Genomic DNA, 56,455 nt, shown 5'->3' with positions numbered 1-56,455 from the left:
GCCGTCCGCGCCCCGCACCGCCCGGCCCGCGACCGTGCCCGTCCCCGCCAGAAGCTGCGCCACCGCCGGCACGCCCACATCGAGGTCCCGCGTCGTCGCATCCACCGTCAGGTCGAACTCCGCAAGGGAGGGCAGGGCGCTCCCCTCCACCCGGGCATCAAGGCCCCCGCCCAGGGGCTGCCCCGCCAGCCGCGACCACGGCCCGAGATCCGCGACCGAGACGTTCGCCGTCCCGGTGATCTCATAGTCCTGATCGGGAGGGGCCACGCTCGCGTCGATCACGGCCCGCGCGCCGGGCGCCGTCGCCTCCGCGTCGATGGCGATGGTGCCGTCCGCCCCCTGCGCGGCGGTCCCCACCGCGCGGGCCGGCCCGGACAGCCCCGGCGCGACCACGCCCACATCCGCGACCGTCAGGTCGAACCGCCCGTCGCCCGCCCCTTCGGTGAAGCCCCCCTCGACCGTGCCATCCAACTGCGGCGTAGCCACAGCGACATCGAGCGTGAGGCCCGCCTCCGGGCTCCGCACCACCCGTCCCGAATGGGTGCCCGGCCCCGCGAGCAGCGGGTCGATCTGCGGCAGCCCGACCCGAAGGTCCCGGGTCGTCGCGTCAAAGGTCAGGTCCAGCACCGACCCGTCCGGCCGCGCCGTCCCCGAGGCGGTGGCCTGCACCGCCCCGCCCAGATCCCGCCCGACCAGCGGCCCCAGCGGCGCGATGTCCGAAAAGTCGGCCGCCACGTCGCCGGTGAAGGCATAGCCATCCTCGGGCGCGGCGACGGTCCCGTCGATCCGCGCGGTGCCCGTGGGCAGCGTCGCTGTCAGGTCAAGGTCCAGCGTCCCATCCTCAGCCCGCGCGGCGTTGCCCGCCACGCGCCCTGGCCCCGACAGCCCGCCCAGCACCTCGCCCACATCGGCGAGGCCCAGGTCCAACTCCGCCGTGCCCACACCGTTGTCGATGGCGGCGGTCACCGTTCCGTCGATCTGGTCCGTGTCCACGGTCAGCCCTTCGACCCGGAAGCTTTCCGGCCCCGTCCGCACCGCACGGCCCGCCAGCGACCCTTCCCCGGCCAGCGCCGCATCCAGCGCCTCGATCCCGAACCCGAGGTCCCGCGTCCGCGCGCCCACCGTCACGTCGAAGGTGGAGGCATCCGCCGCCGCCGTCCCCGACAGGTCCAGCGACGCCGCGCCCGACGGCGCGATTCCCAGATCGGGCGCAAAGGTCTCCAGCACGGCCCGGTAGGGCTCCAGTTCCTCGACCTCGGCCTGCGCGGTGAAGGTGTAGGGCCCCGGCACCGGCTCGCCGTCCTCGCCCAGGGTCTGCGCGCCCTGGGTCGCGTCCAGCGCGACGGTCGCACCCGGCAGCGCGGCCTGCGCGTCGATCACCGCCGCGCCATTGGCCTGCCGGTCAAAGGTGCCCCGCACGGTGCCGGGACCGGTGAGACCCGGAAAGGACAGCCCCAGATCGGCCAGCGCGAGGTCGAACCGCGCCGCGCTCGCCCCGCTGGTGATGTCGGCGGTCCCTGTCACGTCCAGCGCGTCCGTGTCGATCGTCAGTTCGCTCACCCGCAGCCCGGCCTCGTCGCGGGCGGCGTCCACCGCCACGGTCCCCGTCCCGGCCAGCAGCGGGTCGAGAACCTCGATCCCGAGCGCAAGGTCCTGCGTCGTCCCGTCGATGGTCGCGTCAAAGATGCCGTCCAGCGGGCGCACCTGCGACACCACCGTCACATCCGCCGATCCGCCCAGGTCCAGCCCCGACAGCTCCGCAAAGCGCCCCAGGTCCCCGGCCCGCAGGTCCAGCACCGTGTCGGCCAGCAGCGCCGGGCTTGTCGCCACGGTCCCCGTCAGCTCGGCGTCCACCCCCGGCCCGGTCAGCGTCAGCCCCGCGATCCGCAGCGGTCCCCCATCGGCGGGACGATCCAGGTCGATCCGGCCCGACAGGTCCGCGCCCAGCGCCTCGCTCACCGCCGCATCGGCAAAGGCCAGCCCCGTCGCGGCGTAATCGAGCCCTGCCGTGAAGGCGCCCGGAGTCTCCTCGGTCGCAGGGCGGATCGTGCCGCCCCCCTCCAGCGTCAGCCCGGCCAGCGCCAGCCCCTCGCGCTCAAGGTTCTCGATGGCAAAGGTGCCGGTCCAGGCATCCCCCTGGGCCTGGTCATAGCCCACGTCCAGCGTGACCCCCGTCACCGTCACGCCACCCGCACCGGGCAGCGGCACGGGCGTCCCCGCCTCGTTGCCGACGGTCCCTTCCAGGTCGATGCGCGCGGGCCAGCCCTGCGGCGTGATCTGCGCCCGGCCGTTCAGCCGCAGCGCCTCGGCCTGGATGCCCAGGGAGGTCAACACCAGCGACCCGTCCTGCCGCCGGATGCCCTTGGTCCGCAGCACCACGTCCGGCCCGAAGAACGCGCCTGCCTCGGGCGCCAGAAGCGGCGTCACGTCGCCCCGCACGTCCAAGCCAAAAGCGCGCGAGGTGACCTCGCCGTTCTCCGTCGCCGTGGTCTTGAGGGCGAAGTCCCCCGCGATGCGCGGCTCCCCGTCGGTGGCGAGCCGGATCTGCGCGGCATAATCGTCGATGGGCGCGGTGCCCTCGACGTTCAGCGCGACCGAGGGCAGCCCCGGCAGCCCCAGCGTCCGCGCCACCAGCCCCTCGGCCTCCTCCTCCAGGCCCAGGTTCACGGCCAGGACCCGCGTCTCGTTGGAATAGGAGGCATCGAGCGAAAGCTGCCCCGCGCTCCCTTCGATGATCCGTGCCGCGATCTGCGCTGCCCCCTCGCCCCCGGCGAGATTCACCGACCCGTCGAGGGTCAGCACCAGTTCCTCGCCCAGCAGTGGTTCGCCCAGCACGATGCGATCCGTCCGAAGCTGCCCGATCCGCACCGACACCGGCAGCTCGGGCAGGGCAAAGGGCGTGGCCTCGGGGGTGGGGGCCTGCGGGTCGGGGACCGGCGGGCGCAGGATCTCGATGCTTCCCGCCGTCAGCTCCTCGATCTCGATCCGCCCGCCCAGCAGCGCCGACCGGTTCCAGTCGAGCACGAGGTCCGTGGCCCGCAGCCACACCCCCTCCTGATCCGCGATGGTGATCGACGCCACCGTCGCGCGCGACGACAGCGCGCCCTCGAACCCTTCCACGACCACCTGCCGTGCCGTCGAGGACAGGTTGTCCTCGATCAGCCTGGTCAGGAAGCCGCGGTCGCGCTCGGTCTCCGCCTCGGTCTGCGCCAGCGCGGGAAGGACCACGGCCGACAGGGCGATGGCGGATAGGGGCAGGGCGCAGAGCGCCAGGATCGACAGGCGGTTCAAAACGACTGACCTATGCCGATGTAAAGCTGCACCGCGCCAAAGGCGTCGTCGCCCGAGGCCGGCGTCGCCACGTCCAGCCGGATCGGCCCGACAAAGGTGTCATAGCGCACGCCCAGGCCCACGCCGGCATGGCTCTCGCTGTCGCCCCCGGGAAAGGCGCCTTCATCCACCGCGCCGAAATCGGCGAAGGCCACGCCGCCGATGTTTTCAGTAAAGCCCACCCGCGCCTCGAGCTGCGCGCCGACAAAGGAGGCTGCACCCAGCGTCACCGTCTCGCCGGGCTCCTCGGGGTCGGGAACCTCCACGCCCAGATCCTGATAGGGCTGCCCTCGCACCGTGCCGCCCCCGCCCGAGAAGAACAGGTAGTCCTGAGGCACCTCCTCGCGCTCAGCGGCCAGCACGCTGCCCAACTGCCCCCGCGCGGCCAGCGTCACCCGCGTGCCCAGCGTCCGGTAATAGCGCGCATCCGCGTAAAGCCGCGCCCCGTTCCCCGCCTCGCCCCCCACCGACAGGAAGGGCGTGGCCTCCAGGTCGAGGTAATAGCCGGCCCTCGCGTCGCGCGGGTCGTCCCGCCGGTCCAGCACCCCCGACAGCGGCAGGGTCAGGAGCGTGTAGTCCCGCGTCTCGACCGCCGTCTCCTCGTGGGCGGTCAGCAGGCCGACTGCCGCCGTCGCGGTCAAGTAGTCGCCCACATAACGGGTGATGCCGAAGTCGAAGGTGAACTGCTGGAGGAAGTACTCCTCCTCGTCCTCCTGGCTCAGCCGCGCATCGACCACCAGATCGTTGTCCGCCGCAAAGGTTGCCGGCCGCGCAAAGCTCGCCCCCAGGGCATAGTCGAGCCCGCCGCGCTGCGTGTCCACGGCCCCGCTCTCGATCCCGGCAATCTCCGCCTCGACCCGCAGCCGCTCCGCGCCGCCCAGAAGGTTCCGGTGCAGCCAGAAGGCCGTGGCCGACACCCCGTCGGTGGACGAGATCTCGGCCCCGAAGCCGATCCGGCGGGGCAGGGACTCCACGACCTGAAGCGCCAGCGGCAGCGTGTTGCCCGGCCCGATGGCCTCGGACTCGACCACCGCCACGCTGTCGAACGTCCCCGTGCGCCGCAGCCGCTGGACCGCGCGATCCAGCACCTCGGGGTCGAAGACCTCGCCCGAGGGGATGCCCGCGATCCGCAGGATGCGCCGGGTGCGGACGTCCTCGTTGCCGCTGACCGTGACGGCGCCAAAGGTCAGCTCGGGCCCCGGCGCGATGCCCACGGTGACGTCGAGCCGCTGGGCAGGATGGACCGCGACCACCTCCTCCGAGGCGACGGTCGCCTTGGCGTTGCCCTCGGCCCGCCAGGCGGCGACGGCGGCCTCCACCGCCTCCCGCACCGTTTCGGACCGCGCGACCTCGCCGGGGGCGAACTCCGGCAGCAGCTCCGTCGCGGGCGCGAGCGGCGCGACCACCGCCTGCCCAAAGGTGAAGCGCGGCCCCGGCGTGACGTTCAGCACCACCTGCCCGATGCTCGCCGGCGCATCCAGAGGCTGGATGGTCGAGGCTTCCTGCCCGTCCACGGTGATGGTGATGGCCCCGCCGTAATACCCTTCGGCATACAGCCCCGCGAGGAGCCGCCGGTAGTCCGCCCGCGCTGCCGCCACATAGTCCTGCGCCGCCGTCAGCCCCTCGGCCTCCAGCGACAGCGTGAGCGAGGCGTTCTCCAGCACAGTGCGGAGATCCTCGTCGGTGCCGGGCGGCAGGGCCAGCGTGGTCTCCTGGGCCTGGGCCCCCAGGGGCAGCAGCGCGGCGAGGACGAGAACGGGAAGACGGGGCATCGAACCTCGCAGGAGTCGGGCGCGGGATGCACCCTTCTGAAAGGTTAAGCGTAGCGGCGCGCCCGGGGAAAGCCACAACGGCTCGGCCGGGGTCCGGGCGTCACATTTCCGTTGAAGGGGAACCGAACGGGTCGGGGTCGTAGCCGACCCGCGCGAAATAGAGCCCATCCGCCGGGGCCACGGGACCGCAGGCCGCGCGGTCACGCGCCGCCAGCGCCTCGGCCATCCGCTCCGGGGCCCAGGCCCCTGCGCCCACCCGCTCCAGGCTTCCCACGATCGACCGGACCTGGTTGTGCAGAAAGCTCCGGGCGCGGACGGCGACGTGGATCTCCGTGCCTTCCGGCCCTTCGGCGCGGCGGACCGTCACCTCGTCCAGGGTGCGAACCGGGCTCCCGGCCTGGCACCAAGTGGACCGGAAGGTCGTGAAGTCGTGCCGCCCCAGCAGGTGCCTCGCCCCCTCGGCCATCGCCTCCGCGTCCAGGGCGCCGCCCACCCGCCAGGCCCGCCGGGCCGACAGCACGAGGGGCGCCCGGCGATGGATGATGCGGTACAGATACGCCCTCTCTCGGGCCGAAAAGCGGGCGTGCCAGTCGTCCGCGACTCGGGCGCAGGCGGTGATCGCGACGGGATGCGGCCGCAGGTGATGGTTCAGCGCCTCGGACAGCCGGAACGGCGTCCACTCCCGCGCCATGTCGCAATGAGCCACCTGCCCCCAGGCATGCACCCCCGCATCCGTCCGCCCCGCCGCCGCGACGTTGTGCGGCCCCGGACCCAGCCGGGCCAGCGCCGCCTCCAGCGCCCCCTGCACCGAGGGCTGGCTGGCCTGCCGCTGCCATCCGGCAAAGGGCGTGCCGAGGTATTCGATCTTCAGCGCATAACGGGGCATGGCGCGGGGCGTAGCGGCGGCCCGGGCGCGTGGCAAGCGGCGGGACCGGGAAAACCGCAACCCCGGTCGGCCCCGGTTGGCTGCGTCGCGCTTGCCCCCCCGGCCCCGATGCGGCATCAGGGCCGCATGACCGCCGCCCAAAAAGCTCTTGCCGTTCACCTCCTGACCGCCACCGGGGCCGTTTGGGCGATCCTCGCCATGCTCGAAGCCGTGCAAGAGGATTGGAACATGATGTTCCTGTGGCTCGTCGTGGCGCTGTTCGTGGACGGGATCGACGGGCCGCTGGCCCGCCGCTACGACGTCAAGAAGAACGCCCCGGTCTTCGACGGGGTGCTCATGGACCTCGTGATCGACTACCTGACCTATGTCTTCGTGCCGGCCTATGCGCTGTTCCGGTCGGGGTTGATGGACGGCTGGACCGGCTGGTTCGGCATCATCATCATCACCTTCACCTCGGCGCTCTACTTCTCCGACACCCGGATGAAGACCAAGGACAACAGCTTTTCCGGCTTCCCGGGCTGCTGGAACATGGTGGTCCTCGCGCTGTTCGCCTGGCAGCCCAACTTCTGGGTCATCGTGGTGCTGGTGACGATCCTGGCCGTCGCCATGTTCCTCCCCGTCAAGTTCGTGCACCCCGTCCGAACCGAGCGTTGGCGTGCCGTGACCCTGCCCATGGCGCTCCTGTGGGTCGTATTCGCGGGCTGGGCCGCCTGGGTCAGCTTCCACCCCGAGTCCTGGGCGCAATGGGGCCTGACGATCACGTCCTTGTACCTCCTGGGCGCCGGAGCGATGCAGCAACTCGTCTACGGCAAGGAAGGCTGAGGCGAGGAACGCCGGCCTCGGGGGCCGGACGGTCGGGGCCGCCGCCACGACCCCGGATCAATCAAGACCCAGAATGAACTCCGTCTGCCACAGCATCCTCCTGTCCGACACCCGCACTGCGCGAGTCAGTCTTTTCGTAACTCTCCTCTGGCAAGAGTGTGGGTGTTTCGAAAGGAGTCACCAGTGAAGCTGCCTCACCTTGCCCTCCTCGCCGCCTTGTCCTGCGGGTCGGCCGTCGCAGCCGACCTGACGGGATCGCCGTTGTCCATCGATCCGGGCAGCCTGCGCTATGGCGTCAACCTCGGGGTCTCGAGCCTTGGCCCCACGCTCGAGCCGACGGTGCGCCTGAACGACCGCTTCGGCCTGCGCCTGCCCATCGGCGCTGCGTCCTTCGACTTCGACGAGGAGAGCGACGGCGACAGCTATGACGGCACGCTCGACTTGGGCGGCGTCGGCCTGCTGGCTGACTATTACCCCTATGCGGGCGGGTTCCATGTCTCGGCCGGGGTGTTCAAGACCGACTACGCCGCGGCCTTCACCGGCAACGCCATTGAGTTCGACCACCTCGAAGCCGACGTGTCGGTCTCATTCGCCCAGACGCGCGACGTGAGCCCGGCCCTGGCCGCGGGCTACACTGGCCGCATCTCTGGGGCGATGACCTATTCGGTGGCCGCGGGCGGGATCTTCGCAGGCGGCTTCGACGTCACCGCCCTGACCGACAACCCCGACGTGACGCAGGCCGACCTCGACGAGGAGACCGCGGATATCCGTGACCTTGCCGAAAAGCTCGACGTCATCCCGTATGTGCAACTCGCGGTCGGTTTCGCGTTCTGACGCCGCCCTGGGGTGCGCTGGGGTCGGGATCTCCGCGCGCCCCGGGCCCCCTACAGCCGGGTGAGCACCACGCCCGCCACGATCAGCCCCACCGCGGCCCATTTGGCCCGGTCCATCCGTTCGCGGAACACCAGCCAGCCGATCAGCACCGCGAACAGGATCGAGGTCTCGCGCAGCGCGGCGACCACCGCTATGGGCGCCAGCGTCATGGCCCAGATCGACACGCCATAGGCCCCGTAGGACGCCACCGAGCCTGCCGTGCCCAGCGCCCAGTCACGCGGGCGGCGCGGCACGATGCCCAAGCCCTTCCAAAGCAGCATGGCGGCCGAGAACAGCGCCCCCCCGCCGATGAAGATCCAGCCGACATAGCCCACGGGCTCTCCAGACACCCGCGCCCCCAGCCCGTCGATCATCGTATAGGTCGCCGTCGCCGCCGCCGAGCCCAGCGCAAAGGGCAGGAGCCTCCGATCCTCCCGAGAGGTGAACACCCCCCGCGCCATGAGCAGGATGCCCAGTCCCAGCACGAAGATGCCCGCGTATTCGTGCCCCGTCACCGCGTCGGGCAGCGTCGCCGCGCCGACCAGCGCCACGACCATCGGGGCCGCGCCCCGCGCGATGGGATAGACCCGGCTCAGGTCGCCCCGCTCATAGGCAAAGGTCAGGAACGACTTGTAGGCGAGGTGCGTGCAGGAGGCCGCGATGACCCAAGGCCAGGCCGCCGGGTCGATCGCGGGCCGGAACAGGACCACCAGCACCCCGATGACGATCTCGGCGACGCTGACCACCAGCATCGCCCCGATCTTGGAGGTGCCGACCTTCACCACGGCGTTCCAGGCCGCGTGAAGAAAGGCGGCGAAGAGCACCGCCGCCAGAAGGCCCGTGGTCATGGGCGTGTCAGGCCGGAACGTTCAGCCCGGCCAGGGCCGCGTCGCAGCGGGCGCAGACATGCGGATGCGGGTGCGTCCCCACGTCAGGAAGGATCTTCCAGCAGCGCTGGCACTTCTCGCCCTCGGCCAGGGCGAAGACCACCGCCACCTCCGGCACGTCCGGCAGCCGGAACGCGCCTTCCGGGGCCGCATCGGTCGTGACCACGATGCCCGAGGTGATGGACAGGTCCTCGAAGGCCACCCCCCGCAGCGCCTGCGCGAGCGCGTCGGAGACGAACACCGTCGGCGCGGCCTCCAGCGAAGCCCCGATGACCTTGGCCGTCCGCTGCTTCTCCAGCGCGCCGGTCACGACACGGCGGGCGGCGCGGATGGCCTGCCACTTGGTGTCCAGAGCCTCGTCGCGCCAGTCGGAGGGCGTGGTGGGGAAGTCCTGGAGGTGGACCGAGGAGTCCTCGCCCGGGTGACGCTCCAGCCAGACCTCCTCCATGGTGAAGGTCAGGATGGGGGCGAGCCAGGTGGTCAGGCGGTCGAACAGATGCACGAGCACCGTCCGCGCGGCCCGGCGACGCTCCGTGTCGCCGTCGCAGTAGAGGGTGTCCTTGCGGATGTCGAAGTAGAAGGCCGACAGGTCCACGGTGGCAAAGTTGAACAGCGCCTGGAACACGCCCTGGAAGTCGTAGGCGGCGTAGCCGGTGCGGACGACCTCATCCAGTTCGGCCAGGCGGTGGAGCACCCAGCGCTCCAGCTCGGGCATCTGGGCGGGCTCGACCCGGTCGGCCTCGGTCACGTCGCCAAGGCTCCCCAGCAGGAACCGCATGGTGTTGCGGAGGCGGCGGTAGCTGTCGGCGGTGCCCTTGAGGATCTCGGGCCCGATGCGCTGGTCCACGGTGAAGTCGGTCTGCGCGACCCACAGCCGCAGGATGTCCGCGCCGTAGTCCTTGACGATCTGTGCGGGCGCGACGGTGTTGCCCAGCGACTTGGACATCTTCATGCCCTTCTCGTCGAGCGTGAAGCCATGGGTCAGCACGCCCCGGTAGGGCGCGCGCCCGATAGTGCCGCAGGCCTGGAGCATGGAGGAGTGGAACCAGCCGCGATGCTGGTCGGTGCCCTCCAGATACAGGTCGGCGAGGCCATCTTCGCTCCCGTCCGCGCGGTCGCGCAGGACGAAGGCATGGGTGCTCCCTGAGTCGAACCAGACGTCGAGGATGTCGAAGACCTGCTCGTAGTCGTCCGGGTTGACGATGTTGCCCAGGAGTCGCTCCTTGGAGCCGTCCTTGTACCAGGCGTCCGCGCCCTCGGCCTCAAACGCCGCGACGATGCGGGCGTTCACCTCCTCATTGCGTAGCAGGAAGTCCGCGTCGGTCGGCTTGGCGCCGCGCTTGACGAAGCAGGTCAGCGGCACGCCCCAGGCGCGCTGGCGCGACAGCACCCAGTCGGGCCGCGCCTCCATCATCGAATGGAGGCGGTTGCGGCCCGAGATGGGGGTGAAGGTCACGAGCTCCTCGATGGAGGTCAGGGCGCGCTTGCGGATGGTGTCGCCGTATTCGCCCTTGCCGTCCGAGAGGGGCTTGTCGATCGCCGCGAACCACTGGGGCGTGTTGCGGTAGATCAGCGGGGCCTTGGAGCGCCAGCTATGGGGGTAGCTGTGCTTGAGCTTTCCTTTCGCGAAGAGCCCGCCCGCGCCCGCCAGCGCCTTGATGACGGAGACGTTGGCGGGGCCTTCCTTGCCGTCGGGCTGGATGATGTGCTGGCCGCCGAAGAGCGGCAGGTCGGCGCGGTAGGAGCCGTCCTCCATGACGTTGTAGGTCATGGGCAGGCCATAGCGGAGGCCGAGCTGGTAGTCGTCGTCGCCGTGCGAGGGCGCGGTGTGGACGAAGCCGGTGCCCGCGTCCTCGGTGACGTGCTCGCCGGGGAGGACGGGGACGTCGTAGTCCCACTCGCCGTTCGCGCCCTCAAGCCCGCGGAAGGGGTGGGCGAGGGTGAGGGCCGACAGCTCTTCGGCCGACACGTCGCGGAGACGCTGGACGTCGCCTTCGGCGAACTTCGCATGCGCAAAGACGGCACCCGCGAGGGCGTCGGCGAGGATCACCGTCTCGCTCGTCGCGGGCTTGTCGTCCGTCCCGGGGCGGTTCGCCTGGTAGAGGCCGTAGGCGATGGAGGGGCCGAAAGCCACTGCGCGGTTCTGCGGGATGGTCCACGGAGTTGTCGTCCAGATCAGGACACTCGCGTCGGATAGCTGCGCGTTCAGTTCCGCACCAAACAGAACCCGCGTGGTCCCGTCCTCCCGGTAGGAGGATTTCCGAGGCTGGGAGGCGTCGGCGGCGACCGGAAACCGCACCCAGACCTGGTGGCTGGTCACGTCCTGGTATTCCACCTCGGCCTCGGCCAGGGCGGTCTTTTCGACGGGGCTCCACATGACGGGCTTCGAGCCCTGGTAGAGGCTGCCGTTCATCAGGAACTTTTGGAACTCCCCGGCGATGACGGCCTCGGCGTGGAAGTCCATCGTCAGGTAGGGGTCGGACCAGTTGCCGGTGATGCCGAGGCGCTTGAACTCCTCGCGCTGGATCTCCACCCAATGCTCCGCGAACTTCCGGCACTCCTGCCGGAAGTCGACGACCGAGACGTCGTCCTTGTTCAGGCCCTTGGACCGGTACTGCTCCTCGATCTTCCACTCGATGGGAAGGCCGTGGCAGTCCCAGCCGGGGATGTAGCGCGCGTCCCGGCCCATCATCTGCTGGGACCGCACCACCATGTCCTTGAGGACCTTGTTCAGCCCGTGGCCGATATGGAGGTTGCCGTTCGCGTAAGGAGGGCCGTCGTGCAGGATGAAGGGCGCGCGTCCCGCCGCCGAGGCCCGCAGCCGCTCGTAGATGCCGATCCGCGCCCAGCGGGCGAGCCACTGCGGCTCGCGCTCGGGCAGCCCGGCGCGCATGGGGAACGCGGTCTCGGGCAGGTTCAGCGTGGACTTGTAGTCCGGTGCGGGCGTTTCGGTCACGGTATCGGGGGACATCGGGTCTTCTCCCTGGGATCGCAGGGTCTTTAGGGGAGAAGGGGCCTGGGGTCCAGCGGGAGAGGGGGTCGGTTCCGGCGCGGGTGCGGGGATCGGCCCGGCAGGAGGCGGCAAGGCAGGAGGCTGCGCTGCAAGGGCCGCATCCGCCGCGTCGTCCTCGGCCGCCAGATCGGGGTAGCGGGCGCGGAGATAACGGGGCACGCGGGGGCGCGGATGGTCGGGGAAGTGGTATCCGCTCTGCTCGAAGGTTTCGCGCATGATCCAGTTCCGCGCGACCCGCGCCTCGAGCACCGGGTCAGAGACGCGGCAGGGCCCATGCGGGCGAGGCGGCTTCGCAGCCGGGCGGGGTAGGTGGGGCGAGGGGAGCGGCGCGTCGAGATCGAGGGGCATGGGCGGTGTCCTGCGGAGGGCAGGACCAGAATGGCAGCGCGGGGTTGAGGGCGCGTGGCGGCGGCGCGCGGTGGGGGACGGGGCGCAACGCCCGCGGCGCGGAGTTGACAGGCGGCAGGCCGCCCCTATCCTTCGGGGCGTCTGCCAAGGAGTGTCGTGTCGTGGACAACCCCGCCTGATCGCCTGAACGGCCAGTCGCCGCCGCGCCCATGACGGGATCGCGGCCCGTCCCACGTCCCCCGAGGAGTGCCCTGCCGATGGACAGCCTGCGCTAGCCGCCCCGTGATGGGCGGCCTGGGGGCGTTCGGGGCCCGCATGTCCCGCTCGCCCGCCTTCCCGCTTCTCTCGCACGAAGGCACAGCCATGACCGACAAGCCCGCATTCCACCCGAAGCCGGGGCGGATCGATTTGACACGCCCGCTGCCGTCCCTGCCCAAGGCCACACCGCCCAAGGGCTTTGACCCCTCCACGCTGGGTCACTGGAACGGCGGCCCCAAGGGGCCCAAAGGCAGGCCCATGCAGCTTCCCCGCAAGTCGGGGAACCGCTGAGGCCCCGCGTGCCCCGGTGGGAGGTCCGCCGGGGCGCGTTCGTTATGGAACCGGCGCCCAGATCACCTCGTCGATGCGGGGGGCGCCGGTCGCCAGCATGACCAGCCGGTCGAAGCCTAGCGCGATGCCCGACGCTGGGGGCATGTGGGCGAGGGCCGCGAGGAAATCCTCGTCGAGCGGGTAGGTCTCGCCGTAGACGCGCTGTTTCTCGGCCATCTCGGCCTCGAACCTGTGGCGCTGCTCGGCGGAGTCGGTGAGTTCGCCGAAGCCGTTCGCGAGTTCCACTCCGCAGGCGTACAACTCGAACCGCTCGGCCACGCGGGGGTCGTCGGGCGCGCGGCGGGCCAGCGCGGCCTCGGCGGCGGGGAAGCGGTCGAGGATCGTGGGGCGGCCGTGGCCCAGATGAGGCTCGACGCGGGTCGTCAGGATCTTGGACAGGATGTCGGACCAGGTGTCGTCGGGAGAGGTCGCCTCTCCGGCGGCCTGGGCCTGCGCGCGCAAGGCGCTGGCATCGGGGCTGCCGTCGGGGCGGATCGTGGCGAGGAGGTCGATGCCCGCATGCCGCCCGAAGGCCTCGGCCACGGACAAGCGTTCGGGCGGCGCGAAGGGGTCGCAGGTGCGGTCGCGGAAGCGGAGGGTCGCGGCCCCGGCGGCCTCGGCGGCCATGCGGAGGATCGCGGCGCAGTCCTCCATCAGCGCCTCGTAGGGGGCGCCCACGCGGTACCATTCGAGCATCGTGAACTCGGGGTGGTGGAGGGGGCCACGCTCGCGGTTGCGCCAGACATGGGAGAAGCTGAACAGGCGGGTTTCCCCTGCGGCGAGCAGCTTTTTCAGCGCGAATTCCGGCGAGGTGTGGAGATAAAGGGTGCGGGGCTGGCCGTCGTTGCCGATGGCCTGAGCGGTGAAGGCGTGCAGATGCGCCTCGTTGCCCGGAGAGGTCTGGAGCCCGGAGGGGTCGGCCTCAAGGAAGTCCTGATCGGCGAACCAGGCGCGCAGGGCGGCCTGGAGGCGGTTGCGGGCGAGGAGAAGCGGGCGGCGCGTTTCGTGGCGCGCGGGGGTCCACCAGGGGTCGGTCATGGCGCGATCCTCTGGCGCAAACGGACGGGATGCGCTAGGGGCCCTCGCGATGCGTCCCGGGTGGCGGGGCTCCGATGACCATGGGGGTCGTGGGGCCCGCGCGGGGCCGCCGCCATTGTCATCCAGGGACCTGATCCGTGAAAGTCATCGCCTCCTCGCTCCGCAAGGGCAACGTCCTCGAGATCGACGGCAAGCTCCATGTCGTGCTGACCGTCTCGAACTTCCACCCCGGCAAGGGCACGCCCACGACCTCGGCCGACCTGCGTCGCCTGCAGGACGGCGTGAAGGTGTCCGAGCGCTGGCGCACCGTCGAGCAGGTCGAGCGGGTGAACGTGGACGAGCGGGAGTACGACTTCCTGTACGAGGACGGCGAAGGCTTCCACTTCATGCAGCCCGAATCCTACGAGCAGGTCGCCGTGTCGCCCGACCTGATCGGCGACGACAAGGTGTACCTGCAGGAAGGCATGCGGGTCTACCTCAAGACCTATGAGGGGGCCGCGGTGGGGATCGAATACCCCCAGAAGATCACCGTGGAGATCGTCGAGACCGAGCCGGTGGTGAAGGGCCAGACGGCCTCGTCGTCCTACAAGCCCGCGATGACAGCGAGCGGCATCCGCGTCATGGTGCCGCCGCATATCGGCGTGGGGACCCGCGTGGTCATCAACACCGAGGACAATTCGTACCAGGGCCGCGCCCAGGACTGAGGCGATCGGGCCCCGTCCCGGCGACGGGGCCTATTCTACGACGGTTTCTACGACGGTCGGGCTCAGACGATCAGGAGGTCGTCCGCCAAGGCTCCGGCGCGCGACACCCCCCACAGGGTCAGGCTGTCGTCGCCCCAGCGGAAGACGAGGTGGCCGTCGGTCGCCTCGGCCCCCGCCAGGACCTGCTTGACGGTCCGTCCCCCGCCCCAGAGCGCATCATCGAGCGAGAGCGTGTCCGCGTTGTCGGTGAAGCCGCGGATGACGTCGTGGCCGGTGCCGTTCTTCAGCACGAAGATGTCAGACCCCGAGCCGCCCCAAAGCCGATCCGCGCCTTGCCCGCCATCGAGCCGGTCCGCGCCGCCCGACCCTTCGAGACGGTCGTCCCCCGCGCCCCCCAGGAGGCGGTCCTGGCCGGTGCCCCCAAAGAGGCGGTCGCCTCCACCGTCGCCGTGCAGGACGTCGTTGCCGTCCGATCCCGAGAGGCTGTCCTGCCCGGCCTGGCCGCGCAGGAGGTTGTTCGCCGCGTTGCCGCCGACCCTGTCGTCACCCGAGCCGGCCACGTACTCCTCGATGATCGTGCCGCGCGCGATGGCGAGGTTGTGGACGTTCCCCGCCCAGTCCGAGAACTGGCCGGGCCGGAGGTCGATCCGCTGGTCGCGCGCCCCGAAGCTCAGGTCCAGGCGGTCGCGGCCCCCTTCGTCGAAGATCGTCATGGCGAAGGGGCCGCCGCGCACGAGGGCTGCGTTCGGCTCGTCGCCCGCTGCGGCGGCAAAGAAGCGGCCCAGGACGGTGCCGGGGTCCATGCCCCGGCCCCAGACCGTGTTGCCGGCGCTCATCCCGCCGACGGGCGCGCCATAGAGTTTCTGGATGGCGATGATGTCCACCATCATCGGCGTGATGGTATAGGCGAACGTGGCGGGGTCGGTCGGATTGTCGCCACCCTGCCAGAAATAGGACATGGCCGACAGGCTCATGGAGTCGTTGCCGAAGATGGCGTCCCGGGCGTAGTTGGCGTTCTCGTTGTAGGGGCCCTGATGGCCGAGGCCCAGGGCGTGGCCGATCTCGTGGACGTTGACGTAGAAGGCGTAGCTGTCGATCGTCGTGCCCGAGGACAGCACGTCGCGGCCCACATTGACGCCGTTGTCGAGGATGAGGTGGCCATCGACCAGTCCCCCGCCGCCCCAGCCGCCGGGCTGGGCGTCGTCGAAGGTGATGTCCGCCGGATGGCTGGTCGTGGCGACGCGGAGGTCGATGTCGGCCACGGCCTCCCAGGTTTCCATGGCGGCCCAGGCGAGACGGCGACCGGCGTCGGTCAGGCCCGACACGTCCACGCGGATGACTGTGGTGCCGGAGCCGCCGTCGTAGCTGCGCCAGCCGAGTCCGTCGCCCATGGCGCTGCCCCAGTAGCCATCGGTGAGATAGCGGGCGAGGTCGTCAAGCGTGGCAGGCGCGGGCATGGGGATTCCTGGTCGGGGGTGGAAGGGTCAGGGCCATGGAGCGCCGACCGGCCTTGTCCGGCGGGATGGTCCCGGCGGCGTTGCTGGGCGGGTCGTGCGACGCGGATCATGCCTGGCCCTCGAAAGCGGGCACCCTGACAGGGGTGCCTCTGGCAACCTTCGATTGCACGATGGCCGTTCGGGCCGGGCAGAGCAAGGGGGCGCCCCCGCGCAGGGAACCGGGACGCGCCCCAGCCCCGGACAGGGGCTCCTCGGCTTAGCGGCGGTCCCTCAGCGCATAGGCGCCCAGCGTCACCAAGCCCCAGGCGAGCACGGCGAACAGCGCGGTCAGGCCGGCCAGCGTCCAGCGCCGGGGATAGTCCGACCGCTCGGCCAAGGTGGGCTCCACATGGGCGGCCAAGTAGCGGGTCTGCTGCCGTCCCTCGGCCAGGGCCGAATCATAGCTGGCCATGGCGGCCACGTAGGTCTGTTCCGCGAACTGCTGGTCCACCATCAGGCGCTCGTATTCGCCGACCAGATCGGCGAAGGCCGCGCCGTTGCGGGGGGCCAGCCCGTCGCCGCCTTCGGGGGCTGCGTCGGAAGCCGTTTCGGGGGCGTCATCCGTGCCGCCGAAGCTGAGCGCGGGCCCTTCCGGGGCGGCAAGGCCCGCGGCGACAGGGCGGCCCAGGCCGAGCTTGGCCCGTTCCTCCTCCATGCGGCGCTGGATCACCTGCACGCGGGCGAGGGCCTGCTCCACCCGGGGGTCCGAGTCCGGCGCCCCGCCGTTGCGCAACAGGTCGAGGTCGATCAGCGTCTGGGCGAGCTGCGCCTCGAGGGAGGACAGGAGGCCCATCTGACTTTGGATCGAGACCGAAGGATCGACGATCTGGGTTTCGTTGCGGAAGCGGGTCAGCGCCTCGCGCGCGGTCTTGAGCCGCTCCAGCGACAGGTCCAGCTCCTGGCGGGCGAGGCGGGTGGTGTCCGCGACGGCGATGTCGGACAGGCGGTTGATGAGGGCCTGCGATTCCAGGTAGATCGCCTGGGCGATGGCCTGGGCGTCCTCGGGCGCGAAGGCCTGCACCTGGACGTCGAGGAGGCCCGTGCTGGTGTCGTTGTACACGGCCACCATCCGGTCCCAGTAATCGTGGAGATCCTCGATCGTGCCGGGGGCGTGGTAGGCGAAGATCGGATCCTGCGCCGGATCGCCCTTGGCCCAGAGGGCGCGCAGGTCGAGCTGCCGGTCCACGGCGGCGACGATCTCCTGGGACTGGATGAAGCGGTAAAGGATGTCGGTGTCCTTGGAGGAGGAGCCGCCGAACCCCGCGACCCCGCCGAGGAGGTCCAGAGGCGAGCCCATCTCCTCGGTCCGGACGGAAAAGCCGACCTCGGAGCCGTAGCGGGGCGTGGCGCGCTCCCACAGGTACCAGGCTGCCAGAGCGGTCGGGAGGATCACGCACAGGACGAAGCTGACCAGAACGGCCCAGTGCCGCCCGCGCGCGCGTGCCGGGGGCGCCGGGACGGGAAACGGGCGCGGGGCGGCCAGAGCCTCGGGGGGGCTGTCCTCCCGCGGGCGAGTCTCGGGAGGGCGGGTCTCGGGAGGCCGGGCCGGTGCGGGCTGCCGTTGGGAACGCGCCGCGACCGCTGGGCCGCCGCCTGCACCGGCGCGCGCGCCTGCACCTGGGCCGCCGGCACCCCCGCCTGCGCCGTTGCGCTGCGGCGGGCGACCGGCGCGCCTTGCCTCGAGCGACAGGACAGGTCCGGGCTCGCCCTTGGCGGGAGGGGCACCGTTCTTGCCCCGGCTGGGCGGCGCGGGTTCCGCGGCGGGCGGGGGCGGGGTCGCGGCGTCCGCCGGGGCGGCTTCGGGGTTGGCCGGGGTGGAGCCGTCGCTGGGGGGAGGCGTGTCGGCTGGGCCTTGTAGCGTCATGGGAACCTGGGCTGCTGCGACGGGACCGTGTGACCGGATGGGACCGGCCGCGCTGTCGGATCGGGGTGCATTCAGTGTGGATCATTACAGGGGCCCGGCAAGGTTGACCAGACGGCACGGGCCTGCCGGGGACGCGCGATCCGGAAGGGGCTGCTTCGGCGCTGGCGCCGGGCTAGGTTCGGGTGGGGCCGGATGGGCGCAAGGGGGAAGATCGTGGATTCAGGGGTCGCCATCGTCACCGGAGCGGGGACGGGCGTGGGACGGGCAGTGGCGCGGGCGCTGGTGGGGGCCGGCTGGCGAGTGGGGTTCCTCGGACGGCGCGCGGCGCTGCTGGAGGAAGCGGTGGCCGAGGCCGGCGGGGGCCTCGTGCTGCCCTGCGACGTGACGGACCCGGCCGAGGTGGAATCGGCCGTGGCGCGGGTCGTGGCGGAATGGGGGCGGCTGGACCTGCTGTTCAACAACGCCGGACGGGGCTTCAAGGCCGCGACCATCGACGAGACGCCGGTCGGGGAATGGCTCGACGTGGTGGCGGTGAACCTGACGGGGAGCTTCCTGTGCGCCCGCGCGGCCTTTGCGCAGATGCGGCGGCAGTCCCCGCAGGGCGGGCGGATCATCAACAACGGCTCGGTCAGCGCGCAGGCGCCCCGGCCCGGATCGGTGGCCTATACGGCGACCAAGCACGCCATCACCGGGCTGACCAAATCGCTGGCGCTGGACGGACGGCCCTTCGACATCGCCTGCGGGCAGATCGACATCGGCAACGCCCTGACCGAGATGGCGCGGCCCATGACCGTGGGCGTGCCGCAGGCGGACGGGAGCATCCGGCCCGAGGCCACCATGGACCCCGAGGACGTGGCGCGAGCGGTTCTCTACATGGCGGGGCTGCCGCTTTCGGCGAACGTTCTGACGATGACGGTGATGGCGAGCAAGATGCCGCTGGTGGGGAGGGGCTGATCCATGAGGATCCTTGTGACCGGCGCGGCCGGGATGATCGGGCGCAAGCTCGTGCAGCGGCTGCTGGCCGAGGACGGGCTGGGGGTGCATCCCATCGAATCGCTGATCCTGCATGACGTGGTGCGGCCCGAGGCTGGCTCGGCCAAGGTGGTGGCGCTGGAAAGCGACCTGTCGGCCCCGGGCGAGGTCGAGGCGCTGGTGGCGCACCGGCCGGACCTGATCGTTCATCTGGCCGGGGTCGTATCGGGCGAGGCGGAGCGAAACTTCGACCTGGGCTACCGGGTCAACCTCGATGGGACGCGGGCGCTGCTGGAGGCCGTCCGGGCGGCGGGCCTGGCGCCGCGGGTGGTCTATGCCTCGACCGAGGCGGTGTTCGGGCGGCCCTTTCCGGACGTCATCCCCGACGACCTTGCGCCGCAGCCGCTGACCTCCTATGGGACGCAGAAGCTGATCGGAGAGGCGCTGATCAACGACTGGTCGCGCCGGGGGCTGATCGACGGGGTGTCGATCCGGTTCCCGACCATCTGCGTGCGTCCCGGCAAGCCCAACGCGGCGGCGAGCGGGTTCTTTTCGGGCATCATCCGGGAGCCGCTGGTCGGGCTGCCCGCGGTGCTGCCGGTGCCGCGCGACGTGGTGCACACGATGGCCTCCCCCCGGGCGGCGGTGGGGTTCATCCTCCATGCGGCGACCATGGACACCGCGCCCCTGGGCGCGCGGCGGGCGGTGATCCCGCCGGGGGTGGCCGTCAGCGTCGGCGAAGAGATCGAGGCGCTGCGGGCGGTGGCGGGCGACAAGGCCGTGGCCCTGATCGAGGAGCGGCCCGACCCCGCCGTCTGGGCCATCGTCGAGACCTGGGCCAAGGCCTTCGAGGCCAAGCGGGGCCGGGACCTGGGCTTCGAGGCGGAAGGGAGCTTCGACGAGATCCTGCAGGTCCATATCGAGGACGAGCTGGGCGGGCGCGTACCGAACTGATCCCCGGAGCGCCCGCAAGGGGCCGCGCGTCAGACCGGGCTGACGAGCGGCTCGCCCGCGAAGAGCGCGCGCAGGTTGGCCAGGACGTTCGCGGACATGCCGTCGCGGGTTTCCTGGGTGGCGCTGCCGATATGAGGGGTCAGGATCACGTTGGGCCGGTGCAGGAGGCGCGGGTCGGGGCGGGGCTCGTTCCACATGACGTCGAGCGCGGCTCCGCCGAGGCGGCCCGCATCCAGCGCCTCGATCAGGGCGGGCTCGTCCACCACGGTGCCGCGCGCGACGTTGACGAGCAGGCCCTGGGGGCCGAGGGCGGCCAGGATCTCGGCGTTGACCATGGATTTCGTCTCGGCCCCGCCGGGGACGACCACCATCAGGATGTCGGCGTCGGTCGCCACCCGGAGCAGGTCGGGCTCGTAGGGGTAGGGGGAGTCCTTGGGGCGGCGCGAGGTGTAAAGGATTTCGAGCCCGAAGGCCTCGGCCCGCCGGGCAATGGCGGTGCCGATGGTGCCAAGGCCCAGGATGCCCAGCGTCCGACCCCGGAGGCTGCGGCCCAGGGGCGCCTCGCCCTCGGCCCAGGCGCCGCTGCGGACATGCTCCTGCAGGGCGGGCAGGGTTTTCCAGCCGGCCAAGAGGAGCATCATCGCCACGTCCGCGACCTCGTCCGCCAAGGCGGGGGACGGGTTGGTGACGGGGATGCCACGGGCGCCGAGGGCGTCGCGGTCGATGCCTTCGAGCCCCGCCGAGCCCGAGGCGACAAGGCGGAGTGCGGGCAGCCGGTCGATCTGCGCGGCGGTCAGGCCCGTGTGGCCGTCGGTGACCACCACCTCGATCCGGGGGCCGACCGCGTCGAGATCGGCGTCGGGACGGTGGACCTCGTAGGCGGCCTCCAGCTCGGACTGGCGGTCTGGCATCGGGAGGGGGTTGAGGACGAGAACGGCGGGCTTGCTCATGCGGGGTCCTTGCTGCGGCGGGCGCGTTCGCGCCAGAGGGTGAAAAGGCCCGCGCCGACCACGACGGCCGCGCCGATCACGGTGGTGCCGTGCAGCGTTTCGTCGAAGACGGTGACGCCGATGGCCGAGGCGAAGACGAGCTGGAGATAGGCGAAGGGCTGAACGGTCGAGGCCTCGGCCACCTCGTAGGTCTTGATGAGCAGCCAATGGCCGGTGATTGCCATGACGCTGAGGAGCACCATCAGCGCCCAGTCGGCGGCGGACATCGGTTCCCAGTGGAACAGGCCCACGGCGGTCATGGCAACAGCGCCGACCGTGCCGGTCCAGAAAAAGCTGGTGGCGGCGCTGTCCTTGCGCGCCACGAAGCGGGTGAGCAGGCTGTAGAGCGCGAACAGCAGGGCGCCGCAGAGCGCCGTGAGCCCGCGCGGGTCGAACACGGCGACGCCGGGGCGCAGGATGATCAGGATGCCCAGGAACCCCACGCCGATGGCGGTCCAGCGCCGCCATCCGACCTTTTCCCCCAGCACGGGACCGGACAGGGCGGCGATCAGCAGCGGGCAGGCGGCAAAGAGCGCGTGGCTCTGCGCGAGGCCCAGGAGCGTGAAGGCGTAGATCGTCACGCAGATCTCGACCACGAGGAGGATGGCCCGCAGGATCTGGAGCACGGGGTGCGAGGTTCTGGCCGCGGCCCGGACCGAGCCCTGCTGGGCGCGGCCCAGGAGGATCACGAAGCCCGCGAAGAACCAGAAGCGGACCATGACGACCATGGTGACGTTGGTGGCCTCGGCCAGATGGCGCGACACGCCGTCCTGGAGCGAGAAGATCACGCAGGTCAGCACCATGAGCGCGATGCCCAGGCGGGCGTCGTTGCGCTGGGGGATAGCGGTGGCGGCGGTCATGCGGGACGCCGTGCCACGGTCATGTGGCGCTTGGTGCCGAAACCGGGGCGGCGCTCGACCTCCAGGCCCGCCTCGGCCAGCGCGCGGCGGACATGGCCCGCGGCGCTGTAGGTGGCAAGCGTTCCGCCGGGGACGATCCTGCGGGCCACGGCCTGGAGGAGCGACGGCTCCCACATCTCGGGGTTCTTGGCGGGCGAGAAGCCGTCGAGATAGACGGCGTCGGCCCCGCTGTCCCAAGCGGGCAGGGTGGCCCGCGCGTCGCCATGGACGATGGCGAGGGTCACGTCCCCCAAGCGCCAGGGGCCGGGGGTGGCCAGGGCGGCCTCGAGCTCGGCGGCCTCGGGGGCGATCTCGGGAAAGGCCCGGAGCGCGCGGGCGCGGTCGGCGGGGTCCATCGGGAATGCCTCGAAGCTGGTGTAAAGGAGCGGGCCGGGCGTGCCGGCGTCGCGCAGGGCGCGGAGCGTCACGAGGAAGTTGAGGCCGGTGCCGAAGCCCAGCTCCAGAACCCGGAAGCCGGGGCGCGCGCGCTGGGGCAGGCCGTTGCCCGCCAGGAAGACGTGGCGCGTTTCGGCCAGCCCGCCCTGGAGCGAGAAGTAGGGATCGTCGAAGCGACTCGAGACGGGGATGCCGTCGCGCCAGTCGAGCGGGGCGGTCTGGTCCGGCATGGCGAAACCGTGGTTCAAGGTCGGGCGGGACCATGGTCGGGGGCGGCGGGAATGGCAAGGATCGACGTGCCGGTCGATGTGACCGTGCGGGGGGCGGGGGTGCTGGGGCTTTCGGTGGCGTATGCCTGCGCCGCACGGGGGGCTCGGGTTCGGGTCATCGACCCCCACGGGGTTGGCGCAGGGGCGAGCGGCGGCGTTGTCGGCGCGCTGTCGCCGCATGTTCCGGAGGGGTGGGACGAGGGCAAGGAGGCGCAACTGGACAGCCTGCTGATGCAGGAGGCGTTCTGGGCCGGGGTGCGGGAGGCGGGCGGCAGGGACGCGGGTTATGCGCGGACTGGACGCCTGATGCCGGTCGCGGACGCCAAGGGCTTGGACCTCGCGCGGCGGCGGGGCGAGGCGGCGCGGGAGGTGTGGCGTGGCGCGGCGACCTGGGAGGTGGTGCCCGCGCCCCAGGGCTGGGGGCCGGTCTCGGGCTCGGGCTGGGTCGTGCGCGATACCCTGGCGGCGCGGGTGGCGCCCCGGCGGGCCCTGGCGGCGCTGGTCGCGGCGGTCCGCGCGCTGGGTGGAGAGGTCGTGCCGGAGGGGGCGGAGGAGGGCGCGCTGGTTCTGGCCACCGGCGTCGCGGGCCTGGGTGGCGCGGGAGTGAAGGGGCAGGCGGCGCTGGTGCGGCGGCCGGGGGTGGAGGACTGTCCGCAGGTCTATGCGGGCGGGATCTATGTGGTGCCCCATGCGGATGGGACCGTGGCGGTGGGATCGACGGCCGAGAAGGTGTGGGACCACCCCACGGCCACGGACGAACGGCTGGACGAGGTGATCGCGAAGGCGCGCGCCCTGGTGCCTGCCCTGGGTGACGCGCCGGTGATCGAGCGTTGGGCGGCGGTGCGGCCCCGCGCGCCCTCCGGGGCGCTATGGCTGGGCCGGTCGGGCGGGGGCTTTGTCGCGAACGGCGGGTTCCGCACCGGATTCGGGATGGCGCCGCTGGTGGGGCGGCTCATGGCGGATCTGGTGCTGGAGGGGCGCGACGCGATCCCGGTGGCGTTCCGGGCCGAAGGATAGGGGGCTCGGGCCCCCAGCGCGTTCTGCGCCAGGGGCCCCCTCATGACGCGGCCACCGGCCCGGCCTTTCTGGCCGAACTGCGTTAAGGTGGTCGTTCGCCCGTGCCGCTCCGGGTTGCCTGTTCGTTAGTCCCGCAGCGATTCGCCTCTATTTCGCTAATAATGGTTAATGAAACGTATACTCGCCCAGGTTGTACTGAATAACCGTCATTATGCCTTGCCGGTTCCCTGCCCCTGAACCAAGTTGCGCGCGGCAGCGGAGGGGGGCGGCGATGCGGCACGGCGGACAGATCCTGGCGGACCAGTTGCGGGCGCAGGGCGTGCGGCGGGTGTTCTCGGTGCCTGGGGAAAGCTTTCTCGCGGTGCTGGACGGGCTGCACGAGAGCGGGGTCCAGAACGTCGTCTGCCGGCAGGAGGGCGGCGCGGCCATGATGGCCGAGGCGCAGGGCAAGCTGACGGGGGAGCCGGGCGTGTGCTTCGTCACCCGGGGGCCGGGGGCCACCAACGCGGCGGCAGGCGTCCATGTGGCGCGGCAGGACTCCACCCCCATGATCCTGTTCATCGGACAGATCGAGACCGGGCACCGCGACCGCGAGGCATTTCAGGAGGTGGACTTCCGCGCGATGTTCGGGCCGCTGGCCAAGTGGGTGGCCGAGATCGACGCCACGGACCGCATCCCCGAATACGTGGCGCGGGCCTTTTCCGTTGCGACCTCTGGGCGGCCAGGGCCGGTGGTGCTGTCCCTGCCCGAGGACGTGCTGAACGGCCAGGCGGCGGTGCCCGACTGGGCGGGGCGCTTTCCGCGCCTGCCCTGCGACCAGTCCGGGCCCGCGCGGGTGGTGATGGAGGCGCTGCGGGGGGCGTCGCGCCCGCTCGTGGTCGTGGGCGGATCGCAGTGGTCGACCGAGGCGGCGGGGAACCTAGGCCGCTTTGCCGAGGCGCAGGGCCTCCCGGTCGCCTGTTCGTTCCGGCGCCAGGACTACTTGGACAACCGGCATCCCCATTACGTGGGGGACCTGAATGTCGGGATCTCGCCCCGGCTGGCGCAGCGGGTGCGCGAGGCGGATGCACTGCTGCTGCTGGGCACGCGGCTGGGGGACATCGCGACGGGGGGCTACACGCTCCTTGATCCGCGCCACCACGGCAAGCGGCTGTTCCACGTCCATCCCGACCCGGACGAGCCCGGCCATGTCTGGCGGCCCGAACTGGCGATGACGGCCGAGGCCCCGGCCTTTGTCGCGGCGCTGGCGGCGCTCGACCCGATGGGTGGGCAGTGGGCCGACTGGACCCGCGCGGCGCGCGAGGACTATGACTGGTGGCGCAGGCCGCAGGAAACGCCGGGCGCGGTGAAGCAGGAAGAGGTGATCCGCTGGCTGTCGGACAACCTCCCCGAGGATGCGGTCGTGACCAACGGGGCGGGCAACTTCGCGGCCTTCCTGCACCGGTACTTCACCTACAAGGGCTTCCGCACGCAGCTTGCCCCGACGTCCGGCTCCATGGGCTACGGCTTTCCGGCGGCGGTGGCGGCGTCGCTGGAGCATCCGGGCCGCTGCGTGGTCTGCGTGGCCGGGGACGGCGATTTCCAGATGACGCTGAACGAGATGAGCACCGCCGTGCAGCACGGGGCCTGCCCCGTCGTCGTGGTGATGAACAACGGGCGCTACGGGACTATCCGCATGCATCAGGAGCGGACCTATCCGGGCCGGGTCTCGGGGACGGACCTTGCCAACCCGGACTACGCCGCGCTGGCGCGCGCCTATGGCGGGCACGGGGAGACGGTGACGCGAGGCGAGGAGTTCGCGGACGCGTTCCAGAGGGCGCGGGGGGCGGGCACCGTCGCGGTGATCGAGTGCCGCGTGGACGGGGAGGCGCTGACGCCCTCGCAGACGTTGAGCGCGGCGCGGGAGCAGGGCATGAAGGCGAGGTAAGGTTTGGGGCACGGCGATCACGGGCACGACCACGGGCACGACCACGGGCACGACCACGGGCACGGGGCAGGCGGCCACGGCCATTCCCATGCGGCGAGCGAACGGGCCCTGGGCTTTGCGGCGCTGCTGACCGGAGCGTTCCTGTTGGTCGAGGTCGTGGGCGGCCTCGTGTCGGGGTCGCTCGCGCTGCTGGCCGATGCCGGGCACATGCTGACGGACGTGGCCTCGCTGGTGCTGGCCTGGGTCGCTCTGCGGCTGGCCCGGCGGCCCGCGACCTGGCGGCGGACCTACGGCTTCGACCGGCTGAGCGTGCTGGCGGCCTTTGTCAACGGGTTGGCGCTGTTCGTCATCGCCGCTTGGATCGGCTGGGAGGCCTGGGGACGGCTGCGCGAGCCTGGCGAGGTGCTGGGCGGCGTCATGCTCTGGGTCGCGGCGGCGGGGCTCGTGGTGAACATCCTGGCCTTTTGGGTCCTGACCCGGGGCGAGGCAACTAGTCTCAACATGCGCGCGGCGGCCCTGCATGTCGCGGGGGACCTCCTGGGTTCGGTCGCGGCGCTGGTGGCGGCGCTGGTAATCCTGGGCACGGGCTGGACGCCCATCGACCCGCTCCTGTCGGTGCTGGTGGCCGTGATCCTGCTGCGGTCGGCGTGGCGCGTAGTGGCCGAAAGCGGGCACATCCTGCTGGAGGGCGCGCCCGCCGGGTTCGACCCGCGCGAGGTGGCGGCGGACCTGACGGCCACCGTGCCCGGCGTGACGAGGGTCCATCATGTCCATGCCTGGTCCATCACCGAGGAACGGCCGATGGTGACCTTGGAAGCCGAGGCCGCGCCGGGTGCCGAGACGCGCGTCGTGCGCCAAGCGCTGAAGGCGCGGCTGCGGGACCGCTGGGCCATGGGCCACGCGACCGTCGAGGTGGACGAGGCCGGGGAGACCTAGAACTCCACCCCCGCCTGCGCCTTCACCCCGGACCGGAAGGGGTGCTTGACCAGCTCCATCTCGGTCACGAGGTCGGCCTGCTCGATCAGGCGTTCGTGGGCGTTGCGGCCCGTCAGGACGACGTGGGTCGTGGGGGGCTTCTCGTCGCGGAGGAAGGCCAGGACCTCGTCGAGCGGGATGTAGTCGTAGCGGAGCGCGATGTTGATCTCGTCCAGCAGCACCATGCGATTGGCGGGGTCGCGGATCAGCTCCTTGGCCTTGTCCCAGGCTTTGGTCGCGGCGGCCACGTCGCGGGCGCGGTCCTGGGTTTCCCAGGTGAAGCCCTCGCCCATGGTGTGGAACTCGCACAGGTCGGCGAAATGGGCCTGGATCAGGTCGCGCTCTCCGGTGTGCATAGCGCCCTTGATGAACTGGACCACCGCGCAGTGCATGTCGTGGGCGATGCAGCGGAAGATCATGCCGAAGGCGGCCGAGGACTTGCCCTTGCCCTTGCCGGTATGGACGATGACGAGGCCCTTTTCCTCAGTCTTGGTGGCCATGATCTTGTCGCGGGCGGCCTTCTTCTTGGCCATCTTGCTGGCATGGCGGGCGTCGTCGTGGTCGGGTGTTTCGGGGCCCGCTTCGGGGCCCGCTTCGGGGGTCGTGTCGGACATGGGGGTCACTCGCTTCTCGAACCAGACGGAGGTGGGGCGGGGGTAGCCTTCGTGCGTCTCGCGGTGGGTTTCGGTGAAGCCCTCGGACCGGAAGAGGGCGTGGTTGCCTGCAAGCTCCACCCGGCAGCCCAAGATGACGCGGGGCTTGCCCCAGGCGCGGGCGCGGGTCTCCGCCAGGCGCAGCAGGGTGCGGGCGTGGCCCCGGCGGCGGTGGTCCGGGTGCACCGACAGGCGGCCGGCGTACAGCGCGTCCTCGCGCGCCGTCAGGATGACCACGGCGGCAAGTGGGTCGCCCAGGGCCCAGACCTCACCCTCGGCGGCGAGGCGGGTCACGTCGTCGCCGGTCATGCGGCGGAGGGAGGACGGCGGGTCGATGACGCCGTCCAGCTCCGCGAAGGCCAGGCGGATCAGGGGGAGGACCTGCGGCAGCGCGGGGTCGGTGGGCCCAAGGCGGCGCGGGGTCACGGGGCGGTCCCCTGGACGGGGCGGCCGTCGAGCCGCTTGGCCAGGAAGATCCGCGCGTGGCCCGGCGGGTAGTCGGGGATGCGGCCGACCTCCTCATAGCCCAGCCGGGCGTAGAAGCCGGGGGCTTGGAAGCTGTAGGTGTCGAGCCAGAGCCCCAGGCAGTCGCGGGCGCGGGCCTCCTCCTCGATGGCCTGCATGAGGCGGCTGCCGACGCCCTGGCCCCGCGCCTGAGGCGCGACGCCCAGGAGGTGGAGGAACAGCCAGCGCTGGGTGATGCGGGCGGTGAGGCCGCCCTGCCAGTGCTCGCCGTCCCAAGCCTCCAGCGCGATCTCCTCGGGGGCGAAGGGGACGCCCGCGCCGCTGGCCGCGTCGAAGATGACGGGCAGGATGCGGTCGCGGGCCTCGGTCTGGGCGGGGTTGGCCCTGATCTCAAGCGGCATGGCGGAGGCCTTCGATGCGGGCTCGGGCGGAGTTGCTGCGCGGGGTCCAGAGGCCGCGGTCGATGGCCTCCTGCAGGCGGTCCGCGATCTCGCGCAGGGCGGCGGGGTTGTGCTGTTCGATGAACTGGCGGACGGGGTCGGATTCGAGGAAGGCGCGTTCGACCTCGTCGAAGTGGTGGTTCCGCACCGCGTGGGTCGTGGCGGCGAAGGCGAAGAGGTAGTCCACCGTCGCCGCGATCTCGAAGGCGCCCTTGTAGCCGTGGCGCATGACCCCGGCGATCCATTTGGGGTTCACGACGCGGGAGCGGAGGACGCGGGCGACCTCCTCTTCCAGCGTGCGGATCACGGGGCGTTCAGGGCGGGAGTGGTCGTTGTGGTAGGCCGGCACCGGTGCGCCGCGCAGCGTCTCGATGGCGGCGGATGCCCCGCCCTCGAACTGGTAGTAGTCGTCCGAGTCGAGGAGGTCGTGCTCGCGGTTGTCCTGGTTCTGGACTGTGGCGTCGGCTTGGAACAGGCGGCGGGCAAAGCCGTCGCGGTCGGGGCGGCCTTCGGCGTGCGCGCCGTAGGCGTAGCCGCCCCAGTCGAGGTAGCTGTTCCCGAGATCGGCGCGGTCGGACCAGATGCGTTCGTCGATGAGGGCCTGGAGGCCGGCGCCGTAGGCCCCGGGCTTGGAGCCGTAGACGCGGGCCCTGGACTCCCCGGAGCGGGCCCTCGCGGCTGCGGGGTTCTGGTCCTCGGGTTCGTCCAGGCCCTGGATCGCGCGGGCGGCGGAGTCGAACAGCGCGACGAGTTGCGGGAACGCGTCGCGGAAGAAGCCGGAGATGCGGAAGGTGACGTCCACCCTCGGGCGGCCCAGGAGGGTGAGGGGGATGACCTCGAAGCCGGTGACGCGGCCCGACATCGGCTCCCAGGTGGGCTTGCAGCCCATGAGGGCGAGGCCCTGGGCGATGTCGTCGCCCCCCGTCCGCATGTTGGCGGTGCCCCAGGCGGTGAGGAGGAGCGCGCGGGGATAGTCGCCCTGGTCCTGGAGGTGACGCTCCACGAGGAGTTCGGCGCTGGCGCGGCCCAAGGTCCAGGCGGCTTGGGTGGGGAGCGCGCGGGCATCCACCGAGAAGAAGTTGCGCCCGGTGGGGAGGACGTCGGGGCGGCCTCGGGTCGGCGCTCCGGACGGGCCGGGCGGGATGGCGCGGCCGTCGAGGGCGGTCAGGAGGGCGGCGGACTCGGCGGGGCCACAGGCGGTGATCCGCGGCATCAGGGTGATGCGGATCTCCTCAATGACGGTGGCGGAGGCGGGGCCGGGCGGCTGCACGCTGCCGTCGAGGAGGGCGATGGACAGGAGTTCGAGGCGTTCCACGGTATCCCCTTCGGTGCGCCACGCGTCGCTGGTGAGGTTCAGCGCCTCGGGGCGGGGCCCTTGCCATGGGGTGGCCATGTTGGGGGCAAGGGGGTCGAAGGGCAGCGCCAGGTCGTCCGCAAGGGCGCGGAGGAGGGATGGTTTGTCGCCGCGCGGAACGCGGGCCAGGGCAATGGCGAGGTCGCGGGCCAACGGACCTTCGGGCGACTGGCCAAAGATGTGCAATCCATCGCGAATCTGTGCTTCCTTGAGGTCACAGAGCCATGCGTCGAGCTTCTGCATGTCCCCTTGATCCGTGAGGCCCGCATCCCTGGCGATACCGGTGGCCTGCGCGGTGGTGATGATCTCGCGCCGGAGGTGGTCGGCGCGGCGGGGGTCGGTGGATTGGGCTTGGGCCAGTTCGTCGAGGAGGACCTCGAGGTCACGCAGGGGGCCGTAAGTCTCGGCCCGCGTCAGGGGCGGCGTGAGGTGGTCGAGGATGACGGCCTGCGCGCGGCGCTTGGCCTGCGTGCCCTCGCCGGGGTCGTTGACGATGAAGGGATAAAGGTGGGGGACAGGCCCAAGGGCGATCTCGGGCCAGCACTCGGCCGAAAGGGCCACGGCCTTGCCGGGGAGCCATTCGAGGTTGCCGTGCTTGCCCATGTGGACGAGGGCGTGGCCGCCGAACTCCTGCCGCAGCCAGAGGTAGAAGGCGAGGTAGTGGTGCGGCGGGACGAGGTCCGGGGCGTGGTAGGTCGCCTTGGGGTCGATGTCGTAGCCGCGCGAGGGTTGCAGGCCCACGACGGCGTTCCCGAAGCGGTGGATGGAGAGCGCGAAGGCGGGGCCGTCGAGGTAGGGATCGGATTCGGGCGGGCCCCAGCGGTCGGTGACCTGGAGCTTCACTTCCCACGGGAGGGCGTCGAACCAGCGGCGGTAGGTGGGCAGCGGCAGGCGCTCGCCGCCCTCCTTGTCCTTGCGGTCGGGGAGCCAGTTGGTCGGGCCGGCGAGGAGGCGGTCCATGAGGGCGCTGCTGTCCTCGGGCGCGTCCACGGTGTAGCCGGCGTCGCGCATCAGACGGAGCGCGTGGACGGTCGAGGCGGGGGTGTCGAGGCCCACGCCATTGGCGAGGCGGCCGTCCTTGTTGGGATAGTTGGCAAGGACCAAGGCCACGCGGCGCTCAGGCACGGGGGTGGTGCGGAGGCGGGCCCAGTTCGCGGCGAGGTCGGCTACGAAGCGGATGCGGTCGGCCTTGGGTGCGTAGGTGACGATGGGGCACTGGGTGGATTCGTCGAAATGCGCCTCGTCCTTGAAGGACACTGCGCGGGACAGCAGTCGGCCGTCGAGTTCGGGCAGGGCCACGTTCATGGCGATGTCGGTCGCGGAAAGACCGCGCGTGCTGGTCGCCCACTGCTCCTCGGAGGAGCCAGAGAAGATGACTTGGAGAACGGGGGCCTCGTTCGCCTCGGGCGAGGCGAGGGGGTTATCGCCGGGGCTGTCCGGTGTGCCGACGGCGAAGCTGGTGGCGTTGAGGATGACGCTGGGCGGCACTTCGGCGAACAGTGTGGCGAGGGTGGCGCGGCTGAGCGGGTCCTTGAGGGAGGCGACGTAGACCGGCAGCGGGTTGAGGCCTTGACGCAGGAGCGCGCGGGTGAGGTGCGCCACGGGGGCGGTCGCGCCGGACTGCATCAGCGCGCGGTAGAAAACGAGGGGGACGACGGGCGCGCCCTCGGTCCAGTAGTCCCGGATCGTGGCGAGGTCGGCGTCGCCCTGGCCTGGCCAGAAGGGCGCGGATTTCAGGAGGGGCTTGGCAGCGGGCGGCGCCTCGGTCCCGTCGAGCATGGAGCGGGCATGGAGGAGGAAGTGGCGGGCGTTTTCCAGCCCGCCCTCGACCAGATAGGCCCAGAGCGCGGCGTAGTCGGCGTCGGAGACGGTGGAAAGAGCGCGCAACTCGGCGTCCGGCTTGTCATCGCCGGGGAGCGCCACGAAGTGCACTCCGGCGGCATGGAGCGCGGCGGAGTATTGGGCGAGGCCGTAACGCCAGTACCCCTGGCCGCCGAGGATGCGGGCGACAACGAGGCGGGACCGGCGCGCGCAGTTGTCGAGGTGGAGGTCCACCGACAAGGGATGCGCGAGGTTCCCGAGGCTCCAGAGCCGCAGGGTCGGACCATCGGGCGTCTCGCCATGAGCGGCGGAGAGGAGGGCCAGTTCGCTGTCGGCGGCGCTGAGCACCACCAGATCGGCGGGGGTCTGGCGGGGATCGACGGGTTGCGCGCCGGTATCGAGCGCGCCGGGGGTGGCGGCGAGGAGATGCATCAGGCGAGGTCTGGACTATATGGGCGGGCTGGGGCAAGCCTTCGGCCCCCGAAGGAGACGCAGCGATGGCCGATTACAGCAAGCAGAAGAGCGGAAAGCCGCAGAAGAACCGCCCGCCCCACAAGGAGCACAACGAGCCCGGCGGCCCGGCGAACCCGTTCGGCAACCGCAACGACAAGGCCGCGCTGCTGGAGCGGATGAAAGCCAACGCGCAGAAGGCCAAGGCCGACGAGCCGGACGAGCCGGTGGTGCGCCCCGAAGGCGAGGCCTGAGGCCCTGAGACCCCCCTGGGGCAGGGGCCTCACAGGCGCTTTTCCATGAACACGGAGTGCGGGCCTTCGGCATAGTCGCCGAAGGGGCCGCAGGTGCCGAAGCCGTGCCGCGCATAAAGGCGATGCGCGTCGTCCAGCGTGTCACCGGTTTCCAGCCGCAGCATGGGCAGGCCCAAGGCGCGGGCGCGGGCCTCCAGCGCGGTCATCAGGGCTGCGCCCACGCCCTGTCCGCGCGCGGCGGGGTCCACGAACATCGACTTCACCTCGCCGTAGCCGTTCAGCCGGGCGAGCGCGATGCAGCCCTGCGGCTGGCCCCCGGTTTCCGCGATCCAGAAGTCGATATGCGGCTGCGCCAGTTCGTCCACGGACAAATAGTGGTTGTCCTCGGGCGGGTAGAGGGAGGCGAGGAGGGCGTGGCTTTGCCCGAGAAGGGCGCGGGCTTCCTCGGAGCGGGGGTCTGCCGGGCGGACCGTGAGGGTCATCCCCGGATCGCCTGCTCGATGGCGGCGCGGTCGAGGCCCGCCTCTCCGATCACGACCAGCCTGGAGGCGCGGGACTCGGTGCCCCAGGGGCGGTCGAAGTAGGTCTCGATCCGGGGACCGGCGGCCTGCACGGTCAGGCGCAGGGGCTTGCCCGCGACGGCGACGAAGCCCTTGAGGCGGAGGATGTCGTGGGCCCGGATCGCGTCCGCGAGGCGGGCGGTCAGCGTCGCGACATCCGCGACCTCGGGGAGGTCGAGGACGAAGCTCTCGAACTCGTCGTGGTCGTGGTGGTCCTCCTCCTCGCTGTCGTGGTGAGGGGCGGCGCGGGTCGCCATGTCGGATTCGGCGGCGGCGTTGATGCCCAGAAGGATATCGAGGGGGAGTGCCCCCTTGTGCGCCCGGAGGATGCGCGCGCCGGGACGAGCCTCGGCCTGGAGGCGGGAGGCGACGTCGTCGGCCTCCGCGTCCCCGAGGAGGTCGGTCTTGTTGAGGACGATCATGTCGGCGCAGGCGATCTGATCCTCGAACAGCTCGGACAGCGGCGTCTCGTGGTCGAGCGATTCATCGGACTGGCGCTGAGCCTCGATGGCATCCTCGTTCTCGGCGAAGCGCCCCTCGGCCACAGCCTTGCCGTCCACGACTGTCACCACGCCGTCCACGGTCACGCGGGTCGAGATGCCGGGCCAGGCGAAGGCGCGGACAAGGGGCTGGGGGAGGGCGAGGCCGGAGGTTTCGATCACGATGTGGTCGAAGGGCTCGGGCCGGGCAAGGAGCTTTTCCATCGTGGGGAGGAAGTCGTCGGCCACGGTGCAGCAGATGCAGCCGTTCGACAGCTCGATGATGTCCTCGGGGCCGCAGCAACCTTTCAGGAGGTCGCCGTCCACGCCGGTTTCCCCGAACTCGTTGATGACGAGGGCGATGCGCCGGCCGTTCGCATTATCGAGGAGGTGGCGGATCATCGTGGTCTTGCCGCTGCCGAGGAAGCCGGTGATGACGGTGGCGGGAATCTTTTGGGGCATCGTGAGGCTCCGGAGGCTGGGACTTGGGCGATCGCATAACAGTCTGCGCGACGTGCCGCGAGGGGGCGGGGCGGGCCCTGGCCGACCGGCTGGCGGCGGCAGGGCTGGAGGTGCGGCTGGTGGAGTGCCTGAACGCCTGCGGGGCGCCGCTCGCGCTGGCGGTGACGGGGGAAGGGAAGGCCACCTACCTGTTCGCGGGCGTGGAGCCCGAGACGCAGGCGGAGGAGGTCGTGGCCTTCGCCGGGTTGTATCGGGACGCGCCCGACGGCGAGGTCGCGGACGCCCGGGGCGCCGGGCGCCTGCGGTTCTGCCTGCGCGGGCGCGTCCCGGCCTAGGCGGTCCGGCGAGCGGGGGACCGTTCGGCCAGCGCGCCGGTCAGCGCGCCCAGCACCGCCCAGGACAGCGCGGCGACGCCGAGCGACCGCGTCGCGAACAGGGCGGCGAGGCCGGGCGGGACCAGTCCTTCGTGGGAGGCGGGCTGCGGCGCGCCCAGGGCATGGGGCAGCAGCACCAGCGCCGCGCCCAAAACCAGGAACGGCAGGCTTCGCCCGAAGGCCAGCGCGGCGAGGCCGGTGGCCGTGGCCGCCACGCAAAGCGCCCACCACATCTGCCGCGCCCCCAGGTCGGCCGAGGCGAGGCCCGGCAGTTCGGGCGGGAGGCCCACCGCCGGGGCGAGCTGCACGGCGGCAAAGCCCGCGAGGCCCCAAAGGAGGCCCGTCCTGGCGGTGGGCTCGTGGCCCCAGCGGGCGGCGGCGGCCATGCCCGCGCCCAGCACCAGCCCGAAGCCCAGATAGGCCACCAAGGTCGTGGCCACCGTGCCGAGGCTGCGCGAACCGGCTTGGGCCGCGCCCGGAGGGGGTGGGGCCTCGTGGAGGTGTTCGACCCCGTCGTCATGGACGTGGAGCGTCGCGCCTTCGAAGACCTCGGCCTGGAGGATCAGGGGCGTGAGCGTCCACAGGTTCAGCGCCGCGGCGAGCAAGCCCGCCACAAGCCCGGCGATCAGCGCGCCGGACAAGGTCCGTGGTATCACCGGGATGTCAGTGGCAGGGGAAGGCGATGGCGTGGCGCTGGTCGTGCGCGGCGTCGTGCAGCACGGTCGCGTTGGCGAAGCCCGCGACGAAGATCAGCGACAGCCCGAGCAGGGCGGCGGCGGCGATGGAAAGGATTTCAGCGTCGAGGCGCAGGCGCGCGATCGAGAAGGTCATGGTCCAGGCTCCCTGTCCCGTCACACCCGACGGGGTTGGCGTTTCATCCGCATGGCAGGTCTCCTGGCTCGCGGGTCGTGGCATCCGGCCGCCTTCCCGGGGGGGACCCCCAGTGGCTTGTTGGCCGGGCGCTCACCGCTGACAGTCGCGGGGGCGGCTGCGGGCGGGTCCCCCCTGGCTGGGTCGGGTCCTTCCGCATTCCCTGTTCGTCCCCGGCCGCCTGCGGCGACGCTTGGGGAACCATGCAGCGAGACTTGTGCGTGGGGCGCGTCGGGGCGTCAAGCGCGATTGCGACGGCACGCCGCGCAGGCGCGACGGCGCGCCCCGGTTGACACGGATGCCATCGTTCCCGAAGGGTTCTCCATCCCAGCGGAGCCCCCATGCGCCTGACCCGCCTGCGTCTCAACGGCTTCAAGAGCTTTGCCGACCCGACGGAGCTTCACATCGCGCCGGGGCTGACCGGCGTCGTGGGGCCGAACGGCTGCGGGAAGTCGAACCTGCTCGAGGCGTTGCGCTGGGTCATGGGCGAGACGCGGCCCACGCAGATGCGCGGGCAGGGCATGGAGGACGTGATCTTTGCCGGCACCACCCGCCGGGGCGCGCGGGCCTGGGGCGAGGTCGCGCTGGCGTTCGAACGGGACGGCACGGAGACAGAGATCGTGCGCCGCATCGCGCGCGACGGCGGCTCGGCCTACCGGCTGGCGGGGAAGGAAGCCCGGGCGCGCGACATCCAGGTGATGTTCGCGGACGCGGCCTCGGGGGCGCAGTCGCCGGCGCTGGTGCGGCAGGGGCAGATCAGCGAATTGATCGGGCAGAAGCCCACGGCGCGTCGGCGGGTCATCGAGGAAGCGGCGGGGGTCGCGGGCCTTCAGGCGCGGCGGGCCGAGGCGTCGCAGCGGCTGAACGCGGCGGAGGCCAACCTTCAGAAGCTGGAAGAGGTAACCGGCGCCCTGGCCGACCGGCTGCGGGCCTTGGAGCGGCAGGCGAGGAACGCGCAGAAGTACCGGGAGCTCGCGGCGGCCATCCGCGTGGCCGAGGGACAGCTCCTGTGGCACGCCTTTGCGGCGGCCCAAGAGGTGCTGGCCGCCGCCGAGGGGGATGCGCGGACCCGGGCGGGTCTGGCGGCGCGGGCCGAGGAGGCGGCCCTTGAGGCGGCGCAGGCGCGCGAGGCGGCGGAGGACGCGCTGCCCCCCCTGAGGGCCGCCGCCGCGGAGGGGGCGCAGGCCGCGACCCGCCTGCGGACCCAAGGAGAGGCCGAGGCGGCCGAGGCCCGGCGGGCGGCGCAGCGGCTGCGCGATCTGGAGAAGGCCGCGGAGGACATGGCCCGCGACGAGGCGCGGGAATCGGGTCTGGCCCGCGAGGCGCTGGAGGCTCTGGTCCGGCTCAGGGCCGAGGGCGAGCGCCTTGGAGCCGCGGCCGAGGGCGAGGCGGAGCAGCTTGAGGCAGCGGCGGAGCTGTCGGAGGCGGCGGCCGACGCCTTGCAGGAGGCCGAGGCGGCGCTGCAGCAGGCCACCGAAGTCGCAGCGCGGGTCGCAGCTCAGGTCGAGGCCGCCGAGCGGCAGGTTCAGGACCTGGGGCGGGCGCGGGACCGGGCGGCGGCCGAGGCGGCGCGGGCGACCCTGGGCCTGACCGAGGCGGAGGCGGCGCTGCGGCGGGCCGAGGCGCAGGGCGAGGGGGCGGCGGAGATCGCGGCCGAGGCCGAGGAGGCTTTGGCGAACGCGGACGAGGCTCTGACTGACGCAGAGGCGGCCCTGGCCCCGGCCCGTGAGGCCGATGCGACAGCGCGGGCTGGGGCGGCCGAGGCGCAGGCCCGGGCGGCGGGATTGGCTGCCGAGGCGCGCACGCTTGGGCGGCTCGTGGCGGCGGACGGATCGCGCGCGGGGCAGGTGGGCGAGGGGCTTCGGGTGCCCGAGGGCCTTGAGGCGGCGGTCGCGGCGGCGCTGGGCCGGGACCTGCGCGCGCCCGTGGTCGAGGAGGGCTCGGGCTGGACCCGGCTGCCGCCCTATGACGGGGATGCCGGGTGGCCCCAAGGGGTGCGGGCGTTGTCGGCCCTTGTCGAGGCCCCGCCGGAGCTGGCCCGGCGGCTGTCGCGGGTCGGGTTGGTTGAGGCGGGGGCCGCGCCGGATCTTTGGACGGGCTTGCGTCCGGGACAAAGGCTCGTCACCCGCGACGGCGACCTGTGGCGCTGGGACGGGTTCTGCGTCCTCGCCACCGATGCGGCCGAGGCGGCGGCGGAGGCCGAGGCCATGCGGCGGGCCAGCCGGTTGCCTGGCCTGCGGTCCGAGGCCGAGGAGGCGGCCGAGCGGGCCGAGGCGGCCAAGGCGGTGCAGGACGAGGCCGCCCGATCGGTCGCGCGGGCCAATGCGGCGGCCGAGGCGGCGCGCAATGCACGGCGGGCTGCCGAACGGCAGGCGCAGGAGGCGGCGCGCGTCGCGGGCCGGACTGAGGCGGACCGGGCGCTGGCCCAGGCCAAGGGCGACGCCGCCCGGGATGCGCTTGGGCGGGCTCGGGCCGCCCTGGAGGAGACGCAGGCGGCGTTGTCCCAGGCGACCGAGCTGCGGGCCGGGATGCCCGACGCCCGTCTGGCCCGGATGGCGGCCACGGAGGCCGGGTCCCGGGCGGGCGCGGCGCGGGCCGCCCTGCTGGCCGCGCGCGCCGCCGAGGAGGACCGCAAGCGCGCAGCGGCGGGCCGGGCGCGGCGGCTGGCCGAGATCGCCCGCGAGGACGGCCTTTGGAGCGGACGGCACGAAGCGGCCCAGGCGCGCGCCGTGGAGATGGGGACGCGCCGGGACAGGCTGGCGCAGGACATCGCGGAGGCGGCCGACATCCCCGCCGAGATCGCGGCCCGGCAGGCCGAGATCGCTGCTGCCCTGGAGGAGGCCCAGGCGGCCCGGCACAGGGCCGAGGCGCGGCTCGCAGAGGGGGAAATGGCACTTCGGGGGCGGCAGGACGCGGAGCGGATGGCCGAGCGCGCGGCCTCTGAGGCGCGGGAGGTCCGGGCCGGGGCAGAGGCCGCGCGCGTCGCGGCAGCGGACCGGGCGCTGGCGGCGGGCGCACGCATCCGAGAAGAGCGGGACCTGAGCCCGCGCGAGTTGCTGGACACCCTGGGCGACCCGCGGGCCATCCCCGCCGAGGCGGCGGTGCAGGCCGATCTGGCGGCGCTGCGTCGCAGGCGCGACGCGATCGGCCCGGTGAACCTGCGCGCCGAGGAGGACGCCCGGGCGCTGCGCGAGGAGCAGGACGTCCTGGTGCGCGAGGCCGCCGACCTGTCGGCCGCCGTGGCGGAATTGCGTCAGGCGCTGTCCGTTCTGAACCGCGAGGGCCGCGACCGCATGCGCGAGGCTTTTGGCCGGGTGAACGCGGAGTTCGGGCGCCTGTTCAGGACGCTGTTCGGCGGCGGCGAGGCGCGGCTGACCTGGGTGGACGGGGACGACCCCCTGGAGGCCGGGGTCGAGATCATGGCCCAGCCGCCGGGCAAGACCCTGGGGACGCTGTCGCTGTTGTCCGGAGGCGAGCAGACGTTGACGGCGCTAGCGCTGATCTTTGCGGTGTTTCTGGTCGCCCCCGCGCCGGTCTGCGTCCTGGACGAGGTGGACGCGCCGCTCGATGACGCGAATGTGGGCCGGTTCTGCGATCTTCTGGACGCGATGGCCCGCGAAACGCAGACGCGCTTCCTGGTCATCACACACCATGCGGTGACGATGGCGCGGATGGACCGGCTCTACGGCGTGACTATGGCCGAGCGTGGGGTCAGTCAACTCGTGAGCGTGGACCTGCGCGCCGCCGAAGCGATGGTGGCCTGAGGCGCGCGGAGAGGACGGGCCGTCTTGCCGAATGGGCATGGGCCGATCCGCAGCGAAGGTCGTGGGGGCCGGGTCGGGTGGACGCCGCGCCTGGCAGCGGGCAACCGGCGCCCCTGCCACCAGCCCGCCCACGCGATCAGCCCGGCAGCGTGACCACGATCGCGCCGCGATCCGTGGCGACGACGGTGTGTTCGTACTGCACGACCGGCGCGGGGGGCTGGCTGTAGAGGGTCCAGTCGTCGGCGCCGCCCGTCGCCCAGATCCCGCCTGTGGACAGGAAGGGCTCCACGGTCAGCACGAGGCCTTTGTGCATCCGCCGCTTGTCGCCCCGCGTAGGCCAGGTCGCGATCTCGCCGGGTTCCTCGTGGAGCGCGCGGCCTATGCCGTGGCTGGCGAGGTTGCGGATCAGGGTGTAGCCGTGCTCCGAGGCGAAGCGCCCGATGGCGTTGCCGATCCCGGCCAGCGGCCTGTCATGGCCCACCTGCGCGATGCCGATACGCATGGCGCGTTTCCCGTCCCGGCAGAGCCGGTCGAGCGAGGGCCGCACCGGCCCCAGGCGGAACGTGGCCCCGGTGTCGGCGAAGGTGCCGTTCCTCGAGGCGGAGACGTCGATGTTCACCAGATCGCCCGTCGCGATGACCCGGTCGCCCGGGATGCCATGGGCGATCTCCTCGTTGACGCTGATGCAGGTGGCGCCGGGAAAGTCGTAGGTGCTTTCCGGGGCGGAGATGGCCCCCTCGCGCTCCAGCAGCTCGCGGCCGATCCCGTCCAGCTCTCGGGTGGTCATGCCGGGCTCCATCGCCTTGGCCATGGCCTGCATGGTGTTGGCCACGATGCGGCCGATCTCCCTGAGGCTGTCGAGGTCGTCTTCGTTCGTGATCGTCATGTCCGTGTCTCGACCGTGGCGTGCAGGGCAAAGGGGTCACGCGGCTTTAGCACCGATGGGTGGGCCTGTCCCGCAACCCCGCATCTGGTTGCCGGAGCATCCTTCGGCAAGCCTTACCGGGCCCGGAGAATGCATCCTGCACGACGGGGCGGGGTCCCGACCCGCGCACGCGGCCTTGGCCGGATCAGCGTTCGCCCGGCACAGCTCCGGCGACGTTGTCCCGCTGGGCGGCCTTGCGGATCAGGGCAAGGTTGCGGGCATACACGATGAGCCCGAGGCCCTGGCCCATCATGAAGACCGGATCCCAGCGATAGATCGCATAGGCGAACATGAGCATCCCCCCGGTCAGCGACAGCCACCAGAAGCCCACGGGGATCACGGATTCGCCCGCGCGTTCGGACCGGAACCACTGGAGGACGAAGCGCCCGCCGAACAGGATCTGGGCGAGGAAGCCTACGCCGACCCAGGCGAGCTCGTGCGCGCTGTCGACGTGGAAGAATGCCAGGATGTCCATGTTCCCCCTTGGCGCGTGGCGGGCTGCCCTTTGACGCCGAGGCTTCTCTCAAGGCGCGTCCGAAGTCCATGCCCCAGCCACGGGGTCGCGATCGGTCCGGCCTCGTGAACGGCTGGACGGGCCGCCATCGCGGGGCGTGCCCCACCGAGGGGATGGAACGGAGGCCGCCTGCGAAGTCCCGGCCGACCAAACCGCTGGCCGAAGGATGACATCCCGTCTAGGCTGCAGCTTGTGTGCAACGGAGCGGAGACCATGGAGGACATGCCCTCCACGATGACCGGGGTCGGAGGAGAGCCGAGCTGGTCCGAGGAGGAGCGGCTCCGGGCGCTGAACCGCTATTCCATCCTGGGGAGCGAGCGCGAGACCCTGTTCGATGAGGTCGCACGCCTGGCAGCGGACATCTGCGAAGCGCCGGTGGCCATGGTGGGGTTCATCACGGCGGACCGCCACTGGCTCAAGGCCGAGATCGGGGTCGGGTCGCGCGACCTGCCTTTGGAAACCTCGTTCTGCCGGCATGCCATCCAGGACAGCGGGCTGTTCGTCGTGCCCGATCTGGCGCAGGACCCGCGCTTTGCCCAGAACCCCTTCGTGACAGGCGAGCCTGGGGTGCGCTTCTACGCCGGGGCGCCGCTGTTGACGCCCGAAGGGGTGCCGCTGGGCACGGTCTGCATCTTCGATACGGTGCCGCGCCCCGACGGGTTGGACGAGCGCCCGGCGCGGCTTCTCAGGACGCTGGCCCGGCATGTCATGACCGAGCTGGAGCTGCGCCGCGCCTTGGCCGAGCGCGATGCCGAGATTACCGCCGCCCGCTATCGCGAGGAGGAGCGCCGCGTGGCCGAGGCGGCCCTGGTGGCCTCGGAGGCGCGGTTGCGCGAACGGACGGCGGATCTCGTGCGCGCGCAGCGGGTCGGGCGGATCGGCGGCTTCGAGGTGGACCTGCGCGACGGCAACCGCAGCCGCTGCTCGCCCGAATACCTGGCCATCCATGGCCTGCCGCCCGAGTCCTGGAACGAAAGCCACGAGGACTGGGTGGCGCGGATCCACCCCGACGACCGGACCCGGACCGAGCGGATGTTCCTGGAGGCCGTGGCCGAAGGGCTGACGAGCTATGATTTCGAATACCGCATCATCCGCCCGAGCGACGGGGCCGTGCGCTGGATCGGCGCACTGGCCGAGATCGAGCACGACGGTGACGGGCGTCCGTTGCGCCTTGTGGGCGCGCATTCCGACATCACCGCCCGCAAGGAGGCCGAGGACGCCCTGCGCGTGAGCGAGGCCAACTACCGCGCCCTGTTCGAGCAGGCGGCCGTGGGGGTGGCCCGGGTGGGCCTGGACGGCATCTTCCTTGAAGTGAACGACCGGTTCTGCACCATCGCCGGCCACGACCGGGACTGGCTCATCGGGAGGAACTTCGGCGACATCACCCTTCCCGAGGATAAGGATCGGGACCGGGCCAGCCTGACCGCGCTGGTCGCGGGCGAGATGGCCACCTACACGGTCGAAAAGCGTTATCTGCGGCCGGACGGGGGACAGGTCTGGGTGAACCTGTCCGTGGGCCTTGTGCGGCGGCCGGACGGGACCCCCGACCATGCCGTGGCGGTGATCGAGGACATCACCGACCGCAGGCGGGTCGAGGACGGCCGCCAGCTTCTCGTGCGGGAGCTGAACCACCGTGTGAAGAACCTGTTCGCCATCGCGGGCGGCATGGTGGCGATGACGGCGCGGACTACCCGGACCTCGGTCGAGATGGCGCGGGTGCTGACGGGGCGTCTGGGGGCGCTGGCGAGTGCCCACGACCTCATCCAGGCCGCCGTGGTGGGCAGCGCCGGCACCGAGGCCGTGTGCCTCCAGAAGGTCGCGGCCGCCGTGCTGGCCCCCCACCGTCCGGTGGGCGAGTACCTGGGCCTGGGCGGGCCGCCCGTGTCGCTGGGCCCCGGCGCCGCGACGGGGCTGGCGCTGGTCCTGCACGAGCTGGCCACCAACGCCGCAAAATACGGTGCGCTGTCGGTCGCTCATGGCCGTCTCGACCTGACCTGGACGGTCGGGGAGGGTCGGCTCGATCTGGAATGGCGCGAGTCCGGCGGACCCCCTGTGGTGCCGCCGCGCCGTGCGGGCTTCGGGTCGCGGCTCGCGCAGCGGACCGTCGAGGATCAGCTGGGCGGTACCCTGGGGCAGGACTGGTGGCCCGAAGGGCTGCGGGTGACGCTTTCGCTGCCTGTGGACCAACTCGGCAGCTAAGCCTCAGGCGCTGCCCCGCGCAACGAGGTGGGGGGGCAGCAGGAGGTGGGTCGGGTCCCGGCGGCCCTCGATCCGGCCGAGAAGGGCACGGGCCGCGGCGATGCCTTGTCCGCGCCCGTCCTGGTCGATGCTGGACAGGTCCACGAGTGGCAGGGCCGCGACGCTGGTGTTGTCGTAGCCCAGGATCGCCAGTTCGTCGGGAACGGCGATGCCCATCCGGTGAGCGAGGTTGCGGACCTGCACGCCATGGAGGTCCGACCAGCAGAACAGGGCGCGGGGCCGGTCTGGCGCGGCCAGGATGGCTGCGATCCCCCCGATGCCCGAGTCCTGGTTGGGAGGGATGACGCGGAGGATGCGGGCGCGGTCGGACAGCCCGGCGTCGCGCATGGCCGCAAGGTAGCCTTCCTCGCGCAGGTCGCTCACGTTGCGGCCTTCTCCGAGGGGCTGGGTCAGCGACAGCATGGCGATGTCGCGATGGCCGTGTTGGACAAACGCTTCCACGGCCAAGCGGCCGCCCCGCCGGTCGTCGCCGTTCACCGTGTCGAACAGGGTCGCGGTGGGCTCGTGGTGGCCGATCACCACCGTGGGAATCTGGCGGGCGAAGCGCTCGATGACCTTGGAGCCGAGCAGCGGCGCGATGAGCAGGACGCCGTCCATGCGCGCGTCCACCATGGATTCGATCAGGCGGATTTCGAGCGACACGTCGGTCCGGCCGACCGCCATCATCGCCTTGTAGCCCGACGGGTCCACAACCTCGGCCACGCCATCGACGACCTGCGCGAGAAAGGGGTTCGTCAACTCGGTCAGCAGGATGCCGAGCGTGAAGCTTTGGCCCCGCAGGCCGCGGGCGGCGACATTGGGACGGTAGCCCAGCCGCTCGATGGAAGTGGTGACGCGGGCGCGCAGGGCGTCGCTCACGCCATAGGCGTTGCGCAGCACCTTGGACACGGCGGCAACCGACACGCCGGAGTCCTGCGCCACGGTGCGGATGGTGACGCGGGTCGTCACGGGGGTCGTCGGCGCGGGGCTGTCCTTGGGCGACATCGGGGTCCTGGCTTGGCGGTCGCAGCGGGTTAACGCGCGGCGCCGAAGATTTCCATTGCACGGAATCGAAAGCTGTAGAACGATATACGTAGAACGATACACATCCCCGGCCGATCCGCAAAGGGCATGCGCCGGGAAGGGAGGAGAGATGAAGGATCTGGCGGCTCGGCCCCAGGCCCATGCGGCTTCGCGGTCATGGGTCGGCGCGATGATCGCGCCGCTGTCGGACGGGGGCGTGGGCACGCCGGCTTCCTTCGTGTCGCGGGAGTTCGCGCTGGATGCGGTGCCGGAGGATGCGAGGCTCTTCGTCTCGGCCCAGGGGGTCTACCGCGCCTTCCTGAACGGGCAGCGCGTGGGCGAGGACCTGCTGACCCCCGGCTGGACCTGCTACGACGACCGTATCGCCTTTCAGTCCTATCCGGTGGCCCATCTCCTGCGCGAGGGCACGAACCGGCTGGAGATCTGGCTGGGCGACGGTTGGTGGCGGTCGCAGATGATGTGGGGCCACGAGCGGCCGATCCTGAACTGCTGGGGCGACCGCATCGGCGCCTTGGCCGAGCTGGAGACGGGCGGCGCGGTGATCCTGAAGACCGACGACTCCTGGCGCGGCGGCCTCCTGCCCATCCGGCAGAGCGGCATCTACTACGGCGAGAGCGTGGACGCCCGCGTCACCCCCGAGGAGACCCACGGGGTCGAGGTTCTGGCTTTCGACACGGGCCTTCTGGTCCCGCACGAGGCGCCCCCGGTGCGCGAGATGGCCGCCCTGACCCCGGTGGATCAGTGGGAGGACGGCGGCGCGACGGTCTACGACTTCGGCCAGAACGTCGGCGGCTATGTGCGCTTCACCGTGGAGGGCGAGGCCGAGGCCAGCCTGCTGGTGGAGCATTCGGAGCAGCTCGGTCCCAACCGCCAGTGGGACAACCGCAACTACCGCAGCGCGCGGGCGGCGCTGGACTACGTGCTGAAGGGGGAGGGGCCCGAGACCTATGCGCCCATGTTCACCTTCATGGGCTACCGCTACGCTAGGGTGACGGTGACCGGGAAGGCCCGCGTCACCGCGATCGAGAGCGTGCCGATCTCCTCCGTGCCCGAGCAGACGGGGGTCTTCGAATGCGGGCATCCGCTGGTGAACCGGCTGGTGATGAACACCGTCTGGTCGCAGCGCGCAAACTTCGTCGAGGTGCCGACCGACTGCCCGCAGCGTGACGAACGGCTGGGCTGGACCGGGGACGCACAGGTGTTCGCGGGAACGGCCTGCTGGCTCGCGGACAGCCAGGCGATCCTGCGGAAGTACCTGCGCGACGTGATGGCGGACCAAAGGCCGGACGGGGCGGTGCCGCACTTCTCGCCCGATCCCACGCGGCTCCATCCGGTGCCGGGGCGGGGCGACTGGGCAGGCTCGACGGGCTGGGGCGACGCCATCGTGGTGATCCCCTGGCAGCTTTACATGCATTACGGCGACACGGACGTGCTGCGGGAATGTTTCGGTGCGATGGTCCGGTGGCTCGATTACCTGTGGTCGATCTCGGATGGCCCGATCATCACGCCGAACCCGGTCTGGGGCGGCAAGGGCTTCACCTTTGGCGACTGGCTCCAGCCGCAGGCGCAGCCGGGCCAGAAGGACAACCAGAAGGCCGCGCCGACCATCGGCGACGATGCGGCAGCGACGATCTACCACTTCATCTCGACCGACCTCGTGGCGCGCATCGCGGGGCTGCTGGACGAAACAGAGGAAGCGGAGCGGCTGGCTGCGCGGGCCGAGGCGATCAAGGCCGCCTTCGCCCGCGAGTTCATCACGCCCGCGGGACGAGTGGGCTACGGCGACCAGACCTCCTACGCGCTGTCGCTGCTCCATGACCTCGTGCCCGAGGAGCATCGGGAGGCCGCCGCGCGCCAGTTCCGCCGGGTGGTGGAGGAGACCGACGGCCGGATCGGGACGGGCTTCATCGGGACCCCCGCGCTGCTGCCTGCGCTGACCAAGTACGGGATGCACGATCTTGCCGGAAAGGTGTTCCTGAACGAACGCGTGCCCGGCTGGCTGTATCAGGTGAAGATGGGCGCCACCTCGATCTGGGAGCGCTGGGACGCCATTGCCCCGGACGGCACGCTCTTCAATCCGGGCATGAACAGCTACAACCACTACGCCTATGGCGCGGTCTGCCAGTGGCTGTTCGAGGGGGTCGCCGGCCTGCGGCGGAGCGAGGAGGGGCCGGGCTTCGCGAAGCTGGACCTCGACCCCGTGGTGATCCGCGAACTGGGCCATGTGTCGGCGCGGCACGAAAGCCCCAGTGGCGAGGTCGCAGCGGAGTGGCGGATCGAGGGCCACCGCGTGACCTACCGTGTGACGCTGCCCGATGGCTGCGAGGCGACGTTCGCGCCACGCGGGCGCGAGCAGGTGACGCTGGGCGGCGTGGCGCAGATGGGGCCGCTGACGCTTGGCCCCGGCACCCACGAGATCGGCTTCACCATCACGTGACGGACAAGCGGGGCCAACCCGCGCGACAACAGACCAACGGAGGAGAACGAATGACCAGGATGATCCCGAGCGCGGCGCTTGCGGCGGCGCTTTCGACGCTGGCCTCGGGCGCGTTCGCGCAGGAGGCGAGCCTCGTCTATCTCGTGGACAACAGCCCCGACACGGTGGCCGTCGCCGAGGCGCTGGCCGCCGCCTACATGGAGCAGCACCCCGAGGTCTCCATCGAGGTGGAGCAGCGGCCGGGCGGGGCCGAGGGCGACAACATCATCAAGACGCGCCTCGCCACCGGCGAGATGGCGGACGTGTTCCTGTACAACGCCGGGTCGCTGTTCCAGGCGTTGAACCCGACCCAGACGCTTGAGCCGCTGGACGACCTGCCGGCCATGACGGGCGTGCTGGACGGCTTCAAGCCGGTGGTGACCGGCTCGGACGGCAAGGTCTATGGCGTGCCTGCACAGGCGGCGATGGGCGGCGGCATCCTGTACAACATCCCGATCTACGAGGAACTGGGCCTGTCCGTCCCGACGACCTGGGAGGAGTTCGCCGCCAACAACGAGAAGATCAAGGCAGCGGGCCGCGTCCCGGTCGCCCAGACCTACGGCGAGACCTGGACGTCCCAGCTGTTCATGCTGGCGGACTACTTCAACGTGCAGGCCGAGGTGCCGGACTTTGCCGAGCGCTACACCGCGAACCAGGCCAAGTACGCCGACACGCCCGCCGCGATGCGAGGCTTCGAGCACCTCCAGGAAGGTTTCGACAAGGGCTGGTGGAACGAGGACTTCGGCGCCGCGACCTACGACGATGGGCTGCGCATGGTGGCCGAGGGCGAGGCCGCGCATTACCCGATGCTGACCTTCTCCATCGGGGCGATCCAGCAGACCTATCCCGAGAGCCTGGAAAACGTCGGCTTCTTCGCCCAGCCCGGCCCCGAAGGCGCGCCCAACGGCCTGACGGTCTGGTACCTGTCGGCCATCTACGTGCCCAAGGGCGGCGAGCACACCGACATCGCCAAGGACTTCGTTAACTTCGCGGGTAGCCCCGAAGCCTGTCAGGTCATCCTCGACACGATCGGAGCGACGGGGCCTTTCCTGATCGAGGGCTGCGAGCTTCCGGCCGACGTGCCGCGCGCGGTGGCGGACATGCTGCCCTACTTCGAGGGCGAAGGCCGCACCGCGCCCGCGCTGGAGTTCCTGTCGCCCATCAAGGGCCCGGCGCTGGAGCAGATCACCGTGGAGGTCGGATCGGGCATCCGTTCGGCGGCCGAGGCGGCGGCGCTGTATGACCAGGACGTGGTCAAGCAGGCGCAGCAGCTCGGGCTCGAGGGCTGGTGAGATGGCGGCGGGCGTCGGTCTGTCCTCCGCCGACGTCCGTCTTCAGGGGCGGGCGCCTGGGCGAACCCGCCGCCGCTCGCCCTATCCCACATGGTTCTTCCTGCCGGCGGCGGTGATCTACGGGGCGCTGTTCCTGCTGCCCACGGTGGCGAGCCTGTGGTTCAGCCTGACCCGCTGGACCCTGTTCGAGGCCGAGTTCATCGGCTTTGAGAACTTCCGCCAGTTCTTCCGCGAGCCGTTCCTCGTCCAAGGCGTCGTCAACACGCTGATCTATGGGGCGCTGACGAGCGGGCTGAAGACGGTGCTGGGGCTGCTGCTCGCGGTGCTGCTGACGGGGAACATCCTGTTTCGCGGGACGCTGCGGACGCTGGTGTTCTTTCCGGTGCTGGTGTCCACCATCGGCGTGGGCTTCGCCTTCGAGGCGATGATGCATCCGACCAAGGGCGTCATCAACGTGGCCCTGGAGGCGGTGGGCATCGACGGGCCCGGCTGGATCACCAACCCGTCGCTCGCGCTCGTCTCGGTCGCGCTGGTGGATGTGTGGAAGGGCGTCGGTCTGGCCACGGTGATCTTCATGGCCGGGATCGTGTCGATCCCAGCCGACTACTACGAGGCCGCGCGCATCGACGGGGCGACGCGGTGGCAGCTGTTCTGGCGGGTAACGGTGCCGCTGGTGCGGCCCGCCACGGTGACGGTGGTCACGCTGAGCCTGATCGGCGGCCTGCGCTACTTCGAGCTGATCTGGGCCATGACCGGGGGCGGGCCCGGCTTCTCCTCGGACGTGATCGCGTCCGTCATCTACAAGCAGTACCAGGCGGGCTTCTATGGCCTCGCCACGGCGGGGAACGTGATCCTGTTCGGGATCATCGCGCTCGTGGTGCTGCCGCTGACCTGGTGGTTCAACCGGCGGGAGGTGGACCTGTGACCGCGATGTCTGCCCGCCGCCCGCGCCGACGCCCGACCAAGTGGCGCCCCATCGTGACGGGCGCGCTGGCCATGGCCGTGGCCTTTGTTGTCTTCGTGGTGCCGTTCCTGTTCATCGCGCTCCAGGCCGTGAAGAACCGGCGGGACGCCAGCCGCCTGAACTTTGCCTGGCCCAGCGAATGGCAGGCCTGGCAGAACTTCCGGGACGTGATCTCCGAGCGCAACTACATGCTGCTCCTGGCCTATTTCAACTCCACGGTCATCACCGTGGGGGCGGTGGCGCTGCTGATCGTGCTGGCTGCGATGGTGGGCTACGTGCTCCAGCGGCGACGGTCGCGGCTCAATGGCATTGTCATGGCGCTGGTCCTGGCGGGGCTGATGATCCCGCCCGCCGTCGTGCCGACGATCTGGGTGCTGCAGGGCCTGGGGCTGTTCAAGACCATCCACGGGATGATCCTGATCCAGGTGGCCTATGGGCTGTCCTTCTCCGTCCTGCTCTACCGCGCCTTCATCGCCACCATCCCTAAGGAGCTGGACGAGGCTGCGATCATCGACGGGGCCAAGCCCCTGCAGGTCTTCTTCCGGGTGATCCTGCCCTTGCTGCGGCCGGTGACGGTGACGCTGATCGTCGTGCAGAGCATCGCGATCTTCAACGACTTCACCAACCCGCTCTACTACCTGCCGGGTCGGGAGAACGTGACGGTGCAGCTCACGCTCTACAACTTTCAGAGCCAGTTCTCCTCCCAGATGAACCTGCTGTTCATGAACGTGCTGCTGGTGACGATCCCGCCGCTGATCGTGTTCATCTTCTTCAATCGCCAGATCGTCGCGGGTATGACCGCGGGCGCCGTGAAAGGGTAAGCCATGGCCGAGGTGCAGCTTCGTGGGGTCAGCAAGAGCTTTGGTGGCCTGGAGGTCATCAAGGGCATCGACCTGACCGTCGCCTCCGGCGAGTTCTGCGTCTTCGTAGGCCCCTCGGGCTGCGGGAAATCCACGCTGCTGCGCATGATCGCTGGGCTGGAAGAGGTGACGGACGGCGAGATCCGCATCGGCGGGCGCGACGTGACGGACGCGGAGCCGAGCGCGCGCGGCATTGCGATGGTGTTCCAGAACTACGCGCTTTATCCGCACCTGACGGTGGCGCAGAACATCGGCTTCGGCCTGAGCCTCGCGCGGATGCCCAAGGCCGAGATCGAGGCCAAGGTCCGCGCCGCTGCCGACACGCTGCAACTGACGCATCTGCTGGACCGCAAGCCCAAGGCGCTGTCGGGCGGGCAGCGGCAGCGCGTAGCCATCGGGCGGGCCATCGTGCGCGATCCCAAGGTCTTCCTGTTCGACGAGCCGCTGTCGAACCTCGATGCGTCCCTGCGCGCCGAGATGCGGCTGGAGATCGCGGATCTGCACGGGCGGCTTGACGCGACCATGATCTACGTGACCCACGATCAGGTCGAGGCGATGACGATGGCCGACCAGATCGTCGTGCTGAACGGCGGGCGGATCGAGCAGGCGGGCACGCCGATGGAGCTGTACCGCCGCCCGGACACGCCCTTTGTCGCGGGTTTCCTGGGCAGCCCCCGGATGAACCTGTTCAACGGCGACGCCGCCCGTGCGATGGGAACGGGGGTTTACGGCATCCGGCCCGAGCACGTGCTTCTGTCGCCCGACCGTGGCCGGTGGCAGGGCCGGGTGCGTCATGTGGAGCGGCTGGGCGCGGACGCGATCATCTACCTCGACGTGCCGCAGTTGGGCGAACTCGTGGCGCGCACCGGCGGCGACACCACGCTCGGGCCCGGAGCCCAGGTCTGGGCCACCCCGCAGGACGGGGCCGAGCACCGCTTCGGGGGCTGAGCCGCTAGGTTCCGGCCCCATGGCCGCCCGCGGGCCCGGACGCAGCCCTGCCCGCCAGCCCGGACGCCGCCCCGGACGCCACCGTGTGGCCATACGTCCTGCCATGTCATCAAGATCGCTTAAGAAAGCATGACCGCCTGCGTACGGACCAAATGGTCCCTGTCCGTCGCGATTCCGGGGGCGGCTTGGATCGACTCGGAAAACTCTTGGCTCCGGCCCGGCCACGGCGCGCGGGAAACTGCAAGAGCCGGTGGCGCTTTAAGCGTCGGTTAACCAAGACCTGCGACATGGTTCACACGGCGGCAACTTCCAAAAAGGAAGAACAAGACAATGACGAGGGTGAACGAGCTCGACGACCTGTACAGGCAGGCGGTCCGGCACGCGATGATTGCGGACCGAACAGGGTTCCCGGGTCTGGCGGAAGCCTTGAAGGCCGTCGCCTACGAGATCGAGCGGGAGCGCAAGGACCTTTCGGTTCTGGGCCTACTGGGCCTGGGGATCGATCTGGCGTCGGCGCCACCGCCTTCGGCGGGCCGGCTGCGGGTCGTGTCGGGCGTGAACGGATGACACGGACGGGCCTCTCCGGACCGTGTGGGCCAGGGCAAGGGGACATGGACATGGATCTCAAGGAGTCGGTGGCCGAGCTGGTCCGCGACCTGAAGCGATACGGACGGCGCTACGATACCAAGCGATTCCAGGTCGATCTGGGACGGCTCGAACGCCTGCTGCAAGGAGAGCCGGAGCCCGGAGCGTCCGAGCCGGTGCGCTCGCCTTTGGCGACGGTGCTCCTGTTCAATGCGGAGGTCCGCCGGCGCGAGGCGGATGCGGCCCGCAACGGCACCCCGCAGCCCTGACGGACTACGCCGACAGATTACGACCCCGGTCCCAAGTCTGCGCGACGAGCCGCCCGGTGCTAGGACGTGGAGGAGATCGGCAGGGTGATGGTGCAATGCACGCCCCCGGCGCCGATCTGGTAGGTCGTGCGCGCCTTGAGCTGATACGGAAGCGCCCTCTCGATCAGTTCGCGTCCATAGCCGCGACGCTCGGACTCATCCGGCTCCCTTTCGGTGAGCCGGCACCGTTCGCGCCAGTCCACATGAAGCAGCGGCGTCCCGCCAGGCCCGTCCACGATGCTCCAGCCGACCGCGAGCCGCCCGTCCGGCTGTGACAGCGCCCCGTATTTGAGGGCGTTGGTGGCCAGTTCGTGCAAGGCCAGCGCAAAGGTCTGGACAGTGGAGGATCGCAGGCGCACGCCCGGAGGCCCGCTCAGCGCCACCCGTGCGGGGTGGGCGTCGCCGTCCAGTGTCCCGTGCGCGGCCAACTCGCTCCGGATCAGCTGGTCAAAGGTGACGCGGTCGCCTTCCTCCAGCCTCGATAGAAGGGCGTTGGCTCGCCCGATGGCGTCGAGGCGCGTGCGGAAGCGGTCCCGGAAATCATCGAGCGAGCCCGCCCCGGCCAGGGTCTTGTCGGCCACCGACCGGATCACGGCCACGAGGTTGCGCGTCCGGTGCTGAAGCTCGGACACCAGCACGCGGAGACGGTCGTGGGTTTCGACCTCCTCGGTCACGTCGCGGGCGATCCCTGCGACGCGCTCCACCCGGCCCCGTTCGTCGAACAGGGGGAAGTCGGTGCCCCGGATCCATCGGATCTCCCGGTCCGTCCCGCGCCGGATGCGGAAGCTTTGCGCGACCGAGTCGCCCGCCCGGACCCGCCGGATGTCGTCGAGCAGCCGCGGCCGATCCTCGGGCAGGATCATCCCGGCCCAGCGCAGCACATGGTTGCCCCCGAGCACCTGGTCGCGCGGCAGGCCGAAGATCGTCTCGAAAGCGGGGCTCAGGTATTCGAAGGACAGGGTCGAGGCGTCGCGGATCCACAGAAGATCCGTCGAAGCCTCGCCGAACTGGCGGAAGCGGTGCTCGCTGTGGCGAAGGGCGGCCTCGGCGGCGCGACGGCCGGTCAGGTCCACCGTGACCACGAGCAGCGAGTCGGCCCGGCCGGACCCGTGGCGCAGGCGCGTGACCCGGCTGTTGGCCCAGGCCAGGCTGCCATCGGGGCGCAGGTAGCGCTTGTCGAGATCGGCGCCGCCTTCCCCCTCGAGCGCCTTGGCCACGGCGGCAAAGCTCGGCGCGATGTCGTCGGGGTGGGTGACGTCGGGAATGCTCAGGCGCAGCACCTCCTCTCGCGGGCGGCCGAGGATGCGGCACAGCTCGTCATTCACCTGCAGGAAGGTTCCGTCGAGCCCGACCTCGGACAGGCCCACGGTCGCGGAGGCGAAGATGCCGGACAGACGCTCCTCGCTGGCGCGCAGGGCCTTTTCGGACCTCTTGCGGTCGGTGACGTCCGAGGCCACGCCCGCCGCCAGGGAGGGCCTGCGTCCTGTCACCGGAAAGCTGCGGTCCAAGATCCAGCGCTCCGCCCCGTCGGGCCGACGGATGCGATACTCGATCGAGACGGCCTCGCCCCGGAGCTGCCGTTCCTTTCCAGCCAGGAACGCAGCGCGGTCTTCGGGGTGGAGCGTGTCGAGAAAGCCCGACAGGTCCACCAGGAGCGTGGCCACGGGCCGGCCCCACACGGTTTCGTAGGAGGGGCTCAGGTATTCGAGGCGGCCCTTCTCCAAGTCGGTCACGTAGAACACGTCCTCGATCGACGAGACGAGAACCCGGAACCGCTCCTCGCTCGCGGCTAGGGCATCGCGGGCAAGGCGATGCTCGTGGATGTCGAGGGCGGCCCCGATCCATCGGACGACCCCACGGCCCGGCTCGGTCAGGGGAGCGTGGCGCATCTGGAACCAGCGGTGGCGTCCATCCCTGGCGCGGATGCGCAACTCGGTTTCGAGGGGCTCCTGCCGCGCCTGGGCCTCGGAGAAGAGGCGGGCCGTGCCGGGCCGGTCCTCGGGATGGATCGCCTCCAGCCAGCCGCCGTCCCGCGCGGCATCGGGGGATTGGCCGGTGTAGGCGGTCCAGCTCGGGTGGAACCTCATCGCGGCCCCGGATGGATCGGACTGCCACAGCAGGGCCGGGACCAGACGCGTCAGGGACTCCATTTCCGCATCGCGAGGGCCTTGGGCGACATCGAGACGCAGCCCTTGGGTGGCGGGGGGCAGGAGGTGGAAGACGCCCGCGACCACGCCCGTTTCATCCCGAATGGGCGAAAACGAGGCCGCGACGACGCGCGGCCATTCTCCCCGACCCTGGTTCGTGCGAAGCGGAACGTCGTGATCTTCGACCGTCACCGCCTCGCCGGCGAAGACCCGGTCGAGGATCGGCTTCAGGACCGAGTCATGGACGCCCGGCCAGACCTTGGCGGCGGGGCTGCCCAAGCCAGCAGAGTGCTGGCCGCCGATGAACGGAATGCAGGCATCGTTATGAAGCAGGACCCGCTCAGGCCCCCAGAAGATCGCCACCGGAGCCGGGGACTCCAGCATGATCCCGACAGCCGTCCGCAGGCATTGCGGCCACCCGGCCGGTGCGCCCAGCGGGGACGTTGACCAGTCGGCCGCCCGCATGAAGGCCGCCATGTGGCTGTTGCCCGGCGGCCAAAACGAAAGGGCGGTGGGGAGGTTCATGACCACGATCCCGCTGACGGCTTGATCGCAGCATAGCATGGACCAGGCCCCGCGCTGCGAGATCTATTCGCCCGTCGCCACCTGCCGGCCGACAAGCGGGACTTCTTCGAGAATGAGCGAGAAGAGCACGCCCAGGCCCCCCAGGCCTGCCGCGATCCAGAAGATCGGCCGCAGCGCGTCGGCCACTTCCAGGGCCACCGCGCCCCGCATCTCCGGCGCGAGCCCTGCCATCATCTGGGGCCCGATCTCGCCCGAGCCGAGCTCGAAGCCGCCCAGGGCCGCCGCGAGCCGCGCGGCGAACAGCGCCCCGAAGGCGGCCACCGCCAGCGAGCCGCCGATCTGGCGGAACAGGAGGCCCGCCGCCGTGGCCGTGCCCAGCATCTCGCGCGGGACGGCGTTCTGGACGGCGGTGGTGACCACCGGGAAGATGCATCCCATGCCGAGCCCCACGCAGGCCAGGGACAGGCTGAAGACCGGCACCGAGGTGTCCGGCTGGATGCGCGACAGCAGCAGCATCCCCAAGACGATGAAGGCCGTGCCGATGACCGGAATCTGCCGATAGCGGCCGGTCCGGCCCATGTGCCGTCCGGCCAGGGTGGAGGCGAACAGGATGCCCGCCGTCATCGGGATCAGCATGAGCCCGGATTCGGTGGGCGAGGCGCCCTGCGCGATCTGGAGGTAGATGGGAAGGAAGGTGATCGCCCCGAACATGGCCGCGCCCGCGATGAAGCCGATGACGCTGGTCACCCAGAACACGTTCAGTCGGAACAGTTCCAGGGGCAGGATGGGCTCGGGCGTGCGGCGCTCGATGGCGATGAAGGCGGCCCCTGCGGCCAGCGTGACCGCCGTCAGCCCCAGGATCTGGGGCGAGGTCCAGCCGTAGCTCCGCCCCCCGAGGCTCGTGACCAGCGTGAGCGCGGCCAGGCATAGCGACAGCGTCGCGGCGCCCCACCAGTCGATGGCATGGCCGACGCGCGGGGCCACCGGCTTGAACGACGCGAGGAAGCCCGCCACCGCCAGCCCGCCCAGCGGGATGTTGATGAAGAAGATCCAGTGCCAGCTGAAGGCCTCGACGAACCAGCCGCCCATCAGCGGGCCGATCACCGAGGACACCCCAAAGACCGCCGCGAAGACGCCCTGGATCTTGCCACGGTCGCGCGGGGGGATGACGTCCCCGATCACGGACAGTGCCAGCACGAACAGGCCTCCGCCGCCCAGCCCTTGCAAGGCCCGCGCGAAGATGAGGAAGGTCATGCTGGTGGCGATCCCGCAAAGCGCCGAGCCCAGCAGGAACAGGCCCACGGACACGACCACCGTGTTGCGGCGGCCATACAGATCCCCGAGCTTGCCGTAGATCGGCGCGACCACGGTCGAGGACAGGATATAGGCGGTCACCACCCAGCTCAGGTGGTCCAGTCCGCCCAGATCCGCCACGATCGTCGGCAGGGCCGTCGAGACGATGGTCTGGTCGAGGGCGGCCAGGAGCAGCAGCAGGCCGATCGACACGATGACGAGCCGGACGCTCGTGGCTGGCTGCCCCTCGGACGGGGCGGCCTGGGACGGGGAGGACATGGGGGCTCCGGGGGTGGCGCGGGCGTCAGAGCCCATGGGGGCGAGCTAGGCCAGTCGCCACCAGCCGTCAACGGACGGGCGACGACGGCCGGGGGCGGAGCGCTGTTCCAAGCCGGGCAGCGGGGGTCCGGCGGACCTGTTCCACGCAGGGCCTGGCGCGTCCTCCTGTGATGGGATCACGACCAGGGGGAGCGGGGGGCGCTCCAGTTGCGCAGGACGCTCACGATGCGCAGCCCGGACGCGGCCACCACCCCCGCGATCAGGACCGGCCCTTCCGCCAAGCCGAGCCCCTGGCCCGCCACGACCACCGCCGCGCCGACCAGGGCCGCGAGGGCGTAGATCTCCTCGCGCAGCACGCGCGGCACCTCGGTCACCAGAAGGTCGCGCAGCGCCCCGCCACCCACGGCGGACAGCACGCCGAGGAGCACGCTGGCGAGGGGGTCGAGGCCATGCTCCAGCGCCTTGCGGCATCCGGTGACGGCGAATAGCCCGAGCCCCAGGGCATCGAGAACCATCACGGGCTTGAGCAGGCGGTTCACGACCGGGTGGAACAGGAACGCCGTGAGCGCTGCGCCGAGGGCCACGAGCAGGTAGCGCCGGTCGTCCAAGGCGGCAGGGGGCGTGGCGCCCAGCAGGACGTCCCTCACGACCCCACCGGCGAGCGCCGCGGCCCCCGCCAGAACCAGCACCCCGAAGATGTCGAGCCCCCGCCGGACCGCGACGGTGCCGCCGCTCAGGCCGAAGACGAAGGTGCCCAGAAGGTCGAGAGCGACGACCAGCGTGCCGAGAGTGATCATGCGTGCCGGTCTCCGCCGTTGGGCCCCGCCTGTGGGCTGCCGGGTCCAGCCCGGCCGACGCCCTTGGACACGCCTCCAGGCCCGATGTCGAGGGGGCGAGGGTCAGCTCTCACCGCTGCCGCGGGTCGCGAAGGCCCAGTCCCGGAACACCTCGGCCTCGCGCGCGACCACGGTTCCTGCGGCGGGTCCGGACAGGAGCCAGTAGCCCAGGTCCTCCAGCACCGTCCGATCCGAAAGCTGGACGAGGCGCCCGGCCTCCAGGTCCGGGCGGATCATCGCCAGGGGGCAAAGCGCGACCCCCTGACCGGCCAGCGCGGCGGCCCGGAGGAGGTTGAAGTCCTCGAACACCGGGCCGCCGGTGGGGATCGCCCCGGCCTGTCCGGCCCTGGTCATCCAACTGCGCCAGCCCGAGACGTCGGTGTCGTGCAGCAGGCCCAGATCCAGCAGGTCCAGGGGCTCCGGCCTGTCCTTGCCCAGCCGGTGGAGAAGGGTAGGGGCGCAGACCGGAACGCTGATGCCGGGCAGGAAGGGCTCGGCCCGCACGCCGAGGCGCTCGGGCGGCTTGGCGGCGAACACAAAAGCCAGGTGCACGTCCCGGAAATCCACATCGCGGCCATGCAGGGCGTAGACGAGCCGGATCTCCACCTCCGGATGGCGCGCGCGGAAGTCGGACAGGCGAGGGATCAGCCAGCAGATGGCGATGGACGGGATGGCCGCGATGACCAGGGGCTGGCTTTCACGGCGGCTGCGCGCCCGCTGGCAGGCGGCATCGATCTCGGACAGGGACAGCGACAGCGCGCGGGCCAGGTCCTCTCCGTGTGGGAGGAGGCGCGGGCGGTTGCCGCCCCTTTCGAACAAGGGACCGCCCAGCCAATCCTCAAGGTGGCGCACCTGATGGCTGACGGCGGACTGGGTCACGCAAAGCGCTTCGGCGGCGGCCCGGAACGAGCCCAGGCGGGCTATCGCCTCAAAGGCGCGGAGGGCGTTCAGCGGGGGAAAGGACATGAGGGCGGGCCACCGGCGGCCGGTTGAGATTTCCTCATCGGTGGCACGAGAAACCGTCTTTTGACAAGCGGCCCGTCCCGGCACGACCTTGCCCCCGACGCCGCACCAGCCGCGCGGCCCGCCACGACAGGGAGTGACCGATGGAACGCGAACGCCTTCAGGATTATACGAACAACGGCCAGCGGGTGCAGCCCACCTTCTCGGCCCCCGAGATGCAGCGCCGGGTGGACGCGATCCGCACCCGCATGGCCGAGCTGGGCATCGACGCCGCGCTGTTCACCTCGTACCAC

46 protein-coding genes, 1 pseudogene and 1 riboswitch (2 of these 48 only partly in view) are annotated in these 56,455 nt (G+C 71.2%); of the genes and pseudogenes, 21 read left to right on the top strand and 26 right to left on the bottom strand.

The window, feature by feature from the left end; translation table 11 throughout:
- The 3 genes from FHG66_RS02420 to truA form a co-directional block, all read right to left on the bottom strand.
- Positions 1–3,291, bottom strand: partial view of a translocation/assembly module TamB domain-containing protein gene (locus FHG66_RS02420; protein ID WP_139075099.1) — the 5' portion only. It extends 1,563 nt beyond the left edge of the window; the window shows 3,291 of its 4,854 coding nt (coding positions 1–3,291); the start codon lies at positions 3,289–3,291; its stop codon lies beyond the left edge, outside the window.
- On the bottom strand, positions 3,288–5,102 hold the full coding sequence (locus tag FHG66_RS02415) for an autotransporter assembly complex protein TamA (protein ID WP_139075098.1): 1,815 nt from the start codon (positions 5,100–5,102) through the stop codon (positions 3,288–3,290). Before FHG66_RS02415 ends, FHG66_RS02420 begins: the two co-directional genes overlap by 4 nt.
- Positions 5,103–5,202: 100 nt before the next feature.
- Positions 5,203–5,988: a tRNA pseudouridine(38-40) synthase TruA gene (gene truA, locus FHG66_RS02410; RefSeq protein ID WP_139075215.1), complete on the bottom strand. Its 786-nt coding sequence runs from the start codon at positions 5,986–5,988 to the stop codon at positions 5,203–5,205.
- A gap of 126 nt (positions 5,989–6,114) precedes the next feature.
- On the opposite strand from truA, the gene FHG66_RS02405 reads away from it, so the two are divergent.
- A complete protein-coding gene (locus FHG66_RS02405; RefSeq protein WP_139075097.1) occupies positions 6,115–6,810 on the top strand; it encodes a CDP-alcohol phosphatidyltransferase family protein in 696 nt (231 codons plus the stop codon).
- A gap of 183 nt (positions 6,811–6,993) precedes the next feature.
- Positions 6,994–7,644, top strand: coding sequence for a hypothetical protein (locus FHG66_RS02400; protein ID WP_139075096.1), 651 nt, complete (start codon positions 6,994–6,996; stop codon positions 7,642–7,644).
- Positions 7,645–7,694: 50 nt separating this feature from the next.
- Here FHG66_RS02400 and FHG66_RS02395 read toward each other — a convergent pair whose 3' ends face one another.
- Complete coding sequence (locus FHG66_RS02395) at positions 7,695–8,531, bottom strand: DMT family transporter (protein WP_139075095.1); 837 nt, start codon at positions 8,529–8,531, stop codon at positions 7,695–7,697.
- A gap of 7 nt (positions 8,532–8,538) precedes the next feature.
- Positions 8,539–11,541, bottom strand: a complete 3,003-nt coding sequence (gene ileS / locus FHG66_RS02390) for an isoleucine--tRNA ligase (protein WP_139075214.1) — start codon at positions 11,539–11,541, stop codon at positions 8,539–8,541.
- A gap of 705 nt (positions 11,542–12,246) precedes the next feature.
- On the opposite strand from ileS, the gene FHG66_RS02385 reads away from it, so the two are divergent.
- Positions 12,247–12,480 (top strand): hypothetical protein, encoded by a 234-nt coding sequence (locus FHG66_RS02385; protein ID WP_139075094.1) that lies wholly within the window; start codon positions 12,247–12,249, stop codon positions 12,478–12,480.
- 42 nt (positions 12,481–12,522) lie between these two features.
- Here the strand turns inward: FHG66_RS02385 and epmA are convergent, their stop codons facing one another.
- Positions 12,523–13,557 (bottom strand): EF-P lysine aminoacylase EpmA, encoded by a 1,035-nt coding sequence (gene epmA, locus FHG66_RS02380; RefSeq protein WP_139075093.1) that lies wholly within the window; start codon positions 13,555–13,557, stop codon positions 12,523–12,525.
- A gap of 137 nt (positions 13,558–13,694) precedes the next feature.
- Here epmA and efp point away from each other — a divergent pair, with 137 nt between their 5' ends.
- Entirely contained in the window at positions 13,695–14,261 is a 567-nt protein-coding gene (gene efp, locus FHG66_RS02375) for an elongation factor P (protein ID WP_139075092.1), read from the top strand.
- A 62-nt stretch (positions 14,262–14,323) separates the two neighbouring features.
- Here the strand turns inward: efp and FHG66_RS02370 are convergent, their stop codons facing one another.
- A complete protein-coding gene (locus FHG66_RS02370) occupies positions 14,324–15,718 on the bottom strand; it encodes a M10 family metallopeptidase (protein ID WP_139075091.1) in 1,395 nt (464 codons plus the stop codon).
- A 256-nt stretch (positions 15,719–15,974) separates the two neighbouring features.
- Positions 15,975–17,621: a KpsE/RkpR family capsule polysaccharide export protein gene (locus FHG66_RS02365; RefSeq protein WP_139075090.1), complete on the bottom strand. Its 1,647-nt coding sequence runs from the start codon at positions 17,619–17,621 to the stop codon at positions 15,975–15,977.
- Positions 17,622–17,813: 192 nt separating this feature from the next.
- Here FHG66_RS02365 and FHG66_RS02360 point away from each other — a divergent pair, with 192 nt between their 5' ends.
- Positions 17,814–18,575: an SDR family oxidoreductase gene (locus tag FHG66_RS02360; RefSeq protein WP_139075089.1), complete on the top strand. Its 762-nt coding sequence runs from the start codon at positions 17,814–17,816 to the stop codon at positions 18,573–18,575.
- Between the two features lie 3 nt (positions 18,576–18,578).
- A complete protein-coding gene (gene denD / locus FHG66_RS02355) occupies positions 18,579–19,547 on the top strand; it encodes a D-erythronate dehydrogenase (protein ID WP_139075088.1) in 969 nt (322 codons plus the stop codon).
- A gap of 29 nt (positions 19,548–19,576) precedes the next feature.
- On the opposite strand, the gene FHG66_RS02350 is transcribed toward denD, so the two are convergent.
- Genes FHG66_RS02350 through mnmC2 form a run of 3 tightly spaced genes read right to left on the bottom strand, consistent with a single transcriptional unit; the run spans position 19,577 to position 22,061 of the window.
- On the bottom strand, positions 19,577–20,497 hold the full coding sequence (locus FHG66_RS02350) for a 2-hydroxyacid dehydrogenase (protein WP_139075087.1): 921 nt from the start codon (positions 20,495–20,497) through the stop codon (positions 19,577–19,579).
- Complete coding sequence (locus FHG66_RS02345) at positions 20,494–21,396, bottom strand: DMT family transporter (RefSeq protein WP_139075086.1); 903 nt, start codon at positions 21,394–21,396, stop codon at positions 20,494–20,496. The genes FHG66_RS02350 and FHG66_RS02345 overlap by 4 nt, the downstream gene beginning before the upstream one ends.
- Complete coding sequence (gene mnmC2, locus FHG66_RS02340; protein WP_139075085.1) at positions 21,393–22,061, bottom strand: tRNA (5-methylaminomethyl-2-thiouridine)(34)-methyltransferase MnmC2; 669 nt, start codon at positions 22,059–22,061, stop codon at positions 21,393–21,395. The genes FHG66_RS02345 and mnmC2 overlap by 4 nt, the downstream gene beginning before the upstream one ends.
- Positions 22,062–22,112: 51 nt before the next feature.
- On the opposite strand from mnmC2, the gene FHG66_RS02335 reads away from it, so the two are divergent.
- The 3 genes from FHG66_RS02335 to FHG66_RS02325 all read left to right on the top strand — a co-directional run bounded on the left by FHG66_RS02335 (position 22,113) and on the right by FHG66_RS02325 (position 25,980).
- Positions 22,113–23,117, top strand: a complete 1,005-nt coding sequence (locus FHG66_RS02335; RefSeq protein ID WP_139075084.1) for an NAD(P)/FAD-dependent oxidoreductase — start codon at positions 22,113–22,115, stop codon at positions 23,115–23,117.
- Positions 23,118–23,388: 271 nt separating this feature from the next.
- Positions 23,389–25,044: a thiamine pyrophosphate-binding protein gene (locus tag FHG66_RS02330; RefSeq protein ID WP_139075083.1), complete on the top strand. Its 1,656-nt coding sequence runs from the start codon at positions 23,389–23,391 to the stop codon at positions 25,042–25,044.
- 3 nt (positions 25,045–25,047) lie between these two features.
- Complete coding sequence (locus FHG66_RS02325) at positions 25,048–25,980, top strand: cation diffusion facilitator family transporter (RefSeq protein ID WP_139075082.1); 933 nt, start codon at positions 25,048–25,050, stop codon at positions 25,978–25,980.
- Here FHG66_RS02325 and cobO read toward each other — a convergent pair.
- From cobO to cobN, 4 genes and pseudogenes are all read right to left on the bottom strand, one after another.
- Positions 25,977–26,633 carry a cob(I)yrinic acid a,c-diamide adenosyltransferase gene (gene cobO / locus FHG66_RS21460; protein WP_176556107.1) on the bottom strand — a complete coding sequence of 219 codons (657 nt, stop codon included), beginning with the start codon at positions 26,631–26,633 and terminating at the stop codon, positions 25,977–25,979. The two genes, FHG66_RS02325 and cobO, sit on opposite strands and share 4 nt — an antisense overlap.
- Positions 26,634–26,714: 81 nt before the next feature.
- Positions 26,715–26,981 (bottom strand): annotated as a pseudogene (locus tag FHG66_RS22120) (GNAT family N-acetyltransferase); the annotation flags it as partial.
- 113 nt (positions 26,982–27,094) lie between these two features.
- The gene (locus FHG66_RS02315) at positions 27,095–27,538 is read right to left on the bottom strand and encodes a GNAT family N-acetyltransferase (protein ID WP_139075080.1); all 444 of its coding nucleotides are present in this window, start codon (positions 27,536–27,538) and stop codon (positions 27,095–27,097) included.
- Entirely contained in the window at positions 27,528–31,184 is a 3,657-nt protein-coding gene (gene cobN / locus FHG66_RS02310; RefSeq protein ID WP_139075079.1) for a cobaltochelatase subunit CobN, read from the bottom strand. The genes FHG66_RS02315 and cobN overlap by 11 nt, the downstream gene beginning before the upstream one ends.
- A gap of 65 nt (positions 31,185–31,249) precedes the next feature.
- Between cobN and FHG66_RS02305 the strand changes: the two genes are divergently transcribed.
- On the top strand, positions 31,250–31,456 hold the full coding sequence (locus tag FHG66_RS02305) for a hypothetical protein (RefSeq protein ID WP_139075078.1): 207 nt from the start codon (positions 31,250–31,252) through the stop codon (positions 31,454–31,456).
- 29 nt (positions 31,457–31,485) lie between these two features.
- On the opposite strand, the gene FHG66_RS02300 is transcribed toward FHG66_RS02305, so the two are convergent.
- Together FHG66_RS02300 and cobW are read right to left on the bottom strand one after the other, a co-directional pair.
- Positions 31,486–31,938: a GNAT family N-acetyltransferase gene (locus FHG66_RS02300; protein WP_139075077.1), complete on the bottom strand. Its 453-nt coding sequence runs from the start codon at positions 31,936–31,938 to the stop codon at positions 31,486–31,488.
- A complete protein-coding gene (cobW, locus tag FHG66_RS02295) occupies positions 31,935–32,957 on the bottom strand; it encodes a cobalamin biosynthesis protein CobW (RefSeq protein ID WP_139075076.1) in 1,023 nt (340 codons plus the stop codon). Before cobW ends, FHG66_RS02300 begins: the two co-directional genes overlap by 4 nt.
- Before the next feature lie 23 nt (positions 32,958–32,980).
- Between cobW and FHG66_RS02290 the strand changes: the two genes are divergently transcribed.
- On the top strand, positions 32,981–33,292 hold the full coding sequence (locus FHG66_RS02290; RefSeq protein WP_139075075.1) for a DUF1636 family protein: 312 nt from the start codon (positions 32,981–32,983) through the stop codon (positions 33,290–33,292).
- On the opposite strand, the gene FHG66_RS02285 is transcribed toward FHG66_RS02290, so the two are convergent.
- Positions 33,289–33,987, bottom strand: a complete 699-nt coding sequence (locus tag FHG66_RS02285; RefSeq protein WP_176556092.1) for a CbtA family protein — start codon at positions 33,985–33,987, stop codon at positions 33,289–33,291. The two genes, FHG66_RS02290 and FHG66_RS02285, sit on opposite strands and share 4 nt — an antisense overlap.
- Positions 33,988–33,994: 7 nt before the next feature.
- A complete protein-coding gene (locus FHG66_RS02280; RefSeq protein WP_139075073.1) occupies positions 33,995–34,162 on the bottom strand; it encodes a CbtB domain-containing protein in 168 nt (55 codons plus the stop codon).
- A gap of 36 nt (positions 34,163–34,198) precedes the next feature.
- Positions 34,199–34,422: riboswitch (cobalamin riboswitch) on the bottom strand.
- Positions 34,423–34,542: 120 nt separating this feature from the next.
- Between FHG66_RS02280 and FHG66_RS02275 the strand changes: the two genes are divergently transcribed.
- Positions 34,543–37,965 carry a chromosome segregation SMC family protein gene (locus tag FHG66_RS02275; protein WP_139075072.1) on the top strand — a complete coding sequence of 1,141 codons (3,423 nt, stop codon included), beginning with the start codon at positions 34,543–34,545 and terminating at the stop codon, positions 37,963–37,965.
- A 136-nt stretch (positions 37,966–38,101) separates the two neighbouring features.
- Here FHG66_RS02275 and map read toward each other — a convergent pair whose 3' ends face one another.
- Complete coding sequence (gene map / locus FHG66_RS02270) at positions 38,102–38,851, bottom strand: type I methionyl aminopeptidase (protein WP_139075071.1); 750 nt, start codon at positions 38,849–38,851, stop codon at positions 38,102–38,104.
- A gap of 184 nt (positions 38,852–39,035) precedes the next feature.
- Positions 39,036–39,365, bottom strand: a complete 330-nt coding sequence (locus FHG66_RS02265; protein WP_139075070.1) for a lipid-A-disaccharide synthase N-terminal domain-containing protein — start codon at positions 39,363–39,365, stop codon at positions 39,036–39,038.
- A gap of 252 nt (positions 39,366–39,617) precedes the next feature.
- Here FHG66_RS02265 and FHG66_RS02260 point away from each other — a divergent pair, with 252 nt between their 5' ends.
- A complete protein-coding gene (locus FHG66_RS02260) occupies positions 39,618–41,603 on the top strand; it encodes a PAS domain S-box protein (protein WP_139075069.1) in 1,986 nt (661 codons plus the stop codon).
- Positions 41,604–41,606: 3 nt separating this feature from the next.
- On the opposite strand, the gene FHG66_RS02255 is transcribed toward FHG66_RS02260, so the two are convergent.
- Complete coding sequence (locus FHG66_RS02255) at positions 41,607–42,647, bottom strand: LacI family DNA-binding transcriptional regulator (protein WP_139075068.1); 1,041 nt, start codon at positions 42,645–42,647, stop codon at positions 41,607–41,609.
- Between the two features lie 148 nt (positions 42,648–42,795).
- On the opposite strand from FHG66_RS02255, the gene FHG66_RS02250 reads away from it, so the two are divergent.
- From FHG66_RS02250 to FHG66_RS02220, 7 genes are all read left to right on the top strand, one after another.
- A complete protein-coding gene (locus FHG66_RS02250) occupies positions 42,796–45,123 on the top strand; it encodes an alpha-L-rhamnosidase (RefSeq protein WP_218013777.1) in 2,328 nt (775 codons plus the stop codon).
- 50 nt (positions 45,124–45,173) lie between these two features.
- Positions 45,174–46,454 (top strand): ABC transporter substrate-binding protein, encoded by a 1,281-nt coding sequence (locus FHG66_RS02245; RefSeq protein ID WP_139075067.1) that lies wholly within the window; start codon positions 45,174–45,176, stop codon positions 46,452–46,454.
- A gap of 1 nt (position 46,455) precedes the next feature.
- Positions 46,456–47,379 carry a carbohydrate ABC transporter permease gene (locus FHG66_RS02240; protein WP_139075066.1) on the top strand — a complete coding sequence of 308 codons (924 nt, stop codon included), beginning with the start codon at positions 46,456–46,458 and terminating at the stop codon, positions 47,377–47,379.
- 5 nt (positions 47,380–47,384) lie between these two features.
- Entirely contained in the window at positions 47,385–48,239 is an 855-nt protein-coding gene (locus tag FHG66_RS02235; protein ID WP_139075212.1) for a carbohydrate ABC transporter permease, read from the top strand.
- Positions 48,240–48,242: 3 nt separating this feature from the next.
- On the top strand, positions 48,243–49,226 hold the full coding sequence (locus FHG66_RS02230; RefSeq protein ID WP_139075065.1) for an ABC transporter ATP-binding protein: 984 nt from the start codon (positions 48,243–48,245) through the stop codon (positions 49,224–49,226).
- Between the two features lie 330 nt (positions 49,227–49,556).
- Entirely contained in the window at positions 49,557–49,793 is a 237-nt protein-coding gene (locus FHG66_RS02225; protein ID WP_139075064.1) for a hypothetical protein, read from the top strand.
- A gap of 50 nt (positions 49,794–49,843) precedes the next feature.
- Positions 49,844–50,080, top strand: a complete 237-nt coding sequence (locus tag FHG66_RS02220) for a hypothetical protein (RefSeq protein WP_139075063.1) — start codon at positions 49,844–49,846, stop codon at positions 50,078–50,080.
- A gap of 59 nt (positions 50,081–50,139) precedes the next feature.
- Here the strand turns inward: FHG66_RS02220 and FHG66_RS02215 are convergent, their stop codons facing one another.
- The 4 genes from FHG66_RS02215 to FHG66_RS02200 form a co-directional block, all read right to left on the bottom strand.
- Positions 50,140–52,791 (bottom strand): PAS domain-containing sensor histidine kinase, encoded by a 2,652-nt coding sequence (locus FHG66_RS02215; protein WP_176556091.1) that lies wholly within the window; start codon positions 52,789–52,791, stop codon positions 50,140–50,142.
- Positions 52,792–52,854: 63 nt separating this feature from the next.
- Positions 52,855–54,363 (bottom strand): MDR family MFS transporter, encoded by a 1,509-nt coding sequence (locus FHG66_RS02210; RefSeq protein WP_139075061.1) that lies wholly within the window; start codon positions 54,361–54,363, stop codon positions 52,855–52,857.
- Between the two features lie 176 nt (positions 54,364–54,539).
- Positions 54,540–55,160 carry a trimeric intracellular cation channel family protein gene (locus FHG66_RS02205; RefSeq protein WP_139075060.1) on the bottom strand — a complete coding sequence of 207 codons (621 nt, stop codon included), beginning with the start codon at positions 55,158–55,160 and terminating at the stop codon, positions 54,540–54,542.
- A gap of 102 nt (positions 55,161–55,262) precedes the next feature.
- On the bottom strand, positions 55,263–56,165 hold the full coding sequence (locus FHG66_RS02200) for a LysR substrate-binding domain-containing protein (RefSeq protein ID WP_139075059.1): 903 nt from the start codon (positions 56,163–56,165) through the stop codon (positions 55,263–55,265).
- A 140-nt stretch (positions 56,166–56,305) separates the two neighbouring features.
- Here FHG66_RS02200 and FHG66_RS02195 point away from each other — a divergent pair, with 140 nt between their 5' ends.
- Positions 56,306–56,455 carry the 5' end (the start) of an aminopeptidase P family protein gene (locus FHG66_RS02195; protein ID WP_139075058.1) on the top strand. It continues 1,080 nt past the right edge of the window, so only the first 150 of its 1,230 coding nucleotides appear in the window; the start codon lies at positions 56,306–56,308; its stop codon lies beyond the right edge, outside the window.

Source organism: Rubellimicrobium rubrum, from assembly GCF_006152115.1.
GTDB classification, from domain to species: Bacteria; Pseudomonadota; Alphaproteobacteria; order Rhodobacterales; family Rhodobacteraceae; genus Rubellimicrobium; species Rubellimicrobium rubrum.
The sequence above is the reverse complement of the archived record's forward strand: the minus strand, read 5'-3'. Positions and strand labels throughout refer to the sequence as shown.

What these genes read in the sequence shown, in the direction of transcription:
- FHG66_RS02255 (WP_139075068.1), bottom strand. Translation starts at nt 42,647, where the DNA reads ATGTCGCCCAAGGACAGCCCCGCGCCGACGACCCCCGTGACGACCCGC.
- FHG66_RS02235 (WP_139075212.1), top strand. Translation starts at nt 47,385, where the DNA reads ATGTCTGCCCGCCGCCCGCGCCGACGCCCGACCAAGTGGCGCCCCATC.
- FHG66_RS02280 (WP_139075073.1), bottom strand. Translation starts at nt 34,162, where the DNA reads ATGACCTTCTCGATCGCGCGCCTGCGCCTCGACGCTGAAATCCTTTCC.
- epmA (WP_139075093.1), bottom strand. Translation starts at nt 13,557, where the DNA reads ATGACCGACCCCTGGTGGACCCCCGCGCGCCACGAAACGCGCCGCCCG.
- FHG66_RS02300 (WP_139075077.1), bottom strand. Translation starts at nt 31,938, where the DNA reads ATGACCCTCACGGTCCGCCCGGCAGACCCCCGCTCCGAGGAAGCCCGC.
- FHG66_RS02385 (WP_139075094.1), top strand. Translation starts at nt 12,247, where the DNA reads ATGTCCCGCTCGCCCGCCTTCCCGCTTCTCTCGCACGAAGGCACAGCC.
- FHG66_RS02225 (WP_139075064.1), top strand. Translation starts at nt 49,557, where the DNA reads ATGACGAGGGTGAACGAGCTCGACGACCTGTACAGGCAGGCGGTCCGG.
- FHG66_RS02350 (WP_139075087.1), bottom strand. Translation starts at nt 20,497, where the DNA reads ATGAGCAAGCCCGCCGTTCTCGTCCTCAACCCCCTCCCGATGCCAGAC.
- FHG66_RS02260 (WP_139075069.1), top strand. Translation starts at nt 39,618, where the DNA reads ATGGAGGACATGCCCTCCACGATGACCGGGGTCGGAGGAGAGCCGAGC.
- FHG66_RS02315 (WP_139075080.1), bottom strand. Translation starts at nt 27,538, where the DNA reads ATGCCGCTTGAGATCAGGGCCAACCCCGCCCAGACCGAGGCCCGCGAC.
- FHG66_RS02275 (WP_139075072.1), top strand. Translation starts at nt 34,543, where the DNA reads ATGCGCCTGACCCGCCTGCGTCTCAACGGCTTCAAGAGCTTTGCCGAC.
- FHG66_RS02345 (WP_139075086.1), bottom strand. Translation starts at nt 21,396, where the DNA reads ATGACCGCCGCCACCGCTATCCCCCAGCGCAACGACGCCCGCCTGGGC.
- FHG66_RS02215 (WP_176556091.1), bottom strand. Translation starts at nt 52,791, where the DNA reads ATGAACCTCCCCACCGCCCTTTCGTTTTGGCCGCCGGGCAACAGCCAC.
- FHG66_RS02360 (WP_139075089.1), top strand. Translation starts at nt 17,814, where the DNA reads ATGGGCGCAAGGGGGAAGATCGTGGATTCAGGGGTCGCCATCGTCACC.
- cobO (WP_176556107.1), bottom strand. Translation starts at nt 26,633, where the DNA reads ATGTCCGACACGACCCCCGAAGCGGGCCCCGAAGCGGGCCCCGAAACA.
- FHG66_RS02205 (WP_139075060.1), bottom strand. Translation starts at nt 55,160, where the DNA reads ATGATCACTCTCGGCACGCTGGTCGTCGCTCTCGACCTTCTGGGCACC.
- FHG66_RS02230 (WP_139075065.1), top strand. Translation starts at nt 48,243, where the DNA reads ATGGCCGAGGTGCAGCTTCGTGGGGTCAGCAAGAGCTTTGGTGGCCTG.
- FHG66_RS02250 (WP_218013777.1), top strand. Translation starts at nt 42,796, where the DNA reads ATGAAGGATCTGGCGGCTCGGCCCCAGGCCCATGCGGCTTCGCGGTCA.
- FHG66_RS02330 (WP_139075083.1), top strand. Translation starts at nt 23,389, where the DNA reads ATGCGGCACGGCGGACAGATCCTGGCGGACCAGTTGCGGGCGCAGGGC.
- FHG66_RS02245 (WP_139075067.1), top strand. Translation starts at nt 45,174, where the DNA reads ATGACCAGGATGATCCCGAGCGCGGCGCTTGCGGCGGCGCTTTCGACG.
- FHG66_RS02200 (WP_139075059.1), bottom strand. Translation starts at nt 56,165, where the DNA reads ATGTCCTTTCCCCCGCTGAACGCCCTCCGCGCCTTTGAGGCGATAGCC.
- FHG66_RS02395 (WP_139075095.1), bottom strand. Translation starts at nt 8,531, where the DNA reads ATGACCACGGGCCTTCTGGCGGCGGTGCTCTTCGCCGCCTTTCTTCAC.
- FHG66_RS02265 (WP_139075070.1), bottom strand. Translation starts at nt 39,365, where the DNA reads ATGGACATCCTGGCATTCTTCCACGTCGACAGCGCGCACGAGCTCGCC.
- mnmC2 (WP_139075085.1), bottom strand. Translation starts at nt 22,061, where the DNA reads ATGCCGGACCAGACCGCCCCGCTCGACTGGCGCGACGGCATCCCCGTC.
- FHG66_RS02405 (WP_139075097.1), top strand. Translation starts at nt 6,115, where the DNA reads ATGACCGCCGCCCAAAAAGCTCTTGCCGTTCACCTCCTGACCGCCACC.
- map (WP_139075071.1), bottom strand. Translation starts at nt 38,851, where the DNA reads ATGACGATCACGAACGAAGACGACCTCGACAGCCTCAGGGAGATCGGC.
- FHG66_RS02220 (WP_139075063.1), top strand. Translation starts at nt 49,844, where the DNA reads ATGGATCTCAAGGAGTCGGTGGCCGAGCTGGTCCGCGACCTGAAGCGA.
- FHG66_RS02365 (WP_139075090.1), bottom strand. Translation starts at nt 17,621, where the DNA reads ATGACGCTACAAGGCCCAGCCGACACGCCTCCCCCCAGCGACGGCTCC.
- cobW (WP_139075076.1), bottom strand. Translation starts at nt 32,957, where the DNA reads ATGCCCCAAAAGATTCCCGCCACCGTCATCACCGGCTTCCTCGGCAGC.
- FHG66_RS02210 (WP_139075061.1), bottom strand. Translation starts at nt 54,363, where the DNA reads ATGTCCTCCCCGTCCCAGGCCGCCCCGTCCGAGGGGCAGCCAGCCACG.
- denD (WP_139075088.1), top strand. Translation starts at nt 18,579, where the DNA reads ATGAGGATCCTTGTGACCGGCGCGGCCGGGATGATCGGGCGCAAGCTC.
- ileS (WP_139075214.1), bottom strand. Translation starts at nt 11,541, where the DNA reads ATGTCCCCCGATACCGTGACCGAAACGCCCGCACCGGACTACAAGTCC.
- cobN (WP_139075079.1), bottom strand. Translation starts at nt 31,184, where the DNA reads ATGCATCTCCTCGCCGCCACCCCCGGCGCGCTCGATACCGGCGCGCAA.
- FHG66_RS02305 (WP_139075078.1), top strand. Translation starts at nt 31,250, where the DNA reads ATGGCCGATTACAGCAAGCAGAAGAGCGGAAAGCCGCAGAAGAACCGC.
- FHG66_RS02415 (WP_139075098.1), bottom strand. Translation starts at nt 5,102, where the DNA reads ATGCCCCGTCTTCCCGTTCTCGTCCTCGCCGCGCTGCTGCCCCTGGGG.
- truA (WP_139075215.1), bottom strand. Translation starts at nt 5,988, where the DNA reads ATGCCCCGTTATGCGCTGAAGATCGAATACCTCGGCACGCCCTTTGCC.
- FHG66_RS02240 (WP_139075066.1), top strand. Translation starts at nt 46,456, where the DNA reads ATGGCGGCGGGCGTCGGTCTGTCCTCCGCCGACGTCCGTCTTCAGGGG.
- FHG66_RS02335 (WP_139075084.1), top strand. Translation starts at nt 22,113, where the DNA reads ATGGCAAGGATCGACGTGCCGGTCGATGTGACCGTGCGGGGGGCGGGG.
- FHG66_RS02370 (WP_139075091.1), bottom strand. Translation starts at nt 15,718, where the DNA reads ATGCCCGCGCCTGCCACGCTTGACGACCTCGCCCGCTATCTCACCGAT.